Origin of the sequence: Microbacterium sp. K24, assembly GCF_004794465.1 — a bacterium.
Lineage (GTDB): Bacteria > Actinomycetota > Actinomycetes > Actinomycetales > Microbacteriaceae > Microbacterium.
On the sequence record NZ_SSDJ01000061.1, the window covers coordinates 1 to 53639 of the forward strand.

General features: G+C 67.8%; 66 protein-coding genes and 1 pseudogene (1 of these 67 running past the window's edge). 46 read left to right on the forward strand and 21 right to left on the reverse strand.

Features of this window, described 5'->3' with window-relative positions; genetic code table 11:
• The 8 genes and pseudogenes from DW306_RS21550 to DW306_RS03910 all read left to right on the forward strand — a co-directional run.
• A pseudogene (locus tag DW306_RS21550) lies at window positions 1–195 on the forward strand (single-stranded DNA-binding protein); the annotation flags it as partial.
• Entirely contained in the window at window positions 173–487 is a 315-nt protein-coding gene (locus tag DW306_RS03880; RefSeq protein ID WP_136054335.1) for a hypothetical protein, read from the forward strand. The pseudogene DW306_RS21550 and the gene DW306_RS03880, both read left to right, overlap by 23 nt.
• The gene (locus DW306_RS03885; protein ID WP_136054336.1) at window positions 480–1295 is read left to right on the forward strand and encodes a hypothetical protein; all 816 of its coding nucleotides are present in this window, start codon (window positions 480–482) and stop codon (window positions 1293–1295) included. The genes DW306_RS03880 and DW306_RS03885 overlap by 8 nt, the downstream gene beginning before the upstream one ends.
• Window positions 1288–1554, forward strand: coding sequence for a hypothetical protein (locus DW306_RS03890; RefSeq protein ID WP_136054337.1), 267 nt, complete (start codon window positions 1288–1290; stop codon window positions 1552–1554). Before DW306_RS03885 ends, DW306_RS03890 begins: the two co-directional genes overlap by 8 nt.
• Entirely contained in the window at window positions 1554–1982 is a 429-nt protein-coding gene (locus DW306_RS03895; protein ID WP_136054338.1) for a hypothetical protein, read from the forward strand. The genes DW306_RS03890 and DW306_RS03895 overlap by 1 nt, the downstream gene beginning before the upstream one ends.
• An 85-nt stretch (window positions 1983–2067) precedes the next feature.
• Window positions 2068–2433 (forward strand): hypothetical protein, encoded by a 366-nt coding sequence (locus DW306_RS03900; protein WP_136054339.1) that lies wholly within the window; start codon window positions 2068–2070, stop codon window positions 2431–2433.
• Window positions 2434–2682: 249 nt separating this feature from the next.
• Window positions 2683–3513, forward strand: coding sequence for a hypothetical protein (locus tag DW306_RS03905; protein ID WP_136054340.1), 831 nt, complete (start codon window positions 2683–2685; stop codon window positions 3511–3513).
• Window positions 3510–3764 carry a hypothetical protein gene (locus DW306_RS03910; protein WP_136054341.1) on the forward strand — a complete coding sequence of 85 codons (255 nt, stop codon included), beginning with the start codon at window positions 3510–3512 and terminating at the stop codon, window positions 3762–3764. The genes DW306_RS03905 and DW306_RS03910 overlap by 4 nt, the downstream gene beginning before the upstream one ends.
• 339 nt (window positions 3765–4103) lie before the next feature.
• Here the strand turns inward: DW306_RS03910 and DW306_RS03915 are convergent, their stop codons facing one another.
• Together DW306_RS03915 and DW306_RS03920 are read right to left on the reverse strand one after the other, a co-directional pair.
• Entirely contained in the window at window positions 4104–4829 is a 726-nt protein-coding gene (locus DW306_RS03915) for a hypothetical protein (RefSeq protein WP_136054342.1), read from the reverse strand.
• A gap of 388 nt (window positions 4830–5217) precedes the next feature.
• Window positions 5218–5862, reverse strand: a complete 645-nt coding sequence (locus tag DW306_RS03920) for a hypothetical protein (protein ID WP_136054343.1) — start codon at window positions 5860–5862, stop codon at window positions 5218–5220.
• Window positions 5863–6091: 229 nt separating this feature from the next.
• Between DW306_RS03920 and DW306_RS03925 the strand changes: the two genes are divergently transcribed.
• The 24 genes from DW306_RS03925 (at window position 6092) to DW306_RS04040 (ending at window position 26000) form a co-directional block, all read left to right on the forward strand.
• Window positions 6092–6517, forward strand: a complete 426-nt coding sequence (locus DW306_RS03925; RefSeq protein ID WP_136054344.1) for a hypothetical protein — start codon at window positions 6092–6094, stop codon at window positions 6515–6517.
• A 55-nt stretch (window positions 6518–6572) separates the two neighbouring features.
• Window positions 6573–8039 carry a hypothetical protein gene (locus tag DW306_RS03930; RefSeq protein ID WP_136054345.1) on the forward strand — a complete coding sequence of 489 codons (1467 nt, stop codon included), beginning with the start codon at window positions 6573–6575 and terminating at the stop codon, window positions 8037–8039.
• Window positions 8040–8054: 15 nt separating this feature from the next.
• The gene (locus DW306_RS03935) at window positions 8055–9485 is read left to right on the forward strand and encodes a DUF935 family protein (RefSeq protein WP_136054346.1); all 1431 of its coding nucleotides are present in this window, start codon (window positions 8055–8057) and stop codon (window positions 9483–9485) included.
• Window positions 9482–10750 carry a head maturation protease, ClpP-related gene (locus DW306_RS03940; protein WP_205814093.1) on the forward strand — a complete coding sequence of 423 codons (1269 nt, stop codon included), beginning with the start codon at window positions 9482–9484 and terminating at the stop codon, window positions 10748–10750. The genes DW306_RS03935 and DW306_RS03940 overlap by 4 nt, the downstream gene beginning before the upstream one ends.
• A 1-nt stretch (window position 10751) precedes the next feature.
• Window positions 10752–11120, forward strand: coding sequence for a capsid cement protein (locus DW306_RS03945; RefSeq protein ID WP_136054347.1), 369 nt, complete (start codon window positions 10752–10754; stop codon window positions 11118–11120).
• A gap of 14 nt (window positions 11121–11134) precedes the next feature.
• Window positions 11135–12046: a hypothetical protein gene (locus DW306_RS03950; protein ID WP_136054348.1), complete on the forward strand. Its 912-nt coding sequence runs from the start codon at window positions 11135–11137 to the stop codon at window positions 12044–12046.
• A gap of 1 nt (window position 12047) precedes the next feature.
• Window positions 12048–12410 carry a hypothetical protein gene (locus DW306_RS03955; RefSeq protein WP_136054349.1) on the forward strand — a complete coding sequence of 121 codons (363 nt, stop codon included), beginning with the start codon at window positions 12048–12050 and terminating at the stop codon, window positions 12408–12410.
• A 19-nt stretch (window positions 12411–12429) separates the two neighbouring features.
• Window positions 12430–12789 (forward strand): hypothetical protein, encoded by a 360-nt coding sequence (locus tag DW306_RS03960; protein WP_136054350.1) that lies wholly within the window; start codon window positions 12430–12432, stop codon window positions 12787–12789.
• Entirely contained in the window at window positions 12789–13130 is a 342-nt protein-coding gene (locus tag DW306_RS03965; protein WP_136054351.1) for a head-tail adaptor protein, read from the forward strand. The genes DW306_RS03960 and DW306_RS03965 overlap by 1 nt, the downstream gene beginning before the upstream one ends.
• Window positions 13130–13414: an HK97 gp10 family phage protein gene (locus DW306_RS03970; RefSeq protein ID WP_136054352.1), complete on the forward strand. Its 285-nt coding sequence runs from the start codon at window positions 13130–13132 to the stop codon at window positions 13412–13414. The genes DW306_RS03965 and DW306_RS03970 overlap by 1 nt, the downstream gene beginning before the upstream one ends.
• Complete coding sequence (locus tag DW306_RS03975; protein ID WP_136054353.1) at window positions 13411–13830, forward strand: hypothetical protein; 420 nt, start codon at window positions 13411–13413, stop codon at window positions 13828–13830. The genes DW306_RS03970 and DW306_RS03975 overlap by 4 nt, the downstream gene beginning before the upstream one ends.
• A 65-nt stretch (window positions 13831–13895) precedes the next feature.
• Entirely contained in the window at window positions 13896–14666 is a 771-nt protein-coding gene (locus DW306_RS03980; RefSeq protein WP_136054354.1) for a hypothetical protein, read from the forward strand.
• 93 nt (window positions 14667–14759) lie between these two features.
• Window positions 14760–15143: a hypothetical protein gene (locus DW306_RS03985; protein ID WP_136054355.1), complete on the forward strand. Its 384-nt coding sequence runs from the start codon at window positions 14760–14762 to the stop codon at window positions 15141–15143.
• Window positions 15140–15499: a hypothetical protein gene (locus DW306_RS03990; RefSeq protein WP_136054356.1), complete on the forward strand. Its 360-nt coding sequence runs from the start codon at window positions 15140–15142 to the stop codon at window positions 15497–15499. The genes DW306_RS03985 and DW306_RS03990 overlap by 4 nt, the downstream gene beginning before the upstream one ends.
• A 15-nt stretch (window positions 15500–15514) precedes the next feature.
• Window positions 15515–18865: a tape measure protein gene (locus tag DW306_RS03995; protein ID WP_136054357.1), complete on the forward strand. Its 3351-nt coding sequence runs from the start codon at window positions 15515–15517 to the stop codon at window positions 18863–18865.
• Window positions 18862–19635, forward strand: a complete 774-nt coding sequence (locus tag DW306_RS04000) for a hypothetical protein (RefSeq protein ID WP_136054358.1) — start codon at window positions 18862–18864, stop codon at window positions 19633–19635. The genes DW306_RS03995 and DW306_RS04000 overlap by 4 nt, the downstream gene beginning before the upstream one ends.
• A gap of 13 nt (window positions 19636–19648) precedes the next feature.
• On the forward strand, window positions 19649–20716 hold the full coding sequence (locus tag DW306_RS04005; protein ID WP_136054359.1) for a hypothetical protein: 1068 nt from the start codon (window positions 19649–19651) through the stop codon (window positions 20714–20716).
• A gap of 23 nt (window positions 20717–20739) precedes the next feature.
• Entirely contained in the window at window positions 20740–21609 is an 870-nt protein-coding gene (locus DW306_RS04010; RefSeq protein WP_136054360.1) for a hypothetical protein, read from the forward strand.
• Window positions 21610–21631: 22 nt separating this feature from the next.
• On the forward strand, window positions 21632–22387 hold the full coding sequence (locus DW306_RS04015; RefSeq protein ID WP_136054361.1) for a M23 family metallopeptidase: 756 nt from the start codon (window positions 21632–21634) through the stop codon (window positions 22385–22387).
• Entirely contained in the window at window positions 22387–22758 is a 372-nt protein-coding gene (locus DW306_RS04020; RefSeq protein WP_136054362.1) for a hypothetical protein, read from the forward strand. The genes DW306_RS04015 and DW306_RS04020 overlap by 1 nt, the downstream gene beginning before the upstream one ends.
• Window positions 22755–23378 carry a hypothetical protein gene (locus DW306_RS04025; RefSeq protein WP_136054363.1) on the forward strand — a complete coding sequence of 208 codons (624 nt, stop codon included), beginning with the start codon at window positions 22755–22757 and terminating at the stop codon, window positions 23376–23378. The genes DW306_RS04020 and DW306_RS04025 overlap by 4 nt, the downstream gene beginning before the upstream one ends.
• The gene (locus DW306_RS04030; protein ID WP_136054364.1) at window positions 23375–23896 is read left to right on the forward strand and encodes a holin; all 522 of its coding nucleotides are present in this window, start codon (window positions 23375–23377) and stop codon (window positions 23894–23896) included. Before DW306_RS04025 ends, DW306_RS04030 begins: the two co-directional genes overlap by 4 nt.
• Window positions 23896–24357 carry a hypothetical protein gene (locus DW306_RS04035; RefSeq protein ID WP_136054365.1) on the forward strand — a complete coding sequence of 154 codons (462 nt, stop codon included), beginning with the start codon at window positions 23896–23898 and terminating at the stop codon, window positions 24355–24357. Before DW306_RS04030 ends, DW306_RS04035 begins: the two co-directional genes overlap by 1 nt.
• Window positions 24357–26000, forward strand: coding sequence for a hypothetical protein (locus tag DW306_RS04040; RefSeq protein ID WP_136054366.1), 1644 nt, complete (start codon window positions 24357–24359; stop codon window positions 25998–26000). The genes DW306_RS04035 and DW306_RS04040 overlap by 1 nt, the downstream gene beginning before the upstream one ends.
• Here DW306_RS04040 and DW306_RS04045 read toward each other — a convergent pair.
• Genes DW306_RS04045 through DW306_RS04065 form a run of 5 tightly spaced genes read right to left on the reverse strand, consistent with a single transcriptional unit; the run spans window position 25917 to window position 28427 of the window.
• The gene (locus tag DW306_RS04045) at window positions 25917–27233 is read right to left on the reverse strand and encodes an O-antigen ligase family protein (RefSeq protein WP_136054367.1); all 1317 of its coding nucleotides are present in this window, start codon (window positions 27231–27233) and stop codon (window positions 25917–25919) included. The two genes, DW306_RS04040 and DW306_RS04045, sit on opposite strands and share 84 nt — an antisense overlap.
• Window positions 27233–27421: a hypothetical protein gene (locus tag DW306_RS04050; RefSeq protein ID WP_136054368.1), complete on the reverse strand. Its 189-nt coding sequence runs from the start codon at window positions 27419–27421 to the stop codon at window positions 27233–27235. The genes DW306_RS04045 and DW306_RS04050 overlap by 1 nt, the downstream gene beginning before the upstream one ends.
• 44 nt (window positions 27422–27465) lie before the next feature.
• Window positions 27466–27738: a hypothetical protein gene (locus DW306_RS04055; RefSeq protein ID WP_136054369.1), complete on the reverse strand. Its 273-nt coding sequence runs from the start codon at window positions 27736–27738 to the stop codon at window positions 27466–27468.
• Window positions 27739–27742: 4 nt separating this feature from the next.
• A complete protein-coding gene (locus tag DW306_RS04060) occupies window positions 27743–28078 on the reverse strand; it encodes a hypothetical protein (RefSeq protein WP_136054370.1) in 336 nt (111 codons plus the stop codon).
• Between the two features lie 43 nt (window positions 28079–28121).
• Window positions 28122–28427, reverse strand: a complete 306-nt coding sequence (locus DW306_RS04065; protein ID WP_136054371.1) for a hypothetical protein — start codon at window positions 28425–28427, stop codon at window positions 28122–28124.
• 95 nt (window positions 28428–28522) lie between these two features.
• Between DW306_RS04065 and DW306_RS04070 the strand changes: the two genes are divergently transcribed.
• The 3 genes from DW306_RS04070 (at window position 28523) to DW306_RS04085 (ending at window position 30881) form a co-directional block, all read left to right on the forward strand.
• Window positions 28523–28738 carry a hypothetical protein gene (locus DW306_RS04070; protein WP_136054372.1) on the forward strand — a complete coding sequence of 72 codons (216 nt, stop codon included), beginning with the start codon at window positions 28523–28525 and terminating at the stop codon, window positions 28736–28738.
• Window positions 28739–29245: 507 nt separating this feature from the next.
• On the forward strand, window positions 29246–29878 hold the full coding sequence (locus tag DW306_RS04080; protein WP_136054374.1) for a CDP-alcohol phosphatidyltransferase family protein: 633 nt from the start codon (window positions 29246–29248) through the stop codon (window positions 29876–29878).
• 49 nt (window positions 29879–29927) lie between these two features.
• Complete coding sequence (locus DW306_RS04085) at window positions 29928–30881, forward strand: aldo/keto reductase (protein WP_136054375.1); 954 nt, start codon at window positions 29928–29930, stop codon at window positions 30879–30881.
• Here the strand turns inward: DW306_RS04085 and DW306_RS04090 are convergent.
• The 5 genes from DW306_RS04090 to DW306_RS04110 all read right to left on the reverse strand — a co-directional run bounded on the left by DW306_RS04090 (window position 30872) and on the right by DW306_RS04110 (window position 35306).
• Window positions 30872–31591, reverse strand: a complete 720-nt coding sequence (locus tag DW306_RS04090) for a response regulator transcription factor (protein WP_136054376.1) — start codon at window positions 31589–31591, stop codon at window positions 30872–30874. The genes DW306_RS04085 and DW306_RS04090 overlap by 10 nt on opposite strands.
• Complete coding sequence (locus DW306_RS04095) at window positions 31588–32862, reverse strand: histidine kinase (RefSeq protein ID WP_136054377.1); 1275 nt, start codon at window positions 32860–32862, stop codon at window positions 31588–31590. Before DW306_RS04095 ends, DW306_RS04090 begins: the two co-directional genes overlap by 4 nt.
• Window positions 32863–32871: 9 nt before the next feature.
• Complete coding sequence (locus tag DW306_RS04100) at window positions 32872–33678, reverse strand: ABC transporter permease subunit (protein WP_136054378.1); 807 nt, start codon at window positions 33676–33678, stop codon at window positions 32872–32874.
• On the reverse strand, window positions 33675–34586 hold the full coding sequence (locus DW306_RS04105) for an ATP-binding cassette domain-containing protein (RefSeq protein ID WP_136054379.1): 912 nt from the start codon (window positions 34584–34586) through the stop codon (window positions 33675–33677). The genes DW306_RS04100 and DW306_RS04105 overlap by 4 nt, the downstream gene beginning before the upstream one ends.
• 93 nt (window positions 34587–34679) lie before the next feature.
• Window positions 34680–35306, reverse strand: coding sequence for an SOS response-associated peptidase family protein (locus DW306_RS04110; RefSeq protein ID WP_136054380.1), 627 nt, complete (start codon window positions 35304–35306; stop codon window positions 34680–34682).
• Between the two features lie 102 nt (window positions 35307–35408).
• On the opposite strand from DW306_RS04110, the gene DW306_RS04115 reads away from it, so the two are divergent.
• Window positions 35409–36359 carry a DMT family transporter gene (locus tag DW306_RS04115; RefSeq protein ID WP_136054421.1) on the forward strand — a complete coding sequence of 317 codons (951 nt, stop codon included), beginning with the start codon at window positions 35409–35411 and terminating at the stop codon, window positions 36357–36359.
• Here the strand turns inward: DW306_RS04115 and DW306_RS04120 are convergent.
• Both DW306_RS04120 and msrB read right to left on the reverse strand, forming a co-directional pair.
• Window positions 36322–36876: a nitroreductase family protein gene (locus DW306_RS04120; RefSeq protein ID WP_136054381.1), complete on the reverse strand. Its 555-nt coding sequence runs from the start codon at window positions 36874–36876 to the stop codon at window positions 36322–36324. The genes DW306_RS04115 and DW306_RS04120 overlap by 38 nt on opposite strands.
• Entirely contained in the window at window positions 36873–37277 is a 405-nt protein-coding gene (gene msrB / locus DW306_RS04125; protein ID WP_136054382.1) for a peptide-methionine (R)-S-oxide reductase MsrB, read from the reverse strand. The genes DW306_RS04120 and msrB overlap by 4 nt, the downstream gene beginning before the upstream one ends.
• 71 nt (window positions 37278–37348) lie before the next feature.
• Between msrB and DW306_RS04130 the strand changes: the two genes are divergently transcribed.
• The 4 genes from DW306_RS04130 to groL all read left to right on the forward strand — a co-directional run bounded on the left by DW306_RS04130 (window position 37349) and on the right by groL (window position 41001).
• A complete protein-coding gene (locus DW306_RS04130) occupies window positions 37349–38341 on the forward strand; it encodes a DUF2332 domain-containing protein (RefSeq protein ID WP_136054383.1) in 993 nt (330 codons plus the stop codon).
• Between the two features lie 9 nt (window positions 38342–38350).
• On the forward strand, window positions 38351–38608 hold the full coding sequence (locus DW306_RS04135) for a DUF3263 domain-containing protein (RefSeq protein WP_136054384.1): 258 nt from the start codon (window positions 38351–38353) through the stop codon (window positions 38606–38608).
• A gap of 70 nt (window positions 38609–38678) precedes the next feature.
• Window positions 38679–39257, forward strand: coding sequence for a LytR C-terminal domain-containing protein (locus DW306_RS04140; RefSeq protein WP_240747049.1), 579 nt, complete (start codon window positions 38679–38681; stop codon window positions 39255–39257).
• A gap of 124 nt (window positions 39258–39381) precedes the next feature.
• Entirely contained in the window at window positions 39382–41001 is a 1620-nt protein-coding gene (gene groL / locus DW306_RS04145; RefSeq protein ID WP_136054385.1) for a chaperonin GroEL, read from the forward strand.
• Window positions 41002–41077: 76 nt separating this feature from the next.
• Here groL and DW306_RS04150 read toward each other — a convergent pair whose 3' ends face one another.
• The 3 genes from DW306_RS04150 to DW306_RS04160 form a co-directional block, all read right to left on the reverse strand.
• Window positions 41078–41365: a WXG100 family type VII secretion target gene (locus tag DW306_RS04150; RefSeq protein ID WP_136054386.1), complete on the reverse strand. Its 288-nt coding sequence runs from the start codon at window positions 41363–41365 to the stop codon at window positions 41078–41080.
• 121 nt (window positions 41366–41486) lie between these two features.
• Window positions 41487–43184: a HAMP domain-containing sensor histidine kinase gene (locus tag DW306_RS04155; RefSeq protein WP_136054387.1), complete on the reverse strand. Its 1698-nt coding sequence runs from the start codon at window positions 43182–43184 to the stop codon at window positions 41487–41489.
• 58 nt (window positions 43185–43242) lie between these two features.
• Window positions 43243–43935: a response regulator transcription factor gene (locus DW306_RS04160; RefSeq protein ID WP_116635886.1), complete on the reverse strand. Its 693-nt coding sequence runs from the start codon at window positions 43933–43935 to the stop codon at window positions 43243–43245.
• Between the two features lie 130 nt (window positions 43936–44065).
• Between DW306_RS04160 and DW306_RS04165 the strand changes: the two genes are divergently transcribed.
• Window positions 44066–45064, forward strand: coding sequence for a type II CAAX endopeptidase family protein (locus DW306_RS04165; RefSeq protein ID WP_168429224.1), 999 nt, complete (start codon window positions 44066–44068; stop codon window positions 45062–45064).
• A 21-nt stretch (window positions 45065–45085) separates the two neighbouring features.
• Here the strand turns inward: DW306_RS04165 and DW306_RS04170 are convergent, their stop codons facing one another.
• Genes DW306_RS04170 through DW306_RS04180 form a run of 3 tightly spaced genes read right to left on the reverse strand, consistent with a single transcriptional unit; the run spans window position 45086 to window position 48758 of the window.
• Window positions 45086–46726, reverse strand: a complete 1641-nt coding sequence (locus DW306_RS04170; protein ID WP_136054389.1) for a DNA repair helicase XPB — start codon at window positions 46724–46726, stop codon at window positions 45086–45088.
• Between the two features lie 36 nt (window positions 46727–46762).
• Window positions 46763–48472: a helicase-associated domain-containing protein gene (locus tag DW306_RS04175; protein WP_136054390.1), complete on the reverse strand. Its 1710-nt coding sequence runs from the start codon at window positions 48470–48472 to the stop codon at window positions 46763–46765.
• A 10-nt stretch (window positions 48473–48482) separates the two neighbouring features.
• A complete protein-coding gene (locus DW306_RS04180) occupies window positions 48483–48758 on the reverse strand; it encodes a multidrug ABC transporter ATPase (protein ID WP_136054391.1) in 276 nt (91 codons plus the stop codon).
• A gap of 119 nt (window positions 48759–48877) precedes the next feature.
• Between DW306_RS04180 and DW306_RS04185 the strand changes: the two genes are divergently transcribed.
• Together DW306_RS04185 and DW306_RS04190 are read left to right on the forward strand one after the other, a co-directional pair.
• A complete protein-coding gene (locus DW306_RS04185; RefSeq protein WP_116635891.1) occupies window positions 48878–49258 on the forward strand; it encodes a cold shock domain-containing protein in 381 nt (126 codons plus the stop codon).
• Window positions 49242–49880: a DUF3027 domain-containing protein gene (locus tag DW306_RS04190; protein ID WP_136054392.1), complete on the forward strand. Its 639-nt coding sequence runs from the start codon at window positions 49242–49244 to the stop codon at window positions 49878–49880. The genes DW306_RS04185 and DW306_RS04190 overlap by 17 nt, the downstream gene beginning before the upstream one ends.
• Window positions 49881–49889: 9 nt before the next feature.
• Here the strand turns inward: DW306_RS04190 and serC are convergent, their stop codons facing one another.
• Entirely contained in the window at window positions 49890–51002 is a 1113-nt protein-coding gene (gene serC / locus DW306_RS04195) for a phosphoserine transaminase (RefSeq protein WP_136054393.1), read from the reverse strand.
• A 101-nt stretch (window positions 51003–51103) separates the two neighbouring features.
• Between serC and DW306_RS04200 the strand changes: the two genes are divergently transcribed.
• The 3 genes from DW306_RS04200 to DW306_RS04210 form a co-directional block, all read left to right on the forward strand.
• Entirely contained in the window at window positions 51104–51805 is a 702-nt protein-coding gene (locus tag DW306_RS04200) for a metal-dependent transcriptional regulator (protein ID WP_136054394.1), read from the forward strand.
• 251 nt (window positions 51806–52056) lie between these two features.
• The gene (locus tag DW306_RS04205) at window positions 52057–52869 is read left to right on the forward strand and encodes a M23 family metallopeptidase (protein WP_136054395.1); all 813 of its coding nucleotides are present in this window, start codon (window positions 52057–52059) and stop codon (window positions 52867–52869) included.
• Window positions 52870–53191: 322 nt separating this feature from the next.
• Window positions 53192–53639, forward strand: the 5' portion of a protein-coding gene (locus DW306_RS04210; protein ID WP_136054396.1) for an HNH endonuclease. The gene runs 50 nt beyond the window's last position; 448 of the gene's 498 nt are visible here — the first part of the coding sequence; the start codon lies at window positions 53192–53194; its stop codon lies off the right edge, out of view.

Consider the following 53639-nt stretch of genomic DNA (forward strand, 5'->3'; position numbering starts at 1 on the left):
CAGCGCACCGCGATCGAGCTGGAGGTCGACGAGATCGGCCCCTCGCTCCGGTACGCGACTGCGCAGGTCACCCGAGTCGCGCGCACGGACGGCCAGAAGCCGGCGGCATCCGCCCCGGCGCAGGAACAGCAGTGGGCGACACCTGAGCCGCCCGCGGATGGGGGATGGACCTATGGCGACGACACACCGTTCTGAAGAGCAGGACGCCTGCCGCTTCTGCCACGGGAAGCTGTCGATCATCGTGTCGCGAGACCCGGACGAGGAGGTCGACTGCGTCTGCACCGACAAGATGGACGCCGCAGTCGTCGAGCAGATTGCGATGTTCACGCAGAAGCACGACGCCATCCGCTACGGGTCTGTGGTCGACGGCGTCGCGCATCCGACCTGGGCCGAGCTGGGCCCGGATGCCGCCGAGGAGTACCTCGCGGACGCCGAGCGCACGGTCCGCGCGATGGTCGCTCTCGGATGGGGGCCACGCCGTGGCTGAGCGCTACTGCATCCGCGGGTGCACGGTCGGGAGCGTGCACTTCGCGACCTGCCCGGATTTCGGGAGCACCGACCCGCACCCGGCCTGCAAGGGGTGCGCCCCGAGCGTCGCCCGGGACGGCGCGCTGATCTGCGATCGCTGCTTCAACCGGCTCCGCTCGCTGATCCGCGACGTCGGCGACCTCCTCGGCCGCCTCCACTCGATCGCCGACCCGATTAAGGCCACACCGACGGATCAGCTGCGCAGCGGGTCGAGCTCAGTCGAGGCGCCGGCACCCGTCCCGGCGGATCTGCTCGACGCGATCGCCGATGTCAGCCGCACGGTCTACGCGTGGGAGCGCTACGTGGTCCCGCGCACGCTCGAGCAGGCGCTGCCCGACATCATCAACGACAGGGACAACGTCGAGCGCCTCTCGGTCGGATTCCTCGAACGGAATGAACTCGTCGACGATGTCCGCGCCTTCTGGTCGGTGTCCGATGCGATGGCGAAGTGGGGTGCCGAGCGCCGCACGAAGAACGAGCCGTTCTGGTTCGATCCCGACGACCTGTTCGACCCGGTCGAGGATGCTCCGAAGCCGCGCGCCGAGTGGGGTGACCCGCTGCTGAATAAGGACGACGCCGAGAAGGTCGCCGGGTCGGCGCGCACGCTGCGCCGCTGGCGGCAGAAGGACCTGATCAGCCCGGCCGGGTCGATCTATATCGCCGGCGTCCAAACGACGCTATTCCGCCACTCCGATCTGGTTCGGCTGCGAGACGAGATGAAGGAGCGCACGGGCCGCCCGCGCGCGAAAGGAGCAGGGCATGACTGACAACACGATCCCGATCCTCGTGAGAGACGAAGACCGGACCGAAGACGAAACCAGTTCCGAGGCGAAAGCGATCGTGGAGATCGACTGGGCAGAGGACCGTGCTGGCCATCCCATCGAGGGGCCGGTTGGGCCGTTCGACAGCGAACGACTCGCGGACGAGTGGGCGCTCGAAGCCATCTTCAACGGTGAGTGGAGCACGGCCACTTTGACCCCGCCAACCCGAAGTGTCTACACCGAAGAGGGCGGGCGGGTGAAGTGATGAGCGAGCACACCCCAACCACCGACGACGTCCGCGAGTACATCCGGGCAGCAGATCGCGTCACGGCGCACATGTTCGCGGAGGGATCGCCCGATGCTGTCGAAGCCTTCAACCGTTGGCTCGCCGCCCATGACGTCGAGGTTCGCGCTCAGGAGCTCGACGCATACGCATCCGCGATCGACCTGGAGGCCGCTGAGGACTCCGCACGTATCCGCGTGACGAACGTGCGCTGCATGGGCTGCGACCTCCGATACGAGGAACGACAGCAGTACGGATGTGGCGAGTCAGGACGCGGGCACAGCTACAGCGACTATGAGCTCGCGGAGGCCGCTGTCATAGAGGTTGAGGCGACATGGGATGGCGACCAAGCGCGCGAACGTGCCGCATCCCTGCGCTCTGGGGCGAAGCAGGAAGGAGCGGAATCGTGATCGATCTCGTTCAGACCGCTCTCATCGCCCTTGTCGGCGCCGGCGTGCTCATGATCCTGCTCGACGACCGGAACGGAGCGAAGCAATGACCATCACACATGAGGCCGTGCGTGCAGGGGAGGGCGTCACCCGCTGCTGCGGGAAGACGCCGTTCGAGCTCCCGATGCGCGACCGATTCACCGTCCAGGGAGATGCCGACTGCCCCGGCCGTCGGCTCGTCTGCCCCGAGTGCCGTGACGGCAAGCACGCGATCTGCATCCATGAGGCGATGCGGGATGACGACGACGAGATCGTTGATTGCGCGTGCGGGTGCGAACCGTCCCGCACGTGCCCGTCCTGCAAGGACGTCGTGCCCGTGGGTTGGACGCTCGAGGTCCACTTCAACTGCGACTGGCCCGAGGACTTCGAGCCGATCAAGCGAAGTGGTGAGACGGATGCCGTCACTGGCTAGGCGTCGGCGCCGGGTGGACACGCGAGCGCTGGAGGCCACGAGACGAGCGAAGAGTCGTACAAGCCGCCGCGCTCGGTGTCGCAGGCTCAGGCGATGCACCTGTGAGCGTCGTCGGGTCGCGCTGCGTGCGGCCGCCGAGTGCCGGCGGCGAAGTTCGCGGTGCCGCCGTCGGGCGAAGTGACCTGCGCGGACTGCCTGGCGGCGTCGCACTCGCGTCGTAGCTGAAGGGGCCGTGGCAGGATGTGACCCATGTTCGATTGGCTCTACGGTCCGCGGTTCTCGAAGCAAACTCCTACGTCGATCTTTACAGTGCGGAACCTCACCCTCGATATCGAGACGTTGTTCGATCTAGCCAATGAGATCGGCCACATGGTCAAGAGGTCCGGCATCGTCTCGGACGGGATCCCTCCAGCCGAGCACGAGGGAAAGACATTGGTCACTGGCTCCAGAGCGCAGTACATGCTCCGCGATCGCCCGGTCACCGAAGACGATGTCCGATCGATGGATGTGCCTGACCGGAATCAACTCATGCTCACTGTCATAACAGAGGTGTGGGGTGAGCCGAAGGACGCATCATCTGAGGTGATCAGAGGTACGACCATGTATGTCGACGCTCGCACCGGACAGGTCTACTCCAGCGGCCCGCACGACGGCTACTGGTCGCGACGGATACCCGAGGAGATCGCAACCTACCTATACGCGCATGGCACGCAGAGGCCTGACTGGCGGAGTCTTCGCTGGTTAGCATGGTTGACGCCGATCCCAATCGCCGTCATTGCATGGATCTGGTTGGCGCTCACGGTCGCGTTGCCAAGCCCGGTGCACCTGCTTATCCTCGCTGTTCTCGCCCTTGCAAGCTTCAGCGCGGTATCCCGCGCCGCGCTGGCCATCCGTGCACAGCGACAGAACGTCATGGGCCGATCTATCCGGTTCAGAGGCGAGTCTCGCGAGCGCACTCAGCAACGGCGGGCCGATGCCCGACAGAACGTGAAGGTGGCATTCATCACGGCGCCGGTGGCAATCGGCGTCGGAATAGCGGGAACACTGTTCGCGGCCTTCGCCGGAGAATGGTTCAAGTGATCGAGATCAGTGTCGAGGAACTCGCCGCCTACGACAACCGCTGCACGGCAGTCACGCGTCGCGGCAAGCAGTGTCTGAATCCGGTGTTCAACGGGCAGTGGTATTCCTGGATGACCGTCACGGATGAGGTGCTGCCGGACAAGCGACGCATCGTGCGCGACGTAGCAGTCGTTCACGATGGCGACTACCAGCGGATGCTCGAGCACGTGTGCGTCGTCCACGAGGAGACGCACTCCGGTCGGCGGGTCTGACGCACGAGACACGCCGACGCGATCAGGTGGAAACGTGGCCGCTGATCCTGTTACGCTGTGCTTGCACCTGAACTGTCCCCGAAGCCTCGCTGATCACCGGCGGGGCTTTCGTCGTTCTCGTGCACTGTTCCGGCGTTCCCAGCGCCGGGCTCTCGCCCCGCCACCACACGCTCTCATCCCTCTGCAGAGCGACACCCGCTGCCAGGACCTCACGCCGCCCCGTTGGATCGGGAGCCGCAGAGCGAGCAGCTCGCCGGCGTCGCATGATGCGCACCCGAGCGGTGATGGGCGGCGGGGTGCAGTCTTCCGGCATGCGGCCGATCCGCGCAGCGTCGCCGCCTATTCCGGTGCGTGCGCGGTCGGATCTAGGCCGAGGTCGAAGATGGTCGCTGGATTGTCGTTCCCGCGGTTGAGTCGAAGCAGGAAGGGGCTTGAGGCGCCGTCCTGACGGAATCCTGCATCCTCAAAGTCTTTTCGAGTTTCACGCACCAGATTGACGAGAGCCGGATGATGAAAGACTTTCGTGACAACTACTACGTATGAGCGCGAGGGCATCTTAATCACGCCGACTACGGGGTCGTTGAAATGAGTCTCTCGGTCTTGGGCACCGGCGTTGCTGATGTAGATCCCGAAGACTCGGATGAATTGTCCTTTCGGGGCTGGCCACCAGCTCACCGAGGATCCCTTCACCCGCTTTTCGCGGAACGGGGTCTGTAGCCCGGGTTCGGTGATGACGATGTCGATCGCGTGCTGCCATCCGTCGATTTCGGGCGGCACGGGCAGTCGGGTGACAACACGCGGGTCTTCATCGGCGCTTCGGATCTCTGGGTCGACCTCATTCCACGTGGGGGGCTCGGTCTTGGCGAAGTCTTCAGTCAGCGCCAGTCGCCATTTGCCGGACGCATGCAAGGAGACCTTCATCTCGTGAAGTTGCGACCGCATTCCGACGTAGACGTCTCGTCCGTTGGTTCCACCTACCACCATCCAGGTCGAGCTTCGGAGAGCATTAGAAGCGCCTGCAGCGAATCTGATCTTTCCGCCGATGGGGAGAGGCGCTGTGGTCATGCCCTCGATCTTACGGAGCACAGTTCAGACGGCATTCTCACCAGTTGAGGAGGTGGTGGCCGTGGGTAGCAGCTCGATACGCGACGGCAAGGGCCATCGTGCGTATCGGCGCCAGCAGGCCGCGCTGAAGCGCCGCACGCGGACGCATGACCTCCCCTGCGGTCACGGGTCTCCTTCGGGATGGGGCTGTGGGGAGAGCATCGACACGACGTTGCCGGACACGCACCGGATGTCGTTCACTGCTGACCATGACCAGGCGATCGCAAATGGCGGCCCTCTGGCCGGTCAGGTCTTAGTGCCGATGCACCGTTCATGCAACGCGCGAAAGTCGAACCATGCGAACGCAGAAATCTGGGCGGCTACCTGACCGCCGACTATGAGGCTGAAATCACACAGGGTCGACGTAGATCGACGGATCGTAGCGGGCTACGATAGCGGCTGCGCGCGCGATCCGGCGCATGTGGGATGCGCTCGTTGGGTCATACAGATCCTTGGCGATCTCGTCGCCAGCGTCCTCGTATAGCGTGCGCGCCATGATCTCGACTCCGCGCTCCTCGCGTATCTGCTCGAGGCGATCGGAGGCGAACCGGACATCGGCTCTTCGCAGCTCGCTCTCCAAGAGGGCCGCTTCCGCGTTTGTCTTCCTCGCGTTCGCCTCAGACTCAACACGTCGAGCCTCAGCCTCAGCTCTCACGTTCAGCGCATTGGCCTCCGACTCGGCGAGCCGTGCATGAGCCTCGGAGTTCTCCCGAGCGGCCGTAGCGAGGTGCTTTACGCCTCGGCAAAGGGCAACCAAGATTGTCGTGATGCCGCCCGAGACTGCCAAGACCATGAAGAAGTCCGAGCCGTATCGAATGCGCAGCAAGGTACCGGGAGCGTTATATGAGGAAGTCTCGCGCTCGCTAGCCCACGCGGCGAGTGATGTCAGTTCAGACAGTGCACCCATCAGCGCGGTGAACTCGGGGACCTTCATATCATCCGGCAGCTTGACGATCGTCGTCATATGGGCGGTATCGAGTGCGGTGATCGTCATGGATGGCACAGCCTCAAGATAGCGCCTGCGCAAACCGCTCGACGGTTTTGTAACAGCACGTCAAGTGGTCAGCGACGGGCCAGGGCAGCAAACAACGAGCACGCTGCTGCCATCGAACCCTCAGAAAATCCGAGGGTGCCCCGTGCCTGCCAGCCTCCCGCGCGGTCCTGGCGGCTCTCTCCGCAGGTAAAAACGGCGCATGGGGGAATTCCGGACGAGGGGGAGTGCGATGGGACGTCCCAAGGCACCCTGCGGCACCGATGCTGCCTACCGCCGACACCTCCGCGAGGGCGTCGAGGTCGACGAGGCCTGTCGCCGCGCGCACACCGAGGCTGGGCGGAAGTCGTCGGGTCGCACGAAGCCGCGCGCGGCCGCGAAGCCCGCGTTCACGCTGACCTCCGAGGCGCCGCCGGCTGACGATGCCGAGCAGCCGGACGACATGAAGCTGATCGTCGACACGCTGCGCACCGTGTTCAAGAACGTCGCCGAGAAGGACCCGACCCGAATCGCTCCCATCGCTCGCGTGTTCCAGACCGCTGTCGAAGCGACTCGCGGCCCGGTGGAGCCGTCGAAGGAGCTGACCCTTGCCGACCAACTCGCCGCAGCTCGCGCAGCTCGGGCTACAAGAACCGCGGGTACGGGCACTACCGCTTAGTCGGACCGACTCGCTCGTCGACGATGTCCTCGATATCTGCGACCTCGCTTCGATCGTGTGCGACCCGTGGCAGGAGGGCGCACTCGAAGCGATCGCCTCGATCGACGACGACGGCCAGTGGGCGGCGACCGAGTTCGGGATCCTCGTCTCTCGCCAGCAGGGCAAGGGCAACATCCTGCTCCCGTACGAGCTCGCCCACCTCTACCTCTGGCCCCGCGAAGACGGCGCACCGAAGCTCATCGGACACACCGCCCACGAAGGACCGACCGCCCGCGAGGCGTTCCGCCGCGCCCGCCGCATCATCCTTGCCTCGCCGATCCTCCGTACTGAGCTCGTCGGCGGCGGCAAGCAGACCGCGCAGGGCATCACCGGCATCTCGACCGGTAACGGCAACATGGCGATCGAGCTGAAGAACGGCAACCGCCTCGTCTTCTTCACCCGCACCGGCGCCGCCGGCGTCGGCGTCTCGTTCGACGTGCTCATCATCGACGAGGCGCAGCACTCCCCGCTGACCATCCTCGAGGCGCTGCTGCCCGCGTCGGACGCGAGCCCGAACCTGCAGGTGCTCTTCACCGGCACCGTGCCGAAAGAGGATCAGGACGGCGAGTACTTCGAGGGCCTTCGCGATCGCGGACGCTCCGGCGGCATGGACCGCACGGGATGGATCGAGCACACCCCGGTCGGCTCCGATGATCCGGACACCGCGGCGAAGATCAATCTCGGCGACCCGCAGGTCTGGCGCGAGGCGAATCCGGGCCTCGGCATCCGCCTCGCGTGGAAGACCGTGCAGGACGCATGGGACCGCATGGGCCAGACCAATCCCGAAGCATTCGCTCGCCAGCGGTGCTCCGTCTGGCCGAGCAGACGCCCGGAGGCAGCAGCGAAGCTCTCCGAGCTGGATCTCGAGGTGTGGAAGCGACACGGCGACCCGGACGCAGCGGTCGCCGGCGACGGCGTCGTTCTATCTCTCGCCCTCGGCCGCGGAGGCGGGTACGGCACAATCGGCGCCGCTGTCCGCGTCGACTCCGATCACATCGCGGTCGAGCACATGTGGACCGAGTCTGGCACGCGTTGGATCGCCCCGAAGCTCAAGGAACTGAAGGCGAAGTTCGGCAACGCGCTGGTCGTGCTCGACTCGAAGAACGCGGCAGCCGTGATCGGCGCGCTCGACGCCGCGGGCATCAAGTACCTCGCGATGAACCTCGACGAGATAGCCGCAGCGCACACCCTGTTCATCGAGCACGTCAATGCCGGACTCGTCCCGCACCGCCCGCAAGACGAAGTCACCGAGTCGCTTCGACTCGCGACGACCCGGAACATCGGCCGCGCCGGCGTGACGTGGGAACAGTCCGACCCGACGAAGCCCGTCTCGATGGCGCAGGCCATCACCTGGGCGCTGTGGGGCGTACTGAAGTCCGAGGCGTCGCCGAAGAAACGCACACCACCGCCCCCCAAGGCTGCGGTGCTCACCCGCGACGCCGTCGGCGGGAACGACCTGGATCTCGCCACGGCGCGATTCTGATGGAGGAGGTCCACCTTGGCAGAGACCGGATATCAGGTGGACTCGACTCTTCCCGGCTGGATGAACTGGGTCGCGGAGACGAACGAAGAGAACCCGGATCTGCAGTGGCCGCGCTCGATCAACATCTTCGACCGGATGCGCCGCGAAGATCCGCAGGTCAAGTCGGTGCTCCGCGCCGTCACCCTTCCGATCATGCGCACCGAGTGGGCGATCGACGGGACGGGATGCCGCCCCGAGGTCGTCGCCCACATCGCCGCGGACCTCGGCCTGCCGATTAAAGGGCAGCCGCCTACAGCACCGCTGCGCACGAAGGGCCGATTCTCCTTCAAAGAGTTCCTGCGCCTCGCGCTGCTCTCGCTGGTCTATGGGCACTCGTACTTCGAGCAGGTCTACGACCAGTCCAAGGGTGCCACCCACCTCGCGAAGCTCGCCTGGCGGCCCCCGCGCACGATCACGAACATCGAGGTTGCCCGCGATGGCGGCCTCGTCGCGATCGAGCAGGGCGGGCTGATGGGAAGCGGCAAGGTCCGCATCGAAGTTGATGACCTCGTCGCGTTCGTGCACGAGCGCGAGGGCGCGAACTGGCTCGGAGAGTCGCTTCTGCGTTCGGCCTACAAGATGTGGATTCTCAAGGACCGCGTCCTGCGCATCCAGGCGCTGACCGCCGAGCGCAACGGACTCGGCATGCCGGTGTTCACCGTCGGCGAGCCCCCCGAGGGCGAGTTCGACGAGATGGTGGCCTGGCTGGACGCGGAGATCAAGCGCGGTCTCGAGATCGTGAAGCAGGCCCGCGCCGGGGAGGCCGCCGGCGTCTCGCTCTCGAAGGGCTCCACCTTCCAGTTCGTCGGCGTCAGCGGCAAACTGCCGGACACCGACAAGCCGATCCGCTACTACGACGAGCAGATCGCTCGCGCCGTCCTCGCTCACTTCCTGAACCTCGGCACCGAGACCGGTTCCTGGGCGCTGGGATCAACGTTCGCGAACTTCTTCACTGACTCGCTCAACGCCGTCGCGCAGAACATTGCCGATGTCATCCAGCAGCACGTCATCGAAGACCTCGTCGATCTCAACTGGGGTCCCGACGAGCCCGCACCGCGTCTCGTACCGGCAGCGATCGGCGAGCAGCAGCAGATCACCGCGGAAGCCATCAAGGTCCTCATCGAGAGCGGCGCGGTCACCGTCGACGACGGCCTGCGGGCGTACGTGCGCGACAAGTTCGGACTCCCCGTCGAGGATCTACTTCCCGATATCGAGGACGACGAGGCATCCCGCGAACTGGCCCGATTCGTCGCCGAGGTCGTGCAGAAGATCTACCTCGGCACCGACAAGCCCGTGCTGCGACAAGACGAAGCCCGCGAGATCATACGGCGCGCTGGCGCCGACATCACCGGCGACGGACCCGACGTGAGTCGGATGCCGTCGACACCAGCCGAGGAGGCAGCATGACCGAGCGCAGCGGAAAGAACCGGTACTGGGGGAAGCTCACCCCGCCGAAGTCCAAGGCCGAGTTCTTCGACGCGATCACGATGCCCGCGCCCGCCGGCGAGGGCACCGTGGCGACGATCCGTCTCTACGGGCCGATCGACTCCTGGGGCGGGTGGTGGGGCATCAGCGCGAGCGACGTCAGCGATGTCCTCGACGCCCTGCCCGAGTCGGTGACGCAGATCATTCTCCGCATCAACTCGCCCGGCGGCGAAGTGTTCGAGGCCATGTCGATCCTGAACATGCTCCGCGCGCACAAGGCCGCGGTCCTCGGAGTCGTCGACGGCCTCGCCGCATCCGCCGGGTCGGTCATCGCGGTCGGCTGCGACGAGACGGTCATGTCGCCCGGCACCACCATGATGATCCACTCGCCCTCATCGATCGCGTGGGGCAACGCCGCCGAGATGCGGAAGACCGCCGACATCCTCGACGGCATCGAAGAGTCGATCATCGAGATCTACCGCGACAAGGCCGGCGAGTCCGCGTGGGGCGAGCTCCTCTCCGCCGAGACATGGTTCACGGCTCAGAAGGCCGTCGAGTCAGGTCTCGCCGACCGCGTCGCCGTGGTCAAGGACGCCGGCGAGACAGCGACCGCTGGCGCGGACGACGAGGACCCGGCTGATCCGCTCGAGGGCGATGACGTCGAGGACATGTACCAGTCCGCGCGCGCGCACCTCGGCCTCCGCCCCATCGGCGCTTCGGCGTCTCCCAAGCCCCCGAGCTCGCCCGAGCCGGGAGAACCCAACCGAAAGGAGAACGTCGTGGATCACGACGCTTTCAAGGCTGGCATTCGTGAGCGGCTCGGCATGACCGACGCCAACGCATCGGAGGAGCAGATCACAGCTGCTCTCGATGAGACGCTCACCGAGCAAGCCGACACCCCGGCAGCACCCACTGCCTCCATCCCCGCTGGCACGCAGCTGATCGAGGACAACGTCCTCACCCAGATGCGCGCCGACGCCGCCGCGGGCCGCGAGGCTCGCGAGCAGCAGATCAGCGATCGCCGCGACGGAATCATCGCCGACGCGATGAAGACCGGCCGCATCAGCGCGGCCTCCGCGCCGAACTTCCGCGCGATGCTCGACGCCGATGAGACGGCCGCCGCCAAGGTGATCGACTCGCTCGCGCCGAACGCCGTCCACGTCGAGGAGGTCGGCCACTCCGACACCCTCACCAGCGCAGACGACTCGCTCTACGGGTCGATCTTCCCGACCGCAAAGGAGGCCTGAGATGGCCGTCAAGAGCTACCTCCCCATGTTCCGACCCGGTGACACGGTCACCTTCGGCGTCACGACCGCGGTCACCGCAGGTCAGGCCGTCGAGGTCAGCGCCACCGCCGACATGTCGGTCGCTCCCGCGGCCGCCGCATCCGCGAAGTACGTCGGCGTCGCCGGCCACGACGCGGCCGTCGGCGACAAGCTGACCGTCGAGGTCGGCAAGCCCATCCACGAGCTGAAGGCCGTCGGTGCGATCACCCGCGGCCAGAAGCTCGAGGCAGCCGCAGCAGGAGGCGTGCGCACGCTCGCAGCCGGCGCCGCGATCTTCCTCGCCCTCTCGTCCGCCACGGACGGCACGCTCGTGCGCGCCATCCAGCTCTAAGAAAGGAGAGCACGATGCAGACCTACCCGCTCACCCCGAGCCAGCTCGCCAACGTCTCGGCAGCCGAACTGATCGCGTTCCTCAAGAACCCGACGCTCGTCGCTCGCCGCTTCGCGGAGATCCTGCAGGCACAGCAGTTCCTCGGACTGTTCCTCCTGCAGAAGCGCTTCACCATCACGGGCGGCGCCATCGGCGTCCCCATCAACGAGGTCATCCGCGCGGTGCGCGGCGCCGAGATCGTCGCACCGGGCAGTGAGTACAAGCTCACCCCGATGTCGGCCGAGGAGTACGAGTTCTACTCCGCGATGAAGGAGGGCCTCGCCACCGAGGTTACCGACGAGCAGGTCGGTCGCCTCCTTCGCTCGCCGATCGACGACGCGTTCACCTTCCTGCAGACCGAGCTCGTGTTCTCGGCGAACGATGCCGCCCTCGGCGCCATCGCCTCGTCGGTCACGAACACCGTCGCTGCGGGCGACACGTGGACCACCGCCAAGCAGGTGTACAAGGACGCCCTCCGCGTGAAGGCCCTCGTCCGCAAGCAGAAGCTCGGATACGCGATCGACACGGTCGTGCTCCCCGGCGAGCTGTACGCCGAGGTCATCCCGGAGCTGCTCGACATCCTGCCCAAGGACAGCGGCCAGGCACTGACGGACGAGTTCCCGACGATCGCCGGCATGACCTGGCTCCCGGATGACGGCGAGGACATCCCGGACCCGCTGTTCCTCGACCGCCGCCGCCTCGGTGGCATCGCGCGCGAGCAGATCCCCACGCCGGAGATGGTCCACATCGGTGGCGACACCGGCGTGGAGATCGCCGCGATCCGCGAGGGCAAGGCGGAGAAGACCCGCCTGCAGGCCCGCAACGTGCACGTGCCGATCGTGACCGACCCGCTCGCCGCGTACTACGTGACCGGAACGGGGGCGTGAGATGAGCACCCAGCACATCGCAACCGCCGCCTTCGTGAAGGTCTCGATCGGCTCGCCGTCCGGGAACCGCGTCGCCCAGCTCATCCAGCGTGGCGGCGTGATCCCCGGCGGCGTCGACGAGCAGCAGCTCGAGCGCCTCGTCGACCGCGGCCTCATCGAAGCCGTCGCCGTCGAAGACGCCGACGAGACCGAGGAGCAGGAGGACCTCGACGAGGGCGTCTACAAGGGCGTCAGCGTGAAGGACCTGAAGGCCGACCTCGCGAAGCGCAACGAGGGCCGCGAGGGTGACGCCGTCATCACTCCCGTCGAGCCGGGCAACCGCCCGCAGATCGTCGCCGCGCTCCTCGCGGACGACGCCGAGTAAGACACAGGGGGCGATGACCATGACGATCACACACGATGAGGTCGGCAACGACGAGGATCTCGCACGCGAGATCCTCGTCGTCGCCCGTGGCATCGCCCCCTGCGTCTTCACCTTCGCTGACGACAGCGAGGAGCAGAAGGACGCGCTGGCGATTCTCCGACGCGTCTACAAGCACGTCCAGGGGCGCGGCCCCACCTACGTGAAGTCGCAACGCGTCGGATCCGCCGGCGTCGACTACCGCGACATCGACTCCGCATTCGACGGCCAGCCCCGCACAGGTCTTCGCGCGCTCTGCACCGGCGGCCAGACCTCCGGGCACTCTCTTGGCAGTTTCCCGGCCGATCGCCCGATCGGCCGCATCTGGGCGGAGCGCTACTGATGGAGTTCCTCGACTCTTTCATCCGCCAACGCGCCGAGCGCATCTCCGACCCTTACAACCCGGACGCCGAAGTCGACGACTGGGAGACGCCGGATGAGGAAGCGCTCGAGGGGTACTTCGAGATGCAGTCCTCGACCGAGCAAATCGACGCCGGCCGCGAGCAGGCGATCACGACCCGCACGCTCGTGCTACCGGACCCGGATGCCGACGTGCGCCGCGGCGATCGCATCGTTCAGGGCGACAAGGTCTGGACCGTGCAGGGGTTCCCTGACGCGCCCCGGAATCCCTTCACCAACTGGCGTCCCGGTCTCTGGGTGCGCCTCATCGAGGGAGTCGGCTGATGGCCAAGAACACCCGCTTCGAGGAGAACCCGAGGTTCTTCGAGACCGTGCTCCGCAAGCCCGGCGTCGAGCGCCTCGTCGACGACATCGGCGACGCCGCCCTCGCGAACGCGCAGGCATCCGCGCCCGTCGACACGCAGGCCTACCGCAACGGCCTGCACATCGAGCACCACGACAGCCGCTACCGTCGCACGACCCGCGTCGTCGGGTCCGACGACAAGACGATGCTGATCGAATCGACGACCGGCAACCTTGCCCGCGCGCTGAAAGGCGCGAAGCGATGAGGGTCCGGCCGCCGAACTACGTCGCCTGGCTTATCGACTATCTCCGCGCCGAAGTGCGTGAGGAGTATGCCGACGCCGAGGTCGGCAACAAGGAACCGGACACGCTCGCCCTCCCACTGAAGAAGCCGCTGATCATCGTCCGCGACGACTCCGGTCCCCGCCGCGATTGGACGACGTTCGGTCGCTCGATCGGCGTCACCGTCCTGTGGAGTACGAAGCAGAACGACAGGCCCGCGATGGATCTCGCGCTGCTGGTCGCCTCGATCGTCTTCGACACCGACCTGCCCCTCGTCGAAGGCTCACCGATCGCATCGGTCGAGATCGACGGGTGCAACGGGCCCTATGCCGTGCCTGACCGGCTCGACGTCGCCCGCATGTACCTGACCGCGCAATACGTGGTCGCCGGCTCAGCCTGAGCCACCTGAACCACCAACCGCTTCCGGCACCCGTCGGAGGCTCTCTCACGAACAAGGAGAAGCAGATGACTGCTGATGAGCAGGGAAATGACCTCGGAGCGGTCGGTGTACCGATCACGGGGATGGCGGCGTTCGCGCCTCTGGACGCCGACAACGTCCTGACCAAGGTGGAGCTGGGCGCGAGCCCGATCGTGCTCCCCGCCGCGTACCGCAAGCTCGGCCTGTACAAGGTCGACGGCGGCCCTGCGCCCGGACGCGAGACCGAGGACCCGATCGAGTTCTTCCAGATCGGCTACACCCTCGCCGGCCAGGGAACCCGCACCGTGGTGATCACGCTCGCCGAGCAGAACGCGAACGTGCAGCGCCTCATCGAAGGCGCGGAGCCGGACGAGAACGGCGTCATCGAGGTATCGTCCTCGCTGCCCGACAACCGGTTCATCCTCTTCACGCTGACGAAGTACCGCAACCGGCTCGAGAAGCGCCAGCTCGGCGTGGCCTCGGTGACCGCGGTGGAGCTCGACCAACAGGAGCGCGGCTCCGTCGAGGGCGCAGCCGTGACCTTCACCTGGGCCGAGCACGACCTGTTCAACGGTGCTCCGTTCTGGCAGTACGGTCCCGCGCTGCCGGGCTCGACGCCGACCCCGACCGGTGCCACGGCCGGAACGCCTGGCGCGTTCGTGCCCAACGGCGCGACGGTCCCGGCGAACATCACCGCGCTGCGCGCGCTCGGCGATCTCGGTCAGACCACCGCATGGACGACCGGGCAGTACATCGTGATCGGAACCGGCCAGGTCTCCTGGGACGGCACCGACTGGAAGACCGGCGCGGCCGCCTGAGCCACGCCCTGAACGACTGGCCGGGGTGCTATCGGGTCATCCCGGCCAGTCCACCACCCGAACCCGAGAACCCCGATGAAGGAGACCGCCACCATGGCAACCAGGACCACCACCAAGACCCCGCCGGCACCCGCCGCCGAGTACGACTTCGACAACTGGAGCGATGACGCCGAGACGAAGGCGATCGAATCGCTCAAGCCCGACGTGCGCTACATCATCGTCGAGAAGCGATTCGTCGGCCGGTTCGTCGACGGCACGATCGTCGAGATCCCGCTGTCGCTCTCCGTAGACGACATCGACGAACTCGAGGCCGTGTCCGGCAACCCCATCGACCAGCTGAAGCACCTACTGACCAAGCTCGGCGGCGCGAAGGTCGCGAAGGACTTCACCAGCCACGATCTCGCCGAGACGATGTTCCTCGCCACGAAGTACTTCACCATCCTCCAGCGCATCGCCGGAGCGTCCCTCCCGGAATGATCGCCGTCGCCCAGATCATCCGGGACCACCGCCGAGTCATCGCCCGCACGCTGCGGGAGGAGGCCGGTGTCGGTCTGTCCGATCTGGGCGACGGCTTGTCATGGGGCGAGGCGAAGATCCTCATCGAGGAGTACGCCTCCGACCCGGCCACGCACTACGGCGCCGAGCTTGCAGGGTGGTCCTACCCGGCATCGACTCGCGAGCTGATCACGCTCATCGCGACCATCCGCGACGAGAAGGCGGTCAAGAAGCTCATGCCCTGGTCGCTGCATTCGAACACCGGTCCGAAGGCCACGCCCGACGAGATCGCGGCCGCCGAAGCCGAGCTGGAAGCAGACATCGTCTTCGCCAGCTGATGAGGGGGAGTGCACATGTCCGATGAGGTCGGCTCCGGTCACGTATCGATCTTCCCGGTGATGACGGGGTTCAAGGGCAAGGTCGCACGCGAGACCGAGCAGGCCGGTGCGGCCGGGGCGAAGACCTTCAACAAGGGCTTTAAGGGTGCAGGGACCCTCACCGGTCGCACGCTCGGCCGCGAGCTGAAGCAGTCGCTGGACTCGTCAGCCGCCGGCCTCGGCGCCGACGCGCTGAAGTCCCTCAACCGCGAGGTCGCTGCGGCGTCCGGCGTGCTCTCTCGTGCCCGTCTGAAGCAGCAGGACGAGGCGGGCAAGGTCCGCGTAGCTGAGGCGAAGCTGCAGGAGGCGATCGCCAAGTCCGGCGCCGAGTCCTCGCAGGCGGTCGCCGCTGAGGAGCGTCTCGCCGCCGCCCGCCGACGCAGCGCTTCTGCCGCTGACGCGGTCACCGCGGCATCCGCTCGACTCTCCGCGGGTCAGGCCGCGGTCATCTCCGCGACCGCCGCTCTCGCCGCGTCTTCGACGCGCGCCCAGACGGGCCTTCGCGGTGTGGCCGGCTCTCTCCGCGACGGGTGGAAGAGCGCCGCCGCGGCACGTTCCGCCTTCACCGGCGTGATGGGGTCGCTGGCGGGCATCGTGCGCGCCGCGGCCGACATCACCGGCGTCACCCGCATCGCGCGCCTGATGGCGTCGCAGGTCTCACGCGCCTTCACCTCGATGGCGACGATGGTCGGCGGTGGCCTCGCGAAGGCGTGGGTCGCGTCGAAGTCGTGGCTCGGATCCATCGGCAAGACCGTGCGCGGCGCGTTCGCCCCGTTCACGCAGTACGCCGCCGCGCTCGGCACCCGCCTCGCGTCGCCGTTCGTGCGTCTCGGGTCGAAGGTCTCGTCGTGGATGAGTCCGGTCACCTCGCAGGTCGGCGCGCTGTTCTCCAAGCTCGGCGCTGCCGCCGGCCCCGCCGCCTCCCGGCTCGTGTCGTCCTTCGGCCGCGGTGTGTCGAGCATCGGGGGAGTGGCGTCACGCGCGCTGTCGTCGGTCACCACGGCCGCGAGCAACGCGGGCGCCGCCGCAGGGCGAGCCCTCGGCGCAGGAATTCAGAACGCCGCGACCGGCGCCGTCGGCATCGCCGCAGCTGGTATCGGCATCGCGCTCGGGAAGGGCTTCGGCCGCCTGACCGCGATCGACACCGCGCAGGCCAAGCTCCGCGGATTCGGCAAGGACGCAGGCGAGATCAAGGCCATCATGGCCGATGCCTCCGCGTCCGTGAAGGGCACCGCATTCGGACTCGGCGAAGCCGCGACCGTCGCAGGCGCCGCCGTCGCCGCGGGCATCAAGCCCGGCGAGCAGCTGCAGGGCCACCTCAAGAGCATCGCGAACAACGCCTCCGCGGCGGGACTCACGATGCAGGAGATGGGCTCCATCTTCAACAAGGCCGCCACGCAGGCCAATGGAGTACAGAACGACGTCATCGGCCAGCTCGCCGACAAGGGCATCCCGATCTATCAGGAGCTCGGCAAGCAGCTCGGTGTCACCGCCGGCGACGTGTTCGACATGGCGTCCCGCGGCGAGATCGACTTCGAGACCTTCTCGAAGGCCGCGACCGCCGCAGCCGGCACCGTTGCCGACGAGATGGGCAAGACCGTCCCGGGCGCGACGAAGAACTTCTTCGCCGCGATGGGCCGCATCGGCGCGAACACGCTCGGCGGCCTCGAAGAGGGATCGTTCTACTCGAAGCTCGGTCCGCTGATCAACTCCGTGTCGAAGGCGCTCGGCCCGCTCGAAGAGCGTGCCAAGGGCGTCGGGGCGGCGTGGAACGCGTGGGTCGGTCCGATCATGGACCGCCTCACCGGGTTCTTCACCTCGGTGGCTGACGGCAGCAGCACGGTCGTGGAGAAGCTGAAAGGCTTCCTCCCAGTCCTCGCCCCGCTCGCCGGCGGCTTCGCAGCTCTCGGCGCCGGCGGTCTCGGAGGTCTGCTCGCCCGGCTCGGTCCGCTCGCGTCACTGCTGCCGGGTCTGAGCGGTGCGCTCGGTCTGCTAGGCGGTCCGCTCGGGATCGCCGCGGCCGCGCTCGGCGCGTTCGCGCTCTCGGGCGGCGACATCGGCGGGCTGGTGTCCGGCCTCACCGGTGTTATCTCGAGCGTCGTGTCGGCGCTGCCGGGACTCGTTCAGCAGTTCGTGACGTTCGTCCCGCAGATCGTCGGCGCGATCCTCAGCCAGGTGCCTGTGCTGCTCTCGGCAGGCATCGAGATCATCACGGTTCTGATCGACGGGATCGTGCAGTCGATCCCGATGCTGGTCGACGGTGCTCTGCAGCTCGTGCAGGGCCTCGTCAGCGCGATCATCACGAACCTCCCGGCGATCATCGACGGCGCGATCGAGCTGGTCTCGGCGCTCGTCGAGGGACTCATCGGCGCGCTGCCGATGCTCGTGCAGGGAGCGCTGCAGCTCGTCTCCGGGCTGCTGACCGCGATCATCTCGGCACTCCCGACGATCATCGAGGGCGGCGTGCAGCTGCTGATGTCGCTCGTCGACGGGCTCATCCAGGCGCTGCCTCAGCTGATCATCGCGGCACTCGAACTCGTGATGGGCTTGCTCACCGCGATCATCGAGAACTTGCCCCTGATCATCGACGCGGGCATCCAGCTGCTGATGTCCCTAATCACGGGGCTGATCGACGCGCTCCCGCTGCTCATCGAGGCCGCGATCACCCTCGTGCTGCAGCTCGTCACCGGGTTGCTTGAGGCGCTGCCGAAGCTCATCGAGGCGGGCATCCAGCTGGTGATCGCGCTGATCACCGGGCTCATCGAGGCGATCCCACAGATCGTGGAGATGATCCCGCAGATCATCGCGGCAATCTGGGACGGTCTCGCGGGGGTCGACTGGCTCGATCTCGGTGCACAGATCATCCAGGGCCTGATCGATGGCTTCTTCAGCATGGTCGACACTCTCGGCAGTGCCGTCGGCGACATCGTCGGCACGATCACCGACTTCTTCCCGCACTCGCCCGCTAAGCGCGGCCCCCTCTCGGGCGCCGGGTGGAAGCGACTCAAGGACTCCGGCAAGGCCACCTTGCGGCAGTTCAACGCGGGCGCGAAGGACGGGTCGGGGGAGTTCGGAGCATCGCTCGTCGAGATGGCGAAGGATGCGTCGGCGCAGGCGCAGCGTGCGATGTCGTCGGTCTCGACGACGGTCTCCGCATCGGTCACCGGCTCTGCCCGCCCGGGCAGCACTGGCAGCGAGTCGGAGCGCGGGGGCTCGTCTGAGGTGCCGATGGTGCAGCAGACGAACAACTTCGCACACCTGGATCCGGAGGTCGCTTCGAAGATGGCGAAGAACGATCTCATGGCGATGCTGAGGGGGCTGCTGTGAAACAGGATCTCCAGATCCGAGCGACCGGCGGTCTCGTCATCAACGCTGCACCGATCGACGGCATCCCCGCCGAAGGCGGGTTCTACGTGACCCGGGACGGCTTCGTGGGGTGGGAGGATTCGACAGAACCGAGAGGTGAGTCGATCGCCCGCCCCGCGGAGCACGGCGACTTCGACTTCGAGGTCATGCAGTCCGCTCGTGTCGTGTCGGTCGAGGGCGTGATCCTCGCGCCGACGGGACGCAAGCGCGTGCGCCGCGGCAACCATCTGCGGAGCATCGGCGCCGACGGTTCCGCATTCCAGGTCGACGTCGAACTCTTCGGAGAATCCACGTGGGCGACCGCGCGCCGAGGCACCGCCCGCGTCACCCCAATCGGTATTCGACAGGGCTTCTTCTGCGCGACGTTCAGCTGGCAGTTCGTCTGCCGCGACCCGCGCCGGTTCGGCGCGGTCGAGTCCTTCGATGCTGGTGTTCCGGTCACGCAGCTCGGGAACTTCCCGGCATGGCCGTCGTTCACCGTCACCGGTGCCGCACCCGGCTACACGATCAACGGGCCTGGCGGCCGCCGCATCGTCGTCACCCGCGCGCTCGTCGCCGGGCACCCCCACCGGATCGACACGTCGACCGGGGGACTGGTCATCGACGGCGTGCGCGTCGAGGGCGGCATCAGCGTCTGGGAACCGTGGACGATCGACCCCGGCCTTCCCGGAGTCACCCACACGATCACGGCCGGCACGCTGCTGATCGAGGTCCCGACCACGTTCGTCTGATCGGAGCAACGCAATGCAGCACGCAGTACTCGCCTGCAACGGCATCACCGGCGACATCCTCGACAGGATCCCCGTGACGGAGTTCACCTGGGACCGGATGCTGTCGGCGCGGGGTGACGGGCAGCTGACGATCCCTCTCGCGTCGCCGTGGCGGAACGTGAACTTCCGGTCTCTCACCGCACCCTGGGCGCGGATGATCGCTCTCGTTCGCGGCAACCGTGTCGAGTACGCCGGGTACGTCACCGGCCGCGAGTACAACCTCGGCTCTCCGCTGCTGCATGTGCAGCTCGGCGACCTCTGGGCGCTGCTCGAGAAGCGCCTCGCGGTAGATCACTCCGTCAACGGCGTCGCGACCTGGTCTTTCACGATCACCGGCTCTCTCGCCACACACGCGAACGTCGCCCTGATCTGGGCCCGCGACACATACACCGGTTCGCCCAGCGCGATGATCCCGGTGACGATCCCCGGCCATGGTGCCGAACCGATCGTGACGCGCACGTACTACGGCTACCACCTGCAGACCGTCGCCGACATGTTCGCCGAGCTCGTCGCCGAGGGCCTCGAGATCTACCTCGAACCCCGCATGGAAGTCGCGGGCAAGATCAGCTGGTACGTCCGCGCCGGCATCGGATGGACCAGCGGTCTCAGCCGAGACATCTACGTCACTGCCCCGAAGTCGCCGGTGACCGCTCTGAAATGGCGCGAGGATGCCGCGCGCGTCGCCAACAACGCGATCCGCGTCGGCGAAGGGTCCGAGCAGGACATGCTCATTCGCTCGAACCTCGACCCCGCGTCACCGCTGCCGCTGCTTGAGCGGGTGACCGCGTCGAAGACGGTGGCTGACAGCGTGCAGCTGCAGGCGCTCACCATCCAGGACCTGAGCACCTTCGGCACCGCAACAGAGCAGTTCGATCTCACCGTTACGGCGGATACCGATATCGACGTCGGCGACACGGCCCGCATGCAGATCGAACGCGACTGGTGGATCCCCGACGGCTGGCACCCCCGGCAGGTCGTACGGATGTCGGGCAACCTCTCGAACCAGAAGCAGGCCGCCCTGCAATCGGTCGGAGGTGCCTGATGGTCGACCACCTTGATCTCAAAATGAGCTACGCGCAGCTCGTGCGCCTCATCCGGGCAGAGGCCACCGCGACCATCCAGCATGCCGGGATCGGCAGCGCCGGAGTCCGTGTACATAGCGGCGGGTTCATCACGATCGAGAACGGCGGGCTCGACGTCGAAGGAACGGCGACCATCGTCGGCCTGCTCACCGGCAGCGGCACCATCGACTGGTGGGGTCCGTCGATCTTCCGCGGCACGCTGAACGTCACCGGCAACATGGCGACTTCCGGCACTCTCGTCGTCCTCGGCGCCACGACACTCAACGGCGACGTCGCGCTGAACAACGACCTCACCCTCGGGACAGGCCGCATCCTCGCAGGCCCTGTTCGAATAGACCGCGCCGGCTCTTACGGTGGTCGCGTCTACTCGTCCAGCATCCTCGTGCTCGAGGCAGGCAACGCGGTCCTCATCAACAACGACACCGACATTCGCGGCATCCTCTTGACCGATGGTCTCGACGTCGACGGGCCGAAGAACTTCCGCATCGCCCATCCGACGAAGCCGGGGTTCTGGCTGCGGCATGGTTCGACGGAGTCACCGGTATCAGGTACGGAGTACAAGGGCCGACTGAAGCTCGACGCGGCCGGTGAGGGCATCGTTGAGCTTCCCCCGTACTTCGAGGCGCTGAACAAGCCCGACGGCCGCACAGTGCAGCTCACGGCCATTGGTAGACCGTTCCCGGTCGGCGCGGATGACGTCGCTGACGGCCAGGTGAAGGTCTACGGCGATCCCAACCGCGAGGTGTTCTGGCACGTCATGGCCGAGCGCATTGGCGCTGACTTCCTCCTCGAGGAAGAGATCCCAGCCGAAGCGACGGACGACGGACGGGTCGGGCCATGGGCGGCTGCCTGACCCAAGAGAGAGGACGGCACTGATGCTCTGGCCCAACGGCACCACATCCCGCCCCAGCGTATCCAGCGCGTTCGGGCCGCGACCCAACGTGGGTGCGTTCAGCTTCCACTACGGCACCGACTTCGTCGGCTACTCGACTGTCCGCGCCGCGGGCGCGGGCAAGGTCACCTTCGCCGGATGGATGAACGACAATGCCGGCAACACGGTCGTCATTGATCTCGGCAGCGGAGTCAGCGAGGTGCACATGCATCTCGCGAGCTTCGCCGTCAGCCGCGGCGACTGGGTGAACCCAGCACATGCTCTCGGACGTATGGGCAAGACCGGCAACGCGTCGGGCAACTGCGACCACTTCGAGATCCGTATCAACGGCAAATCCGTTGACCCCATGGCCTACACGGCCGCTCGCATCGCCGGCACGCCCACGGGCGGCTCCCACACCCCAGTCCCCGAGGAGGACGACATGTTCACAGACCAGGATCGCGAGGATCTCCGCGGCCTCAAGGCAGCAGTGTTCGGCCCCGAGAACGTAGGGGCGACCGAACTCAAGTGGAGGAACCAGGATGGCGCTCGAGTCGGAGAGTACGGCCTGCTCGACATCGAAATGCGCACGCAGGAGCTCGCGGCGCTGGCAGCCGCGAAGCCAGCGATCACCGCAGAGCAGGTCAAGGCGATCGCGGACGCTGTTGTGAAAGCGGTCGGCAAGCCGGACGTGTCCCTCGACTACTCGGCGATCGCGAAAGCCGTGAACGACGACGCCGCGAAGCGTCTCGCCGGCTGATGGCTGAGGAGCTGCCCCCGTCCCTGTTCAACATCCTCCGATCCGACCTCAGCCAGATGCGGACCGAGACCAACGGTCGCCTCGACAACCTGGCGCGAGAGATGGTCACGTCGGCCATGCTCCAACAGGTCACGTCGAATCAGAAGGAGCGCGACGACCGCCAGGATGCCCGCATCCGGTCCCTCGAGGAGAAGATCGACGAGAGCGAGCGGGAGAACCGTCGCATCGCCGAGGAACAGCGCAAGGCGAAGGCCCAGCAGTTCTTCTCGATCGGTCTCGCGGCCTTCGGGTCCGTACTGGCGATCATCGGTGGAATCGTCACCTTCACGGTGACATCCGGCCTGCAGCAGCTCGTGGGAGGTGCGCCGTGAATATCTCCGAAAAGGCTTGGATCGTCGGCTACAAGATCATGGGCGGCGCGATCGTCTTCATGATCGTCGGCGCGATCGTCCTCGTCTCGCTCAACAACGCGCAGCTGCGGGCCGAGAACCAGGACATGTACGCGGACCTGCAGGCGTCCCAAGATAACGCGCAGAGCCTCTACGAGCAGCTGCTCGCCGAAGGAGTCGAGCCCGAGGGTGAGCCGCCCGCACAGGTCAGCACACTCATCCCGGAGAACGGACGCGACGGGGACGACGGAGCCCGCGGTGAGCGCGGGCCCGGACCGACCGGCGAGCAAGTCCTCGACGGCATCCGCGCCTGCTTCGCCGCTGGCACCTGCACCGCTCCCAAGGGTGACATGGGCGATCCCGGCACCAACGGCACGAACGGCATCAACGGAACCGACGGCGCTCGAGGATCGGACTCCACAGTGCCAGGACCGGTCGGTGCCACCGGCGTCGGAATCGCCAGCATCACGTGCCTGGACGACGGCACGTGGGAGTTCACCATGACCGACGGCACCAGCCGAGACGTCCCCGGCCCTTGCCGCACCGTCCTCGTACTCGAGCCCACACCCGAACCCACACCTGAAGGAGAACCCGCATCATGAGCAAGCTCACAAGCCCCGCCTGGTGGAAGGCCGCCGTGCTGCGCGCCGTCTACACCGCGATCGCCATCGCGATCCCGTACATCGCAGCCGTGCAGTTCGCCGACGTGCCGTGGCTGATGGTCGCCTCCGCGGCCGCAGTCGGAGCGATCCTGTCCTTCGCGACCTCTCTCTTCGGGCTCCCGGAGTCCGAAGGCGTCGACCTGCCGTGGTGGCTGGCTGCACTCGAGCGCGTCGCGAAGACCTTCGGACAGTCCCTCGCAGCAGGTCTCACCGGCGCCGTGTTGCTGACAGATGTCGACTGGTCGGTCGTGCTGCAGGCATCGCTCGGCGCCGCGTTCATCTCACTGCTCCGGCTGATCCTCGCCACTCTGCCGAACAACCCGGCCCCCGTGATCGTGCTCGCCGAGAACGCGGACGGCACATGGCGGGACGCCAACGGTCGAGTCCCTGAGACAGGCCAGATGGTCATCGCCGACCCCATGACCGTCGAGGGCCAGATCGAGCTCAAGGGGGACTGATGCCCACCATCACCTTCAAGCTGTCCGACTTCGGGCTGGCTTCGCTGGCGTCGACGTTTCCGAAGGTGAAGTTCGTCCCCTCTGGTCCGGGGATCGCGGGGGACCGGCTCTTCGCGTCGACCGATGTCCTCGCCACACTTGTCGGCGACAACGGCACCGTCACGCTGGCCCCGACCGACGGCGTGATCCCGGCGGTCTGGTATTTGGTGCAGATCGAGCACCTGCAAGCGGGTGGCCAGTTCTCTCACTTTGATGTCCTAGGCCTGCGTGTCTTCGTGCCATCGGAGTATGACGGCCCGCTGACCGGCCTTCCTGGGGTGCCGCTGTCGCCGAACGCGGTCCTGGTGTCACTCGACACGCCTCCGCCCGGGTTCAGGGGCTGGTGGCTGTACTCACCCGCAGCGGGGCAGGAAATGCCCCTCGATGATCCCCTGATCGGGGAACTGAGGATGGTGTCCTGATGGCCGATATCGTGCCCCTGACGAACCTGCGCGGCCCTGCTGCGCGAATCATCGATGTCACCGTCGAGACACTGCCAGCGGACCAGCCTGCCGAGGTGGAGATGACCGGTCCCGACCAGGGCCGCGCGTTCCACTTCAAGACCCCGCGTGGACTCCCCGGCGTGAACGCTGTCGAGAACGACGAGGCGGTGGCGACGTACCTCGGCGCCTCTGACTCCGACACGAACGCGGCCGTAAGGGCTGTCATCGGCAGTCACGCCTTCGTGATCGACTCGGACTACGCGTCTCTGGAACTGGCGCTGGCGGCCGTGGCGGTCGGCGGGACCCTCGAGGTGCGAACCGCATGGACGCGCGCCGCGACGTTCACCGTCAACAAGGCATGCACGATTCGCTTCGCCCGCGCGGGGAGCATCACGGTCTCGAGCGCATCGATCGCTGCGATGACCGTCACGGCTTCGGACGTGACGATCGAATCCGCGGTCATCGTCGGTACGGGTGGGTCGACTGCAGGATCCGGCAAGGGCATCCTCGCGGTGGGGACCCTGGCGGTTCCGATTCGACGTCTGCGCATCATGAAGCCGCGCATCTCCGAGATCAGCGAGTACGGGATCTACCTCGAATTCTGCAACGACTTCCGGGTGGACCAGCCAGCAATCTCGGCCATCGCCTACGCCGGTATCGCGACGGCGTCCTGCGTCACGGGAGTTATCGACGGCGGCACGGTGACCAACATCATCCAGCCGACAGGTCTTCTCAACTCGTACGGCATCACGATCAGCCGCCGCACCAACCATGCGGGCGAGCTCACGACGTACCCGCGATCGCGAGACATCACCGTGTCGAACGTCACGATCGACGGGGTACTCCTCTGGGAGGGCCTGGACACCCATGCTGGTCAGGATCTGAAGTTCATCGGGAATATCGTCCGCAACTGCCTCGTCGGCATCGCGGTCGTACCGTCGAGCAACAACGCGGGAGTGGCGACGTATGCGCCGCTGAACGTGAAGGTCCAGAGCAACATCATCCAGGGCGCGGGAGATGGCACGAACTCGGCGGGCCTGTGGTTCACGGGCACCGCGGTCGAACAGGCGACGGGCGAGGTCGTGACCAACCGCATCGTCGACACGGGAGGAGACACCTCGACTCCGGGCAACAACTGGGGCGGCATCGTCATCGAGCGCACGACTAGCTTGATCGTCGCCAACAACTCGCTCATTCGGTGCGCCGTGGCTGGCATTCACCTGATCCTCGGGAACGTGGGCACGACGCTCGCGGGCAACACTGTGGAGGACGTCTGGTCCAACACGTCCGGCATCTGCGCCGCAGTGTATGTCCGATCCAATCCCAACACGGTCTCTGTGACCGGAACGACAATCGTGCGAGGGGCGAAGACGGCAACGCGCGTGAACAACGAGGGCATCCGCTGTAGTACTTCATCGACGCAGACGGATGGTGGCGCAAACCAGTGGTCGTTGGCTACCACGCCCGTAGTCGGAAGTGCTGCGCTGAAATGGGCCGTCTTCGGAGCGGTTCCCGTGGAACGCGCCGCCGCTATCGCGTCACCGAGCGCGGACGCCGCGTCCGAGAAGGTCGCGATCGACGCGATTCGAACCGTTCTGAAGAATGCCGGCCTGACGTTCTGATCGAAGAGTGCGACCCCCACCGAGCTCCCCAGCTTCGGTGGGGGTCTTTTCGTCGTCCCCAGGCGACGGCCTTGGCATCACCCATGCCACCACGATCAGCACCCACATCAGGCGGTTGTCGTTGATGTCACCGGACAGCATCGAGTTCGCGATCGTGAAGATCAGCAGCACGAGAAACATCACCGACGTCGGATCAACGGCGCGCCTGATCAGTCGAACAATGCTCGCCACGACGAGCCCCGCGAAGAAAAGCCCGGTGATCCATCCGGCCTCGAGGGCGATTTCGAGCGGCACGCTGTGGGGGTAGGCCTGTCCGCGGGAGCCGACGACGCCAAGACCGGGGATGGTTCCGAAGTATCCCCATCCGCCACCGAACGGCAGTTGAATGATGTGCTCCCAGGCGGTTGACCAAAGGACGGTGCGCGCCGTGGTTGAGGTGTCTTGATCGCCGGCAAGGAACCCGAGCACCCGGGTGAGTCCCTCGCCACCCTGCTGCACAGCGATGAAAGCGCCGATCCCGCCGACGAGAAGGAGTGCGATGATCGATCGAGCGCGTCGTCGGCTGAACACGGGTGCGAGAAGCAACGCGATCGCAATGCTGATCCCGACGGCAACGACAGGGCCGCGCGAGCCGGTGTCGAGGGCGACGAAAAACATGAGAAGCGCGGTGAGCACGGCGAGGACGCGGCGGAACATGGACGTGCGGCCCGTGATGGCGTACATGCCCAGAATGACGGCGCCCGCGGTGATCATCTGCGAGGTTGAGATCGTGTTCGTGCCTGCGAGGGTGACGACCGTGCTCCACTCGGCGGTCTGCTCGGGGGAGACGACGACGAGCAATGCGACAACTACGCCAAGCCCCGCCAGCGCTCCCAGGAACGCACGGCGCTGCCGGTCTTCGCGAAGGAGGATGACCGCGCCCACGATGCCGAGGATCGTGATCGTGAAGAACGACAGCAGCTTGTCGAAGCCATATCCGGGATGGATCGCACCAACGCCGAGGAGCATTGTCGCTGCGATGAGCATCGGCACCCAGATTGCACGAGAGATGTACATGGTGCGGATGAGTTCGGCGAAGAGCAACACGATCAAGATCGCGCCGAGAATCACGGTGAGGTCGCCCGGTATCCACTCGAGGTACGGGTTCGACTTCAGCGAGCCAGAGTGGACGAAAACAGCCAGGACGGCCGGGCCAACGATGCCAGCCGGCCGTTTGCGCTTCTCTGTGCGCATCAGTCGCGCTCGCCGCGGGGAGCGGTCTGAGCCGTCCACAGGACGCTGGCCAGGTAGATAAGGCAAGCAGCGATGCCGACGTAACCGGTGATCACGGTAAAGACGTCGCGGCCGAAGAATGCGCAGAGGAGAAACAGGAACAGCGGGATCGCACCATATCCGAGCTTCTCGTGAATGTTCCCGCGCATAGAGGAGATCATAACCGCAGCGGACCGATTGGATGAGGTCGGGTTCACGCAGTGCGCACCGAGAGCATCTGCCAGCCGTTAGGGAGCTTCGCTTCGAGCGCGGCCATGTCTTCTGCTTCGATCTCGCGTGGCTCGTCCCGTCGCTGGAACTTGCCGGTCACGATCCGGATGCCGCCAGGCTTCATCTCGACGTGCGCGGAGACCATCTCCCACCCGTCCGGCGCTTCGGCGATGAGCTTCGCGCGGAGCTCGGGGATCTCGGTTCCCTCAGCGGTGGCGGTGTGCTTCTCGGCGGGGCGGATCGTGGCGATGAGCATCTCGTCAGCCTAGGCCTGTCGACCAGCCCATCGCCGACTCATGGCCCTCAATTGGAGGCGTGCGATGGTCAGGAATGGCTCGGCGGTGCTGGCCAAGTTCGATCCATGGCTCGAGCCCGGGAAGTTCGCGGAGCGCACCGCACAACGTGCCGATGTAGTCGTCCTCGAAGTAGCCAACCCAGGTCCCGACGCTCTCGGCGAGTATGTCGGTCCGGTCGCCGGCCGTCTGGATGAGCTCGGCGATGACGGGCGCCGGGTCGGAGGTGTACCGGTTCCTCGAGCAGATCGCGTCGAGGTGGACGCTGAGGCGAGCGTCGGGTGAGAGTCCGCGGGTAGCCAAGACCGGATCCTTTCTCCGGCCGAGGCATAGATTCTACGACGCGTCAGCTGCACGCCGCGATGTCGAGCGAGGCGGGAAGGTTCGCGCTGGCGAGTTCGCTCGGCGCGAGCTTCGACCCGACGTTGTACGCCGCGGCGAGGTTTCCGCAGTGCTCGACGAGCGCGAGGTAGGTGTGTTCGAAGTGCTCGTTCTCGGGCGCGGCCAGGTGCGCGTTCTGCGCGACCTCGATTCCGGTCTCGGTGGCTTCGAATTCGGCGCGGACCTCGGCGAAGCGGGCGGCCGTTCCGAGGCCGGTACTGCCAGCGGCGAGTCCGAGGCTGATGGTGAGTGCGAGGAGTGCCTTGAGCATGGTGTGTCCCTTCGTTGGAAACCGCCCGGTTTCGTAGCGGAGTTGCTACGATATAACGTAGCAGATCTGCTACGAAAAGGAAGAGGGAATACGCTATGAAGGTGACCCGCCCCCGACAGGAACTCGACGACGCGCATCGGGAACGTCTCGAAAGAGCGGCCGAAGCGCGCCGCCAATCCGACGCCGAGATGAAGGCTGCTGTCCTCGCCGCGGCCTCAGACGGTGGAGGATCCGTTCGCGTCATCGCCGACGCTGGGAGGCTCTCCACTGCCACCGTCAGAAAGTGGATCGCAGACGCGTCGACCGATTGAGCTGCGCGTCAGATGTCGGTGGCTTTCAAGAGGATCGGAGTTGTGACGCCTGCCGATCTCTTCGCCTTCGAAGCGACCTATCCGTCTCACAGCCCCTCGAAAGAGGAGCGCATCCGCCGACAGCTCGGGATCACGCCAACGCGTTACTTCGTCTTGCTCGGATCCGCGGCGTCGTCAGCCGAAGGCATCGCCGCGGATCCTGTCACGGCGCGCCGAGTGCGCGAGCGAGCAGCCGATCGCGCTCGCGCACGATTTGCGCGGTTTGCCCACAGTTTGCCCACAGTCGCCCACGTCTGAGTGTGGGTACCGGTGGTCGTCGGTGGGTCATCGTGCCCGTAATTCCGCCGAAGCCGCGTAGTCTCGCGGTTCGAAGTAGAGTTCGAGTCCCGTAGTCGGCTCTGTCTGTGTGCGGGAGCTTCTCGGCGATCCGTCGCACATCCGCGCAAATACCCATGACCCGGCCGAACGCCGGATAGGATCCAGGCGACGAACACCTGGAGGAGAGTCATGAGCGGAGCGCTGAACACGCCGGGCGAGCGCCCCGACAGCAAGAGATGGCTCACCGTTCCGAACGCCATCACGGTCCTGAGACTGGTCGTAGCCGCTCCGCTGTTCGTCGTGCTCCTGCTCGTCTGGGATTCGCCGTTCTGGGCACTCGTCGTGCTGATCGTGCTCGGTGCGACGGACTGGGTGGACGGTTGGGTGGCGCGCCGTTTCAACCAGGTCAGCGAGATCGGCAAGGCCCTCGATCCGATCGCCGACCGCATCAGCCAGATCGTCGTGGCCGGAGCCATGGTCGTCGCCGGCCTGCTGCCGATCTGGATGGCCGTGGCGGTCGTGCTCGCAGACGTGGCCCTCGGTTTGACGATCGTCATCGGCAAGTCGGGGCTCTTTCCGGTGCGCTGGCTCGGACGCATCCGCACCGGTCTGCTCATGCTCGGTCTCCCGGCGGTGCTCGCCGTGGAGACCTTCGCTCCTGCCAGCGATGTCCTGCGGATCGTGGCCCTCGCGATCGTCGGACTCGGCGTCGTGCTCCACGTGATCACGAACGTCCTGTATGTGCGCAGCATCGTCGTCGGCACCGCGCACGACAAGCGCGACGCGCGGGGCCGTCGCCTCGCCGGGAACGAATCCCGCTGACACGCCGTCATAGGGAAATAGCTCGGCACCCGTCGCCGTTGTCCCGAGCATGACTCGTATCGGAACCAGTGACCTCAACGTCTTCCCTCTCGCCCTCGGCGGCAACGTGTTCGGCTGGACGGCCGACCGGGACAGCTCCTTCGCCGTGCTCGACGCCTTCGTCGCCGGCGGCGGCGACTTCGTCGACACGGCCGACTCGTACAGCTCCTGGGTTCCCGGCAACTCCGGCGGCGAGAGCGAGACGATCGTGGGCGAGTGGCTCGCCTCGCGGAAGCCTGCCGACGTGGTCGTCGCGACCAAGGTGAGCCAGCATCCCGAGTTCAGCGGACTCTCCGGGGCGAACGTCCGCAAGGCCGCCGAGGCGTCTCTCGCCCGGCTGGGCGTCGACGCGATCGACCTCTACTACGCGCACTTCGACGACGCCTCGGTCCCGCTCGAAGAGACCGTCGCCGCGTTCGGCCGGCTCGTCACCGACGGACTCGTCCGCAACGTCGCCGTCTCGAACTACACCGCCGAGCGCATCCGCGAGTGGATCGGCATCGCCGACCGTCTCGGCGTCGCGCGACCGGTCGCCGTGCAGCCGCATTACAACCTCGTGCACCGCAACGATGTCGAGGAGACCATCATCCCGGTGGCGCAGGAATTCGGGCTCAGCCTGGTTCCGTATTATTCGCTCGCCAGCGGCTTCCTGACGGGCAAATACCGGTCGACGGATGCCGCGGGCCAGGCATCACCGCGCGCCCAGGGCGCCGCGAAGTACGCGACCGACGCCGGATTGCGCATCATCGACACCCTCGAGGAGATCGGCCGGGCACACGACACCTCGATCGCGGCGACCGCCCTCGCCTGGCTGCGCGCACAGCCGACCGTGGCCGCTCCGATCGCGAGCGCCCGCACGGTCGAGCAGGTGCCGGACCTGCTGGCCGGCGCACGCCTGGAGCTCACCGACGACGAGGTGGCACAGCTCAACGGCGTCTCGGAGTGGACGCCGGCTCAGGCCTGACGACCGTCTCGGGGGAGCGGTGGCACTTCGCCGTCCGCGCCCCCGACGAGGCCCAGGCGGTGCGCGAGGATCACGGCATGGATGCGATCGCGCGCGCCCAGCTTGGCCAGCACACGGCCGACGTGGGTCTTCACGGTGGACTCGCCGACGTAGAGCGACTGCGCGATCTCGGAGTTCGTGAGACCCCGCCCGATCGCGAGGAAGACGTCCTGTTCGCGGTCGGTGAGCTCCGCGAGTCTCGCGGTCTCGGCCGGATCGGGCTGTGCGCGCGCGGAGCCGAGCTGCGGCGTGACGTGCTCGAGCAGCATCCTCGTGATCCGGGGCGCGAGAGCCGCGTCACCGCGGTGAACCGCCCGCACCGCGGAGATCATCTCGTGGCGCTGCGCATCCTTCAGCAGGAACCCGCTCGCCCCCGCGCGGATGGCCCCGAAGGCGTACTCGTCGAGGTCGAACGTGGTGAGCACGAGCACGCGGGTCTGCGGGTGCTCGCGCACGATCGCCTCGGTCGCCGCGATGCCGTCCAGCCCCGGCATCCGGATGTCCATCAGCACGAGGTCGGGCGCGAGCACCGCTGTCTGCGCGATCGCACCGCGACCGTCGGACGCCTCGCCGACGACCGTGATGTCGGGCTCGGCCTCGAGGACCATCCGGAAGCCGACCCGGATCAGCTCCTGGTCGTCCACCAGGAGGACCTTGATCGTGTCTGTCATGCGTTCTCCTCCGTGGACGACGAGGGTGCGGGGGACGAGGTCCCCGATGACGGGAACTCGGCGCGCAGCACCCAGCGCCCGCCGCCGTCGGGTGCCGACTCGATCGTCCCGTTGACATGCGTGGCGCGCTCCGCGAGCCCGCGTACCCCGAACCCGCCGGTGCCGATCGGGCCCGAGACCCCGTCGTTCACGACCTCTATCGTCACGGTCTCGGGGGAGTACGCCACGCGCACAGCGATCATCGTCGCCGTCGGCGCATGACGCATGGCGTTCGTGACGCCCTCCTGGACCACGCGTCCGATCGCATGGGCGACCGCGGGGGAGACGTCAGCGCTCCCGCTGACGGCGAGCGTCGCGGGGAAGCCCGCGCGCTGGGCGGCCTCGACCGTGTCGTGCGGCGGCGTCGGCTCCATCGGGGCCAGCGGCAGTGGCGAGTCGTGATCGCGGAGCACACCGAGCATGGAACGCATCTCGGTCAGGGCGCCGCGAGCGGTCTCCGCCGCAGAGGCGGCTGCCGCCCGGGCCTGCTCGCGATCCGGCGTCGCCGCAGCTCCCTCGGAGAGCGCGACGATCACGGTGAGGGAATGAGACACGATGTCGTGCATCTCACGGGCGATGCGCGCGCGTTCCGCGGCCGCTGCGAGCTGCGCCTGCTGGTCCCGTTCGACGAGCAGCTGCCGTGAACGGTCGATGATGGCGGCGACGTAGCGCTTGCGTCCGCCGACGTTGACGCCGACGAGAGTGCCGATGAGTCCGAGGATCACGCAGTTGAGGACGGCGTTGCCGGCAGTCTGCAGGGTGACGGCGCCGACGACGAGCAGCGGCACCGCGATCACGGCGACCGCTCCCACGCTGATGCCGTAACCCGTCCATGCCGCGCGCGTGGATCCGTAGACCGCGAGCGCATATGCGGCGAACAGGATGAGCGGTGTGCCGCCGTCGCGCATCGTGATGAGGAACACCAGTTCCAGCAGCACCGCGGCGGTGAACGGCACGATCGGGGTGCGCCGGCGCATCAGGAGGCTCGCGCAGCCGAGGATGACCAGCACCACCAGCAGCGGCCGCAGTGCTTCGGTCATGTCGGGCTCGGGAGTCGCGGCGTTCACGACTCCCGCCGATCCCACGGACAGCAGGAGGCAGATCCCCGTGATCAGCACGTCGGTGACGACGGGATGCCGCGCCCAGAAGCGTCGGAACAGACCCGGCGCGCGCGGAAGCCGCAGCTCCTCGTCCTCGCGGATCGAGTCGCTGCGGCTTCGCGTTCTGCTCACGTGCCGACTTTACGCGTCGCGGGTGCGGAGCACGGCCCACGCTGACAGCAGGCCTGCGGCGACCCAGCATCCGAGCGTGAGGTAGGCGACGGGGGCGTCCAGCCCGGAGCCCGGGATGATCGCGCTCTGCGCCGCCGCCACGGGAAGGTAGGCCGCGGCGTCCATCAGCCAGCGTCCGGCGTCACCGGCGATGGCGAAGATGCTCGCCACGATGGGGAGCACGAACAGCAGGCCGACGGTCGCGGCGATGGCGCCTGCGCCGGAGCGCAGGATGAAACCGAACGCGACGCCGATGACGGTGAAGACCGCCATCGCCAGGGAGGCGACGAGGATCGGCAGGAACGACGCCGAGGGGTCGGACCAGTCGATGCTCTGTTCGCGGCCCGAGACGACCACGCCGACGGCGATGGCGGCGATGCCGAAGATGATCAGCGACGCCACGAACATCACCGCGGCGAGCACGACCGCCTTCGCTGCGAGGACCGAGCCACGACCGGGGTTCGCGGTGAGCGTCGAACGGATCATGCCGGTCGAGTACTCGCCGGTGACCGAGATCGCGCCGAGGATGCCCGCGAGCAGCATCGTGAACTGGATCGGCGACACCACCGCCTGGATCGGGTCGAAACTCGGATCGATCACGTTCTGTGCGATCAGGACGGCGATGGCGACGGTGAGGAGGCCGGTGATGCCGATCGACCACCAGGTCGAGCGGAGCGTGGCCAGCTTGACCCACTCGCCGCGCAGCGCGCGAACGAAGGTGAGCCGATGACGGGTGTCCACGCGGGGCGGAGCGGCAACAGGCGCCTGGGTGGTCATGAGATCTCCTTGGTCCGGTACTCGACGGATTCGCCGGTGAGGGCGAGATACGCATCTTCCAGCGATCCGGTCGTCGGGGTGAGTTCGTGCAGCGGGATGCCACGGGCCGCGGCGAGATCGCCGATCCGCGATGCCGGGAGTCCGACGATGTCGAGCAGATCGGGCGCCGAGCTCACGACCTCGACGTCGGGGCCGCCGACGGCGGCGACGAGGTCTGCGGCGCGCGGCGTGCGCACCCGCACGGTGTTGGTGGTCCAGGCGCGGACGAGCTCGGCCAGCGGAGCATCCGCCAGCACCTTGCCCCGGCCCATCACGATGACGTGGTCGGCGGTCTGCGCCATCTCGCTCATCAGGTGGCTCGAGAGCAGCACCGTGCGGCCTTCGGATGCCGCGTGCCGCACGAACTGGCGTACCCAGCGGACGCCCTCGGGGTCGAGACCGTTGACGGGCTCGTCGAGGATCAGCGTGTGCGGGTCGCCGAGCAGCGCCGACGCGATGCCGAGACGCTGGCCCATGCCGAGCGAGAACTTGCCGGCGCGCTTGCGGGCCACACTGCCGATGCCGGCGAGGTCGATGACCTCGTCGACGCGGGATGCGGGGATGCCGTGCGTCGCAGCCATCGCGCGAAGGTGATTGCGGGCGGTCCGTCCGGTGTGCACGGCCTTCGCGTCGAGCAGCACTCCCACTTCGGTGAGCGGCGCCCGCAGCTTGCGGTACTCGCGACCGGCGACGGCTGCGCGACCGGACGTCGGACGGTCGAGTCCGACGATCATGCGCATGGTGGTCGACTTGCCGGCGCCGTTGGGGCCGAGGAAGCCCGTGACGCTGCCCGGTTGCACGGTGAACGACACGTCATCGACGGCCGTCTTGTCTCCGAACCTCTTCGTGAGGCCTTCTGCTGTGATCATGCTGTCCACGCTACGGACCGGCCACGATCGCCGCGTCCTCCCCGGGTACGGTTCTCGGCCGACGCGAGTCCTCCCGGCGGTGGACGTCGGTGCTCAGGGGCGCGGGCGGGCCTGCACGCGCGCCGCCATCTCGTCGGACGCGGTGATGGCCTCGTCGATGATCTCCCGGGTGGGCGGCGCCGTCAGCCAGTCGTGGCTCAGCGAAGCGGGGATGAGCAGCGGCATGCGGTCATGCAGTTCGACGAGGTGCTCGGGAGCCGGGCGCATCACGATCGAATAGCAGGTGAACCAGTCGCCGTCGGCGGTGCGCCCGCGCTGGGTGACCGCCGCCATGCCGAACAGTGCACCGTCGTCGACGAGGAACTCGTTCCATTGCCGCGACGGCTTCTGCATCTCGTACCAGCTCGTCGCGGGCACGATCGCGCGACTCTTCGCGCCGCCCGGGCGGTCCTGCAGCCGCTCGGATCGCGTGTTGATGGACGGGAACTTCGCGGGCTCGCCGTTGACGAGGAATCCCCACCATGCCGGCTCGAGAGTCGGAGCCGTCTCGGGCTGCACGACGATCGGATTGAGGTTGCGGAGGTTCTTGCCGGTGGGACGAACGGTCTCGCCGGCGTTCTCCTCGGCCCAGACGCGCAGACCTTCGAGGACGGCATCGTCGGCCGCAGCGAGGAGCTCGACGTCGGTGAACCGCGGATCCAGACCATAACTCGCGCACATGCCGCCAGCGTAGCCCCGGCCGCAGACATCCGTCCGGCGGAGGAGGAGCCCCTGCTCGGGTAGGGTCGAGAAGTGCCCGAAACCCGCCGGATCCCTGTGCCTCTGGCCCTCGGCGGGGCGGTCGCCATCGGTGTGATGACCGCGATCCAGGCCCGGGTCAACGGGGTCCTCGGCGTGAAGGTCGACGATGGCATCGTCGCCGGATTCATCTCCTTCTCCGTCGGCCTGCTCGCCCTCATCGTGGTGATCGCCTGCGTCCCCTCGGCGCGACGCGGGGTCGCGCGCCTCGGCCGTGGCATCCGGCATCGGACGATCCCCTTCTGGATGCTGCTCGGCGGCGCCTGCGGAGCCCTCACGGTCTCCACCCAGGGGCTGACCGCCGGCATATTGGGCGTCTCGCTGTTCACCGTCGGCGTCGTCGCCGGGCAGACACTGAACGGACTCGTGCTCGACCGGATCGGGTTCGGTCCCGCCGGTGTCGTCGCCGTCACCCCCGGACGCGTCGCCGGGGGAGTCCTCGCGCTCGCCGCGGTCGCGATCTCGCTGGCAGGAGACGTGCTCGCCACGGTTCCGCTGTGGATGCTGGTGCTGCCGTTCGCCACCGGTATCGGCATCGCCTGGCAGGCGGCCACCAACGGCCGGCTCGCGCAGCGGGTCACGTCGCCGATCGCCGCGACGCTGATGAGCTTCATCGCCGGCACGATCGTGCTGGCGGCCGCAGCCGGAGCGAGCATCGCGGTCCGCGGCCGGCCCGATGCGCCGCCGGCCGAGCCGTGGCTCTACCTCGGCGGGTTCCTCGGCGCCGCTTACATCCTGCTGGGAGCCTTCATCGTCGCGCACACCGGGGTGCTCCTGATGGGACTGGGCTCGGTGCTCGGCCAGCTCACGACGTCGGTCGTGATCGATCTCCTCTGGCCGACCGCCGCCGGACCCGCCCTCTGGCAGATCATCACGATGGTCGTCATCGCCGTGGCGTCCGTCGGCGTCGCGCGGATCCGCCCTCGGCGCCGGCGCGCTACTTCTTCTTCGCCTTCTTCTTCGGCATCCGGGTGACGAGCTTGCGCGCGTCGACCGCCTTGCGTCGACCGGGCTTGCGCCCCGCGGGCTTGCGGCCCACATAGAGCCAGCCCAGCAGCTCCTCGTTCTTGTCGAGCCCGTGCGCCTTCGCCACCGGCTTCGTGCGCGTGTAGTGCCCGGTGCGCCAGATGACGCCCCAGCCGGCCTCGTCGAGCAGCAGACTCAGAGTGTGCGCGACACCGGACGCGACGGCTTCCTGCTCCCAGTGCGGCACCTTGTCGCTCTTGCGGTAGCTGGCGACCACGGCGATGAGCAGCGGCGCGCGGAGCGGCTTCGTGGAGGGCGACTTGTCGCCCTGTGCCTTGGCGATCGCCGCGCCCAGCACCTCGCGGTCCGCTCCGCGCAGCTCGATCAACCGCCACGGACGCAGCGAGGAATGATCGGCGACGCGGCCGGCCGCCGCCACGAAGGTGAGCAGCTCCTCGCGCGTCGGCGCGGAGTCTTCGACCCTCGACCAGGACTGACGTGCGCGAACGGCCTCGAGCGCGCTCACGACTCGTCGGGCGTGAAGTTCATCGCGATCGAGTTCATGCAGTAGCGGTCGCCGGTCGGCGTGCCGAACCCGTCGGGGAAGACGTGCCCCAGGTGCGAGCCGCAGTTCGCGCACCGCACCTCGGTGCGCACCATGCCCAGGCTCGAGTCCTCGATGAGCTCGACCGCCTCGGGGCGGATCGACTCGTAGAAGCTCGGCCAGCCGCAGCCGGAGTCGAACTTGGTGCCGCTCTTGAAGAGCTCGGCGTCGCAGGCGCCGCAGGTGTAGAGGCCGGACCGGCTCTCGTCGAGGAGTTCGCCCGTCCAGGCGCGCTCGGTCGCCGCCTGGCGCAGCACGGCGTACTGCTCGTCGCCGAGTTCGCGGCGCCACTCGTCTTCGGTCTTGTCCACGCTGTACGACATGTGTCCTCCTGAGTCCCTTCCATTCTCCACGTTCGCGCGGTGCTTCGGGCGCGCCGAGTCAGAATGGACGGATGACGGATGCTGTCCAGCAGCGCTATGCGCGGTTCGCCCGGGATGAGGCTCCCGGTCGCAGTGCCGTGTACGGGGCGTGGGCCGCCGGGGTCGCAGACGATCCGGAGGTGCAGCGGATCCTCGCGCGCATCCCGGAGACCCGGAGGCAGCCGCCTCTGGTGTTCGCGGTCTCGCGACTGCTGGGCGCCGAGGTCGGCGGCTATCCGACATGGCGGCGCTTCGTGCGGGAGAACGCCGACGCGCTCGTAGCCGAGTGCACGGTCCGGCAGCTCCAGACCAACGAGCCGCTGCGACTCGCTGCCCTCCTGCCGGCGCTGTCCGAGATCGAGGGGCCGATCGCCCTGCTCGAGATCGGCGCCTCCGCAGGGCTGTGCCTGTACCCCGACCGGTACTCGTACCGCTTCGTGGATGAGGACGGCGGAGTGCGGGCGGCGCTCGATCCGCGCGACGGTGTCTCGGCGGTGGTGCTGGAGAGTCGCGTCTCCGGTGAGCTCCCACCGCTGCGGATGCCGGATGTCGTGTGGCGCGCTGGCATCGACCTCGCGCCCCTCGACGCCGCCGACCCGGGGGACCGGCGCTGGCTGAAGGCCCTCGTCTGGCCGGGCGAGAGCGGACGCGAGGAGCGCATCGACGCCGCGCTCGATATCGCGGCGTCCGAACCGCCGCACCTCGTCGCGGGGGATGCGCTGGCGACGATCGATGCGCTCGCCGCCGACGCTCCCGCCGACGCGACCCTCGTCGTCACGACGCCCGGGGTGCTCGTCCACATCCCCCGAGCGGAGCGGATCGCGCTGGTCGCGCGCCTCACCCGGCTGCCCGCCCGCTGGATCACGATCGACCCGCCGGGTCTGCTGGACGTGTGGGAGCCTCCCGTCGACGCCGCGGACTGGCCGGGGTTCGTCGTCGCCCTCGACGGGTGCGTCCGCGCGTCCGCGGATCCGCTCGGGCGATGGTGGGAGTGGCGCGCAGGCATCGCGGCGGACGAGTCATAATCTGGAGCCATGCTCGGAGACCTCACGGAGCGCGATCGCGCGATCCTCGCCCTGGAGTCGTCGTGGCCGCGTCACGGCGGCGCGAAGGAGGAGATCATCCGGGCGCAGCTGGGGATGAGCGCGGCGCGCTACTACCAGCTGCTGGGGCGTCTGATCGAGTCCGACGTCGCCCTGGAGTACGACCCGATGCTGGTGCGCAGGCTGCGTCGGCTGCGGGACACGCGTGCCGCCCGTCGCACCGCCCGCACCCCGGGCTTCGTGGGCTGATCCGGACCCCGACCCGTCCTTGTCCGTGCCGCGGAAGGGATTGACAGGAACGTGCCGCTAGCATCGAGGGGTGTCCAAGCCCAGTCGCGATCGCTTCGATGACGTCCCCCGTTCCTCAGGACGCGTAGGGGCGCACCGGGCGGAAGTACCCGGCATGAACGGCTGGGTCGTGCTGCTGTGGTCGTTCGTCGCGGCCCTCGTGCTCATCATCGCCGGGATCTTCGGCTCGCTCGTGGTCATGGGACGCATCTCCCTCTTCCCCGAGGCCGCACCGACCTCCGTGCCGACTCCCGAGGAGACCGGCGTCGTCGACACCACCATCTCGGTGATGATCCTCAACGCGACGCCTGAGGAAGGTCTCGACACGCTGATCCGCGAGGACCTGATCAACAACGGCTGGGCCGCGGGAAGCGTCTACGCGAGCGACAGCGCGAGCCAGGACTTCGCGACCACCACCGTGTACTACGTCGCCGACGAGGACGAGCTCGCGGCGATCGGACTGGCGGGCGTGATCGGCGGAGCCGACGTGCAGCAGAGCGACTTCTACGCGGCGCTGAACGACACCGGCTCGAAGCAGCTGACGGTCGTCGTCGGCCTCGATCGTGCGACCACGGTGCCCGAGACACCCGCCGAGACTCCCGCCTCCTGACATCGGGGGACGCCCCTCGCCCGGCGGCTTGCACTCGAAGGGGTCGAGTGCCAGAATGGCGTTAGCACTCTCTCACTCTGAGTGCTAAACCCAACGTCTACGTCCAGGAGGGACGAAAAAACTCATGGCAAAGATCATTGCTTTCGATGAGGAGGCCCGCCGCGGCCTCGAGCGCGGCCTTAACATCCTCGCCGACGCGGTCAAGGTGACCCTCGGCCCGCGTGGCCGCAACGTCGTCCTCGAGAAGAAGTGGGGCGCCCCCACGATCACGAACGACGGTGTCTCCATCGCCAAGGAGATCGAGCTCGACGACCCGTACGAGAAGATCGGTGCGGAGCTCGTCAAGGAGGTCGCCAAGAAGACCGACGACGTCGCCGGTGACGGCACCACGACCGCCACGGTCCTGGCTCAGGCGCTCGTCCGCGAAGGCCTGCGCAACGTCGCAGCCGGCGCCGACCCGATCTCGCTGAAGCGCGGCATCGAGAAGGCCGTCGCGGCCATCACCGAGGAGCTGCTCTCCAGCGCCAAGGAGATCGAGTCGAAGGAGCAGATCGCCGCCACGGCATCCATCTCCGCCGCTGACCCGGCCATCGGCGAGCTCATCGCCGAGGCGATCGACAAGGTCGGCAAGGAGGGTGTGGTCACCGTCGAGGAGTCCCAGACCTTCGGCACCGAGCTCGAGCTCACCGAGGGCATGCGCTTCGACAAGGGCTACCTGAACCCGTACTTCGTCACGGACCCCGACCGCCAGGAGGCCGTGTTCGAGGACGCGTACATCCTGATCGCGAACCAGAAGATCTCGAACATCAAGGACCTTCTGCCCATCGTCGACAAGGTGATCCAGGACGGCAAGGAGCTCGTCATCATCGCCGAGGACGTCGAGGGCGAGGCTCTCGCGACTCTCGTGCTCAACAAGCTCAAGGGCATCTTCAAGTCGGTCGCCGTCAAGGCTCCCGGCTTCGGCGACCGTCGCAAGGCGCAGCTGCAGGACATCGCGATCCTCACCGGTGGTCAGGTCATCACCGAAGAGGTCGGCCTGAAGCTCGAGAACGCCACGCTCGACCTGCTCGGTCGTGCGCGCAAGGTCATCGTCACCAAGGACGAGACCACGATCGTCGAGGGCGCCGGCGAGGCCGATCAGATCGAGGGTCGCGTCACGCAGATCCGTCGCGAGATCGACAACACCGACAGCGACTACGACCGTGAGAAGCTGCAGGAGCGTCTGGCCAAGCTCGCCGGTGGCGTCGCCGTCATCAAGGCGGGTGCCGCGACCGAGGTCGAGCTCAAGGAGCGCAAGCACCGCATCGAGGACGCCGTCCGCAACGCGAAGGCAGCCGTCGAAGAGGGCATCGTCCCCGGCGGTGGCGTCGCGCTGATCCAGGCCGGCACCAAGGCTCTCGCCACGCTCACCCTCACGGGTGACGAGGCGACGGGTGCCAACATCGTGCGCGTCGCGATCGAGGCTCCGCTCAAGCAGATCGCGCTGAACGCCGGCCTCGAGCCGGGCGTCGTCGCGAACACGGTCGCAGGTCTCCCGACCGGACACGGTCTCAACGCCGCGACCGGCGAGTACGGCGACCTCTTCGCTCAGGGCATCATCGACCCGGCCAAGGTGACGCGTTCGGCTCTGCAGAACGCGGCATCGATCGCCGGTCTGTTCCTCACGACCGAGGTCGTCGTCGCCGACAAGCCCGAGAAGGCTGCGGCGCCGATGGGCGACCCGTCGGGTGGCATGGACTTCTGATCCACCCCGCATGACAGAACGCCCCCGGCTCCGGCCGGGGGCGTTCTGCGTCGCCGCCTCTTGGTGAGGGGCGGTCTCAGCGGAACAGGCTCGCCGAATACTGATCGGCATCGGCGTACTGCACCGCCGCGGAGCCGAGCGAGGTGCCGATCGAGTCGAGCACCTGCTCCACCTGCAGCTGCGTGCTCTGCCATTGCTCGGCGCACCCTTGGAACGCGTTCGACGCGTTGCCCATCCAGGACGACTGCAGCTGCCGCAGCTGCGCCATCAGGGTCGTGGACTCGCTCCGGAGGCGTTCGATCGTTGCTCTGGTCGCCGCATGCGCGGACTCGACGGCATCGGTGTCGACGGTGAAGACAGACATGGGAACTCCTTCTCGTTGGAGCTCCGACGTTAGGCGCGAGTGCGACGCGGAATCCTCGATCCGCGCGTCATCCGCCGCCAGTTGTGCACAAGCGGGCGACGGCGGCGCCGGTGCAGGGCTGCTACAGCTCCAGGCGGTCGAGCGGCTGCGTGTCTTCGAGAAGGTGCGCCGGCGTCGCCCGTGACGGGGCGAGGGGGAGCGTCACGGTGAACGTCGCGCCGCCTCCGGGGGTCTCCGACACGTCGACAGAGCCATGCAGCGCCTTCACGATCGATGCCACGATCGCCAGCCCGAGCCCCGATCCGCCGGTCTCCCGGGCGCGCGACGTGTCGGCACGCCAGAAGCGCTCGAAGATCTGCTCGCGGATCTGCGGCGGGATGCCTTCGCCGTGATCGACGACGGCGATGCTCCCCGTGCCGCGGACCCGATCGGAGTCGACGACGATCTCGATCGGGCCGTCCTCGGGGGAGAAGCGGCGAGCGTTGCCGAGGAGGTTGGTGACGACCTGACGCACCTTGTTGTCTTCGCCGAGCACGATCGGAGGGGTGCGCACGGGGATGTCGGGGACCTCGGAGAAGTCGATGGTGGGCGGCTGCTCCACCGGGCGCGGTCGACGGCGCAGCCTCGCGAGCGCGCCGCGCGAGAGGCCGCGGGGGCCGTGCGCGGGGGTGGAAGCCGTCTGCGGCTCGGGTTCCGGCACGATCCGGGGGGTCGTGGGCGCCATCACCTCGACGGTGCGGTCGATGACGGTCACGGTGCGACCCGGGGCCGCCGCTCGGACGTCGAGAGCCGCGTCGCGGGCGATCGGACGCAGATCCAGCGGTTCGATCGCCGGTTCGCGCTCCTCGTCGAGACGGGCGAGGGCGAGCAGATCCTCGACGAGGACTCCCATGCGGATCGCCTCTTTCTCGATGCGCTCCATGGCGCGCGCGGTGTCCTCCTCGCCCTGGATCGCTCCCATCCGGTAGAGCTCTGCGTAGCCGCGGACGCTCACGAGCGGAGTGCGCAGCTCATGACTGGCGTCGCCGATGAACCGGCGCATGTGCTGCACCGTGCGATCCCGCTGGGCGAGAGAGCGGTCGACGCGGTCCAGCATCGTGTTGATCGCGCTGTTCAGGCGGCCGACCTCGGTGGTCGGCTCCAGATCGGTGAGCCGCTGGCGGAAGTCCCCGGCGGCGAGCGACATCGCGGTGGCCTCGACCTGGCCGAGGCGGCGGAACGTGAGGGTGACGAGTCCGCGCGTGAGGAGCGCCGCGATGAGGATCGTGATCAGTGCGATCGTGATGTAGATGCCGAAGTACTGGCTGATGATGCGGTCGACCTCGGCGAGGGGCATCGCGACCAGCTGCGTGCGCAGCACGCCGCCGTCTCCGGTGACCGTGGCGACGGACGCGCGGTACACCGAACCGTCGGCGCCGGGCAGATCGAAGACGGAGTCGGCTTCCAACTGCGCCTGCTGGACCGAATAGGTCTCCGGGAACACCGGCCCTTCTTCGGAGATGGCGGTCGAGGCCTGCAGCACGCCGGCGCCGTCGTAGATCGCGAAGGCGAAGTCACGAGGCTGTTGGTCGCGCGGAGTGTAGATGGTCTCGCTCTCGACCGTCGTCATGTCGAAGTAGCGCTCCGCGAGGTCGCTGGAGACGAGCGCGGGCAGCTGGGCGTCGATGTTGCCGACGAGCGCGGAGCGCAGGATCGGGACCGTGCCTATGCCGGCGACGAGCAGACCGAGCGCGAGAACGGCGACCGTGACGCCGGTGACCTTCGCCCTGAGGCTCGTCCGCCGCCACCAGCCGGTGACCGCATCGGGCTTGTGCGCCATGCGGTCCTCCCGTGTCCGGCGTCTGCGCCGGCGAACGGCGTCGAGGATTCTGGGGTCGTCAGACCGTCTTGCCGACCTTGAGCATGTAGCCGAAGCCGCGCTTGGTCTGGATCAGCGACTCCTCGGTGTGCGGGTCGATCTTGCGGCGGAGGTACGAGATGTAGCTCTCCACGATGCCGGCATCGCCGTTGAAGTCGTACTCCCAGACGTGGTCGAGGATCTGCGCCTTCGACAGCACGCGGTTCGGGTTGAGCATCAGGTAGCGCAGCAGCTTGAACTCGGTCGGGCTGAGCTCGATCGCCTCCTTGCCGACGTGGACGTCGTGCGTGTCCTGGTCCATCGACAGCTCGCCGGCGCGGATGATCGACTCCTCGTCGGCCTGCATCGTGCGGCGGAGGATCGCCTGGGCGCGTGCGACGATCTCGTCGAGGCTGAAGGGCTTGGTGACGTAGTCGTCGCCGCCGGCATTGAGTCCCTCGATCTTGTCCTCGGTGCCGTCCTTCGCCGTGAGGAACAGGATGGGTGCCGTGAATCCGGCGCCGCGGAGGCGCTTGGTCACGCTGAACCCGTTCATGTCGGGAAGCATGACGTCGAGGATGATCAGGTCGGGCTCCTCTTCGAGGACGGCCGAGATCGTGGCGGCGCCGTTGGCCACCGTCTTCACCTGGAACCCGGCGAAGCTGAGACCTGTGGAGAGCAGGTCGCGGATGTTGGGTTCGTCATCGACGACCAGGATGCGCGCATCAGTCATGTCCCCATTATGGTGACTTCGGCCATGGGGATGCTGACTATTGTCCGGAACGGCGCGGAGTCGCCCTCTCACAGCGATGATCATCCCGCGGTCGGATGCGATCCACAGGCGTCCTTGGAAGGATCGAGACATGAGCTCGACCGAGGACGACATCGCCGCCCCCGCCCCCGCATCCGCTGATCGGATCGCCTTCCACCGGCTCGCCCGGTTGCGCCCGAGGTATCGCTGGTGGCGGATGCTGCTGACCGGGCTGCTCGGCATCACGTTCTACGCGGCGATCCTGCTCCTGGTGATGGTGCCCGTCGGGATCGCCTCGGCGCTGATCCCGGAATGGGGCGCGGAGCTGCAGATCCTGCTGGGGACCATGGAGTTCTTCGACCTCGACCGGCCCTGGCTCCTCGTCGCGCTCGTCCTTCCTCTCATCCTGATGATCCCCGCGCTGCTGCTGGCGTCGCGCATCGTCGAAGGGCCGGGCACGGGTCTGCTCTCCTCCGTCGAAGGACGGCTGCGCGTCGGCTGGCTCGGGAAGAGCCTGCTGCTCGCGCTGGCCGTCTTCGCGGTGTACTTCGCCGTATCCCTCGGGGCATCGGCCGCGACCGGGACGGACATCGCCCCGGACTTCTCGCACCCGAACCTCTGGATCATGGTGCTGCTCGTCCTGCTGCTGATCCCGTTCCAGGCGGCAGCCGAGGAGTACGTGTTCCGCGGCTATCTGATGCAGCTCGTCGGCGGGTGGCTGCGGCATCCGGCCTTCGCGATCCTGCTGCCGGTCCCGCTGTTCATCCTCGGCCACGGATATGACGTGTGGGGCGCCGCGAGCGTGGGGGTCTTCGCGATCGTCGCCGCCTGGCTGACCTGGCGGACGGGCGGTCTCGAGGCGGCGATCTCCCTGCACATCGTGAACAACGTGCTCATCTTCCTGTTCGGCTCCGTGGGCATGGTCGATGCCAACGCCACGTCGGGCACCCCGATCGACCTGCTCGGCTCCACGGCCGCGATGGTGGTCTACGCGCTGCTCGCCGATCGGGGGGCGCGCCGGCGCGGGCTGGTGCGGACCGCTCCGGCGCCGATCACGCCGTCGGCCGGCGCGAACGGCACCCACCGACTGGACGCCGTGCTCCACGGCTGAACCGCCGCAGGCCTCGGTGAGTCAGGCAGCGATCGCGTCGGCGTCCATGATCGTGTAGCTGTAGCCCTGCTCGGCGAGGAAGCGCTGCCGGTTCTGGGCGTAATCCTGATCGATCGTGTCGCGGGCGACGAGAGTGTAGAAGCTCGCGGTATGCCCCGACTGCTTCGGGCGCAGCAGGCGACCGAGGCGCTGGGCCTCCTCCTGACGCGAGCCGAAGGATCCCGATACCTGGATGGCGACGGATGCCTCGGGCAGGTCGATCGAGAAGTTCGCCACCTTCGAGACGACGAGCAGCGAGATGTCGCCCTCGCGGAAGGCGCGGTAGAGCTCTTCGCGCTCGTCCACGGGCGTCGCGCCGGTGATCTGAGGCGCGTCCAGCGCCGCGGAGAGCGACTCGAGCTGGTCGAGGTACTGCCCGATCACGAGGATGCGCTCGCCCGGGTGCTTCGCGATCAGCTCGCGCACCGCCTGGACCTTGGCCGGAGCGGATGCCGCGAGGCGATAGCGCTCGTCGTCCGTGGCCGCCGCGTACTCGAGCCGGTCGCTCGGCGGCAGGTCGACGCGCACCTCGTAGCAGGCGGCCGGGGAGATGAACCCCTGCGCCTCGATCTGCTTCCACGGGGCGTCGAACCGCTTGGGACCGATCAGGCTGAAAACGTCGCCCTCGCGGCCGTCCTCGCGCACGAGCGTCGCGGTCAGCCCGATGCGGCGACGAGCCTGCAGATCGGCGGTCAGCTTGAACACGGGAGCGGGCAGCAGGTGCACCTCGTCGTACACGATGAGGCCCCAGTCGAGGGCGTCGAGGAGCGCCAGGTGGGCGTACTCGCCCTTCCTCTTCGCCGTGAGGATCTGGTAGGTCGCGATCGTGACCGGCTTGACCTCCTTGGCCTGCCCGGAGTACTCGCCGATCTCCTCGGGGGTCAGGCTCGTGCGCTTGAGCAGCTCGTCGCGCCACTGCCGGGCCGAGACGGTGTTCGTCACGAGGATCAGCGTCGTGGTCTTCGTGGCGGCCATGGCTCCGGCGCCGACGATCGTCTTGCCCGCGCCACAGGGGAGCACCACGACGCCCGAGCCGTCCTTCGAGAACGCGTCGACGGCATCCTGCTGGTACGGACGGATGTGCCAGCCGTCTTCGGCGAGGTCGATCTCGTGCGGCGTGCCGGGGGTGTAGCCGGCGAGGTCCTCGGCGGGCCAGCCGATCTTCAGCAGCTCCTGCTTGATCTGACCGCGCGCCCACGCGTCGACGACGAACGTCTCGGGGTTCGGGTGCCCGATCAGCAGGGGCTGGATGCGCTTGTTGTTCGCCACCTGGGTCAGAACGGCCGCGTCGGACGAGCGCAGGATGAGGGTGCCCTCGTCATCGCGCTCGATCACCAGCCGCCCGTAGCGGTTGACGGTCTCGCGGAGATCCACCGCGACCGACGGCGGCACGGGGAAGCGCGACCAGCGGTCGAGCGTCTCCAGCATGTCTTCGGCGGTGTGGCCCGCGGCGCGGGCGTTCCACAGGCCGAGCCGGGTGATCCGGTAGGTGTGGATGTGCTCGGGAGCACGCTCCAGCTCGGCGAAGATCGCGAGTTCGTGCCGGGCGCTCTCGGCGTCGGCATGGGCGACTTCGAGGAGCACTGTGCGATCGCTCTGGACGATCAGGGGGCCATCAGACATAGCTGACCAGTTTACCGGGCGCGGGAGGGTCGGGGCTTACGGTGCGACGACCGAGGCGGCCAGGATGCTCGACACCGGAAGGGTGCGCTCGACATCGGCGGCACGATCCCGACCGCGGAGGCGGCCGCCGCCGATCCCGGTGGCCTCGAGCAGCAGCTCTCTGGTCGACCCGTCCGGCATCCCCACCGTGACCTGCAGGACGGCCTTGGCTCGGACGGCCGCCTCGAGCTCGCGGTCGAGCCAGGCGGCATCGGCATCCGGGCCCTGGTGAGCGCGCAGGCGGGTGATCAGGGCGCCGAGATCGGCTTCATCGGCCGGATCCGTCGAGACACGGGGGGCAGGATGCCGCTCCCGCACCGGGATGGCGCCGTCGGGGCCGACCAGCGTCGCCGGGTAGCGCGCATCGGTGAGGGCCCAGTACACGGTCTCTCGTCCGACCCGCGTCGTGAGCGCATCGGCGTGAGACGCGAGTGCGAGCGGGCGCAGGGACTGATCCACGGCCATCGCCTGGATGAGATGCAGGTCCGTGCTCTCGATCCGCGTCCGCCCGGTCTCCTCGTCGGTCGAGACGCGCACCAGGCCGTGCCGTTGCGCGGTCTGAGCGACCAGGTAGTTCAGCGGCTGCGGGATCCCGGTGAGGGAGATCCCGCCGAGGAACTCGAGGATCGACTCCTCGGTCTCACCCGCGACGAACGCATGCGCCATCGACTCGGCCGTGAAGCGGTACGACGACGCCTGGGCGGCCGACTCGCGGGCGGCGATGCCACGGAGTCGTACATCCAGTGCGGGCAGCAGCGGCCCCGGGGCGATGGCGGTGAGATCGTTCTGCAGGAAGATGCGATCGACCTCGGCCGGGAGCAGGCGGACGAGCGCGGCGGGATCGGTGCTCTCGCCCCGGCGCACGGTGGCTGCCCATTCGGGTTCGGAGCCGTCCTCGGCGACCAGTCCGAGCAGTCGCGCCGCCTCCCGCAGCGTGCGGGAACGCTCGGGCCACGACGGATCCCACGGATGCGCGAGCGGCCAGGCCTCGGGAGGAATCCATCCGCCGTCGGCCGAGCGCACGCCGCGGGGCAGCGCGTCGCGGAAGGCGGTCACGAGAAGCGTCCATCGCTCCGCCACGGACGAGCGCAGCCAGGTCTCCGCTGCTGCGGTGGTGCGCAGCCGACGATCGGCGGCGACGGCGAGCCGTGCGTCGATCGCGATGCTGAGGAGCGCGTCGACGATCTCGGCCGAGATGCCCGACTCCGTGAGCTGCCGCTTCTCGCCGGCGCTGATGGCGCCGCCGGCGAGCAGGGCGAACGGCGCCTCCCTGGCGATGAGGAGCACATCGGCGAGCACGGCCACCGTGGTGAACGCGCGCTCCGCGGCATGCGCGGACGCCGCCTCCGAAGCGGCGCCGGGGGCGGGCGCCTCGAGGCCCTCGGGGACGGAGCGCCCGGCGAGCACCGAGACCAGCGGGGCGTAGGGGGTGCCGTCCGGTCGGAGCAGGGCGAGCGCGGTCAGAGCCTCGCGCTCAGGCCCCGGGTCCTCCCCGCCGACGGCCCGGACCAGGGCCGTCGCCTCCGCCGCCGTGAGCGTCGGAAGGACCTTGGCCAGTGCCGTCGGGTCGAGCAGTGCCTCGGCCGCGTCGAAGAAGTCCTGCCACGCGACGTCGGGTCGCACGCCGCGGGACGACAGGAGGTGATGCAGTGCGTCATCGCTCGCCGCGGCCAGCCAATCCGCCAGCGGCCGTGCGTGAGTGCTCATGGGCGATGCCTCAGGAACGCGATGCCGCGCGCCCCTTCCGGATGAAGCTCATCACGAGCAGCGTGATGATCATCACGAAGGCGAGCGGCAGACCCCAGAACGGGATCGCCGCGATCACGGGCCACGCGCCTTCTCCGAAGGCGGACTGGTCCATGCCCACGGCCGTGCCGATGATGATGGCGAAGAAGCAGATCACGGATGCCGCGGCGATTCCGAGCGCGGTGAACGCGAGGATACGATCCACCCGGCGGATGGGAACCTCCGGTTCGGTGCTCTGCGTGCTCATCCGTCTCAGCCTACTCGCACGGGGGCTTCGATTCCGCCGGCCCGGCGACCGGTAGGCTGGGAGGGTGCGCGCATCAGCGCGTACCCCGTTCTGCTTATCGATTTCAGCGAGGTTCTCCCATGCCCACCGGCAAGGTCAGGTTCTACGACGAAGACAAGGGTTTCGGCTTCATCGCCAGCGATGACGGCCAGGACGTCTTCCTGCACGCTTCCGCGATGCCCACGGGCACCGCGGTGAAGGCCGGTGCGCGCGTGGAGTTCGGAGTGGCGGACGGGAAGCGCGGTCTGCAGGCGCTGTCGGTGCGAGTGCTCGAGGCGCCGCCGAGCCTGTCGAAGGCCAAGCGGATCCCCGCCGACGACATGGCGATCATCGTCGAGGACCTCGTGAAGCTCCTCGACACCATCGGCGGGGACCTGCGCCGTGGGCGCTACCCGTCGTCCGGTCACGGCCGCAAGATCGCGGCCGTCCTGCGCAAGGTCGCCGATGACCTCGAAGCCTGACGCCGACGCGCGTCTCCTCGACGCCCACGATCTCGCGCTGGAAGCTCTGCGCGAGATCACTCCGGCGACGTCGATCGGTCCGGCCGCCGGCTACCTCCTCGAAGACGACGGCTCGGTGTCGCTGCGCTTCGAGAACAGGCTGCCCGGCTATCCCGGCTGGTACTGGACGGTGACCGTCGCCCGCGTGGACGACGAGGAGCCGACCGTGCTCGAGGTCGAACTCCTCCCCGGCGACGGCGCGCTCCTGGCGCCCGAGTGGGTGCCGTGGGCGGAGCGTCTCGCGGACTACCGCGCTCATCAGGTCGAGCTCGCCGAACAGGCGGCGTCGGAGGCTGCCGAATCCGGCGACGACGTCGATGGCGACATCGACGGCATCGACGATGAGGACGCCGAAGACCTCGATGAGGACGATGACCTCGACGACGATGAGGATGCCGACGCGCCCGCGACGGTCCTGCACGCCGGTGACGTCGACGGTGTCGACATCGACGAACTCGACCCCAGCGTGGTGTCCGACGATGATTCCGCCGACGACGGCTTCGATGACGACGAGGACGATGAGTCGGAGTCGGACGAGGACGCCGACGCTGAGGACGACGAGGACGCCGACGACGAGGAGTGACGCGGGGGCTCAGGCCCCCAGGTTCTCCAGCACGTAGTCGAGCGCGCGCGTGAGCTGGCGCACGTCGTCCGGCTCGATCGAGACGAAGGTCGCCACCCGGAGCTGGTTGCGACCGAGCTTGCGGTACGGCTCGGTGTCGACGATGCCGTTGGCGCGCAGCGTCTTCGCGACCGCGGCCGCGTCGATGCTCTCGTCGAAGTCGATCGTGACGACGACGGGCGAACGGTGGGCGGCATCCGCCACGAACGGCGTCGCGACCGAGGAGGCCTCGGCCCAGTCGTAGAGCACGGTGGAGGACTCCGCCGTGCGGCCGGCCGCCCACGCGAGTCCGCCGTTGCCGAGGATCCAGCTCAACTGGCTGTCGAGCAGATGCAGGGTCGTGAGCGCCGGGGTGTTGAGCGTCTGGTTGAGTCGCGAGTTGTCGACCGCGTTCTTCAGGCTCAGGAACTCCGGGATGTAGCGGCCCGAGGCGGCGATGCGCTCGATGCGCTCGATCGCAGCGGGGGAGACGGCGGCGAACCACAGCCCGCCGTCGGATCCGAGGTTCTTCTGCGGGGCGAAGTAGTACACGTCGGCCTGGGTGACGTCGAAGTCGATGCCGCCGGCGGCACTCGTCGCGTCGATGACCGTGAGAGCGCCGTCTGCGTGGACGCGCTCGACGGGGGCGGCGACGCCGGTGGAGGTCTCGTTGTGCGGCCAGGCGTACACGTCGACGCCCTCGACGACCTCGGCCGCGGTGCGCGAGCCCGGCTCGGCCTTGCGCACGTCGGGAGCGTCGAGCCACGGTGCGCCGGCTGCGGCGGCGAACTTGCCGCCGAACTCGCCGAACACGAGATTCTGGCTGCGGCGCTCGATCAGGCCGAACGCGGCCGCGTCCCAGAACGCGGTGGAGCCGCCGTTGCCGACGAGGATCTCGTAGCCCTCGGGCACGCGGAAGAGGGCGGCCAACTGCTCGCGCACGCTGCCGACGAGGTTCTTCACCGGGGCCTGGCGGTGGGAGGTGCCGAGGATCGTCGCGCCCGACGAGAGGAGCGCCTCGAGCTGCGCGGGACGCACCTTCGAGGGGCCGCAGCCGAAACGGCCGTCAGCGGGCAGGAGGTCACCGGGAATCTCGATCGCCATGCGTCGATTCTAAGGGGCGCGCGGCAGCGGCCTTCACCGGCCGCGGATCCGATGTCCCTCCGGGAATGTAGGCTTGCCTAAGAATCTCGGAGGGCCTTCACATGACCGATCTGATCGACACCACGGAGATGTATCTCCGCACCATCCTCGAACTCGAGGAGGAGAACATCGTTCCGCTGCGTGCGCGCATCTCCGAGCGCCTCGGGCACTCCGGTCCCACGGTCTCGCAGACCGTCGGCCGCATGGAGCGCGACGGCCTCGTCGTCGTCTCCGAGGATCGCACGCTCGAGCTCACCGACGCCGGGCGCCGCAAGGCCGTCGACGTCATGCGCAAGCACCGTCTCGCCGAGCGTCTGCTGAGCGACGTGATCGGACTGGATTGGGCCTTCGTGCACGAAGAGGCCTGTCGCTGGGAGCACGTGATGAGCGAGCAGGTCGAGCGTCGTCTGGTCGAGCTCCTCGGTCACCCCACCGAGTCGCCCTACGGCAACCCGATCCCGGGTCTGGACCAGCTGGGCGACCTGCCGGCACGCACCTTCGACGAGGGTGTCATCGGCCTCGTCCAGAAGCTCAACGCGGCAGGCGCGCCGATCGACGGCACCGTGCGGCGTCTGGCCGAGCCCGCGCAGGTCGACCCCGAACTCCTGGAACAGCTGCGCGACGCGGGGGTCATGCCCGGCGCTCGCGGCGACTTCCGCTTCAGCGAGGGCTACGTCCTCATCCAGATGGAGGGCAAGGAAGACGGCCTCGAGCTGCCGGTCGAGCTCGCCTCGCACATCTTCCTGGTCGGCGAACCGGCCTGATCGGCGCGAAGATCGGGCCTCTGCGTCGATTGTCAGGTTCCCAGGGTGACATGATCGTTATCTTCCGGTAACCTCGGTCAAGTCGTCAGCGAAGAAGCCCGCTGGCGATGACCCGCGAAGATCGCCTTCCAGGCTCGTCGTCTTCACGGCAGGAACGCACAAAGTACCCCGAGCTACATTCGTGCCACGAGAAGCAGAGTGCCGACGAGCCAGCGCTACCCGAAAGCGCGAGGGCCCAGGAGGACCAAGTTTTGGCCGCAGACATCGAACCGACCGCGAAGAAGACATCTGAAGACCGATCGCCAGCCCGCCGAACAGGTGCGCGCGCCGGTGGTCGAAAGGCCCTCAAGCCACTCCGCTCCATCGCCATCTTCGGTGCGGTCGGTGCGCTGGTCGCCGGAATCGCCCTCCCCGCGTTCGCGACGTCGAAGCCGACGGAGGCCGCCCCGACCACGCTCCAGCAGCTCGCTGCCGTCGACGCGCAGTCGCTCGTCGTCGCCTCGCAGGCGACGGCCGCGCCGCTGAGCCGCGGCACCTTCACCGCGACGACTCCCGAGGAGATCGAGAAGAAGAAGGCCGAGGAGGCGGCAGCAGCGCGCGCTGCCGCGGCCGCCTCGACCGCCTCCGCGAGGTTCAACACGTCCGGCTACGCGTTGGTCTCACCCGGATCCGGTGAGGTCCGCTATCCGCTTCCCGGTGGTTCGTACACGCAGGGACGCACGATCGGCGGCGGTCACAACGGAGCCGACATGCTCGCTCCCGCTATGACCCCGATCTACGCCACCGCCGCCGGCGTGGTCCGCGCCTCGGCCGAGAGCATCGGCGGCTACGGCGTCTGCGTCATGATCGACAGCGTCGTGGGCGGCCAGCAGGTGCAGTCCACCTACGGTCACATGACCTACGGGACCCGTCAGGTCGCCGCAGGCCAGACCGTGGCAGCCGGACAGCTCATCGGCTTCGTGGGCAGCACCGGCCGGTCGACGGCGAACCACCTCCACTTCGAGGTGTGGATCAACGGCGGAATGGTCGAGCCGTACTCCTGGCTCGCCGCCAACGCCGGCTGATCCTGCGCTGATCCACCGGGACACGCTCCCGTCCGTTCACCTGTCGTTTCGCCCCGCATACAGCTGCATGGGTTAGCCTGAAGCCGTTGTCGTACGGGCGGGAGAGGCAGATGGACCGAATATCGAGCATCCGAACCATGGATGGCCTCGATCGTCACGTCCTCCTGCATAGCCCGCAGGGATGCCACGGCGTTGCCGTGCGCGAAAGGCGCTGTCTTTAGACGGCGCCTTTTTTCGTCCTTGCGAACGCTCTGCCGTCTGCGCGACCTCGTGTGAGTCGAGAGTGCCGGGAAGCCGTCCCGGCGGATCGAGAGGATGACGAATGCGCACACTGGTCCTGAATGCCGGATACGAGCCGCTGGCGATCGTGTCGTTCAAGCGAGCGCTCGTGCTCGTGATGAACGACAAGGCCACGGTGATCGAACGCGTGGAAGATGATCCCGTCTGGGGCAGCCACGGCGTATACGAACGCCCCGCCGTGATCATCCTGTCCCGCTACGTGCGGGTGCCGACGAGCAGACGGGTGCCGGTGACCAGACGCGGGGTGCTCCGCCGCGACAACCACCGCTGCGGGTACTGCGGGAAAGCTGCATCGACCATCGACCATGTGCTTCCGCGCTCGCGCGGAGGCGCAGACTCGTGGGAGAACCTCGTGGCCTGCTGCCTGCGCTGCAACAACGTCAAGAGCGACCGGACGCCGCAGGAGATGCGGTGGCAGCTGCGGTTCACGCCGCGCCCCCCGCACGGCACCGCCTGGACGGTGCGGGGGA

Bases quoted from the DNA above. Each gene is read 5' to 3' on its own strand.
- DW306_RS03880 (WP_136054335.1), top strand. From the start codon at position 173: ATGGCGACGACACACCGTTCTGAAGAGCAGGACGCCTGCCGCTTCTGC.
- DW306_RS03890 (WP_136054337.1), top strand. From the start codon at position 1,288: ATGACTGACAACACGATCCCGATCCTCGTGAGAGACGAAGACCGGACC.
- DW306_RS03895 (WP_136054338.1), top strand. From the start codon at position 1,554: ATGAGCGAGCACACCCCAACCACCGACGACGTCCGCGAGTACATCCGG.
- DW306_RS03900 (WP_136054339.1), top strand. From the start codon at position 2,068: ATGACCATCACACATGAGGCCGTGCGTGCAGGGGAGGGCGTCACCCGC.
- DW306_RS03905 (WP_136054340.1), top strand. From the start codon at position 2,683: ATGTTCGATTGGCTCTACGGTCCGCGGTTCTCGAAGCAAACTCCTACG.
- DW306_RS03915 (WP_136054342.1), bottom strand. From the start codon at position 4,829: ATGACCACAGCGCCTCTCCCCATCGGCGGAAAGATCAGATTCGCTGCA.
- DW306_RS03920 (WP_136054343.1), bottom strand. From the start codon at position 5,862: ATGACGATCACCGCACTCGATACCGCCCATATGACGACGATCGTCAAG.
- DW306_RS03925 (WP_136054344.1), top strand. From the start codon at position 6,092: ATGGGACGTCCCAAGGCACCCTGCGGCACCGATGCTGCCTACCGCCGA.
- DW306_RS03940 (WP_205814093.1), top strand. From the start codon at position 9,482: ATGACCGAGCGCAGCGGAAAGAACCGGTACTGGGGGAAGCTCACCCCG.
- DW306_RS03945 (WP_136054347.1), top strand. From the start codon at position 10,752: ATGGCCGTCAAGAGCTACCTCCCCATGTTCCGACCCGGTGACACGGTC.
- DW306_RS03950 (WP_136054348.1), top strand. From the start codon at position 11,135: ATGCAGACCTACCCGCTCACCCCGAGCCAGCTCGCCAACGTCTCGGCA.
- DW306_RS03955 (WP_136054349.1), top strand. From the start codon at position 12,048: ATGAGCACCCAGCACATCGCAACCGCCGCCTTCGTGAAGGTCTCGATC.
- DW306_RS03960 (WP_136054350.1), top strand. From the start codon at position 12,430: ATGACGATCACACACGATGAGGTCGGCAACGACGAGGATCTCGCACGC.
- DW306_RS03965 (WP_136054351.1), top strand. From the start codon at position 12,789: ATGGAGTTCCTCGACTCTTTCATCCGCCAACGCGCCGAGCGCATCTCC.
- DW306_RS03970 (WP_136054352.1), top strand. From the start codon at position 13,130: ATGGCCAAGAACACCCGCTTCGAGGAGAACCCGAGGTTCTTCGAGACC.
- DW306_RS03975 (WP_136054353.1), top strand. From the start codon at position 13,411: ATGAGGGTCCGGCCGCCGAACTACGTCGCCTGGCTTATCGACTATCTC.
- DW306_RS03980 (WP_136054354.1), top strand. From the start codon at position 13,896: ATGACTGCTGATGAGCAGGGAAATGACCTCGGAGCGGTCGGTGTACCG.
- DW306_RS03985 (WP_136054355.1), top strand. From the start codon at position 14,760: ATGGCAACCAGGACCACCACCAAGACCCCGCCGGCACCCGCCGCCGAG.
- DW306_RS03990 (WP_136054356.1), top strand. From the start codon at position 15,140: ATGATCGCCGTCGCCCAGATCATCCGGGACCACCGCCGAGTCATCGCC.
- DW306_RS03995 (WP_136054357.1), top strand. From the start codon at position 15,515: ATGTCCGATGAGGTCGGCTCCGGTCACGTATCGATCTTCCCGGTGATG.
- DW306_RS04005 (WP_136054359.1), top strand. From the start codon at position 19,649: ATGCAGCACGCAGTACTCGCCTGCAACGGCATCACCGGCGACATCCTC.
- DW306_RS04010 (WP_136054360.1), top strand. From the start codon at position 20,740: ATGAGCTACGCGCAGCTCGTGCGCCTCATCCGGGCAGAGGCCACCGCG.
- DW306_RS04015 (WP_136054361.1), top strand. From the start codon at position 21,632: ATGCTCTGGCCCAACGGCACCACATCCCGCCCCAGCGTATCCAGCGCG.
- DW306_RS04020 (WP_136054362.1), top strand. From the start codon at position 22,387: ATGGCTGAGGAGCTGCCCCCGTCCCTGTTCAACATCCTCCGATCCGAC.
- DW306_RS04030 (WP_136054364.1), top strand. From the start codon at position 23,375: ATGAGCAAGCTCACAAGCCCCGCCTGGTGGAAGGCCGCCGTGCTGCGC.
- DW306_RS04035 (WP_136054365.1), top strand. From the start codon at position 23,896: ATGCCCACCATCACCTTCAAGCTGTCCGACTTCGGGCTGGCTTCGCTG.
- DW306_RS04040 (WP_136054366.1), top strand. From the start codon at position 24,357: ATGGCCGATATCGTGCCCCTGACGAACCTGCGCGGCCCTGCTGCGCGA.
- DW306_RS04045 (WP_136054367.1), bottom strand. From the start codon at position 27,233: ATGCGCACAGAGAAGCGCAAACGGCCGGCTGGCATCGTTGGCCCGGCC.
- DW306_RS04050 (WP_136054368.1), bottom strand. From the start codon at position 27,421: ATGCGCGGGAACATTCACGAGAAGCTCGGATATGGTGCGATCCCGCTG.
- DW306_RS04055 (WP_136054369.1), bottom strand. From the start codon at position 27,738: ATGCTCATCGCCACGATCCGCCCCGCCGAGAAGCACACCGCCACCGCT.
- DW306_RS04065 (WP_136054371.1), bottom strand. From the start codon at position 28,427: ATGCTCAAGGCACTCCTCGCACTCACCATCAGCCTCGGACTCGCCGCT.
- DW306_RS04070 (WP_136054372.1), top strand. From the start codon at position 28,523: ATGAAGGTGACCCGCCCCCGACAGGAACTCGACGACGCGCATCGGGAA.
- DW306_RS04080 (WP_136054374.1), top strand. From the start codon at position 29,246: ATGAGCGGAGCGCTGAACACGCCGGGCGAGCGCCCCGACAGCAAGAGA.
- DW306_RS04085 (WP_136054375.1), top strand. From the start codon at position 29,928: ATGACTCGTATCGGAACCAGTGACCTCAACGTCTTCCCTCTCGCCCTC.
- DW306_RS04090 (WP_136054376.1), bottom strand. From the start codon at position 31,591: ATGACAGACACGATCAAGGTCCTCCTGGTGGACGACCAGGAGCTGATC.
- DW306_RS04100 (WP_136054378.1), bottom strand. From the start codon at position 33,678: ATGACCACCCAGGCGCCTGTTGCCGCTCCGCCCCGCGTGGACACCCGT.
- DW306_RS04105 (WP_136054379.1), bottom strand. From the start codon at position 34,586: ATGATCACAGCAGAAGGCCTCACGAAGAGGTTCGGAGACAAGACGGCC.
- DW306_RS04110 (WP_136054380.1), bottom strand. From the start codon at position 35,306: ATGTGCGCGAGTTATGGTCTGGATCCGCGGTTCACCGACGTCGAGCTC.
- msrB (WP_136054382.1), bottom strand. From the start codon at position 37,277: ATGTCGTACAGCGTGGACAAGACCGAAGACGAGTGGCGCCGCGAACTC.
- DW306_RS04130 (WP_136054383.1), top strand. From the start codon at position 37,349: ATGACGGATGCTGTCCAGCAGCGCTATGCGCGGTTCGCCCGGGATGAG.
- DW306_RS04135 (WP_136054384.1), top strand. From the start codon at position 38,351: ATGCTCGGAGACCTCACGGAGCGCGATCGCGCGATCCTCGCCCTGGAG.
- groL (WP_136054385.1), top strand. From the start codon at position 39,382: ATGGCAAAGATCATTGCTTTCGATGAGGAGGCCCGCCGCGGCCTCGAG.
- DW306_RS04150 (WP_136054386.1), bottom strand. From the start codon at position 41,365: ATGTCTGTCTTCACCGTCGACACCGATGCCGTCGAGTCCGCGCATGCG.
- DW306_RS04155 (WP_136054387.1), bottom strand. From the start codon at position 43,184: ATGGCGCACAAGCCCGATGCGGTCACCGGCTGGTGGCGGCGGACGAGC.
- DW306_RS04160 (WP_116635886.1), bottom strand. From the start codon at position 43,935: ATGACTGATGCGCGCATCCTGGTCGTCGATGACGAACCCAACATCCGC.
- DW306_RS04165 (WP_168429224.1), top strand. From the start codon at position 44,066: ATGAGCTCGACCGAGGACGACATCGCCGCCCCCGCCCCCGCATCCGCT.
- DW306_RS04170 (WP_136054389.1), bottom strand. From the start codon at position 46,726: ATGTCTGATGGCCCCCTGATCGTCCAGAGCGATCGCACAGTGCTCCTC.
- DW306_RS04175 (WP_136054390.1), bottom strand. From the start codon at position 48,472: ATGAGCACTCACGCACGGCCGCTGGCGGATTGGCTGGCCGCGGCGAGC.
- DW306_RS04180 (WP_136054391.1), bottom strand. From the start codon at position 48,758: ATGAGCACGCAGAGCACCGAACCGGAGGTTCCCATCCGCCGGGTGGAT.
- DW306_RS04185 (WP_116635891.1), top strand. From the start codon at position 48,878: ATGCCCACCGGCAAGGTCAGGTTCTACGACGAAGACAAGGGTTTCGGC.
- DW306_RS04190 (WP_136054392.1), top strand. From the start codon at position 49,242: ATGACCTCGAAGCCTGACGCCGACGCGCGTCTCCTCGACGCCCACGAT.
- serC (WP_136054393.1), bottom strand. From the start codon at position 51,002: ATGGCGATCGAGATTCCCGGTGACCTCCTGCCCGCTGACGGCCGTTTC.
- DW306_RS04200 (WP_136054394.1), top strand. From the start codon at position 51,104: ATGACCGATCTGATCGACACCACGGAGATGTATCTCCGCACCATCCTC.